This window comes from Stenotrophomonas maltophilia (assembly GCF_013464915.1).
Classification (GTDB): domain Bacteria; phylum Pseudomonadota; class Gammaproteobacteria; order Xanthomonadales; family Xanthomonadaceae; genus Stenotrophomonas; species Stenotrophomonas maltophilia_AT.
The window spans coordinates 1-57,671 of the sequence record NZ_RAVT01000046.1 but is presented as its reverse complement, the minus strand read 5'-3'; the positions used below and the strand labels follow the sequence as shown (position 1 = coordinate 57,671).

Here is a 57,671-nt window from a genome sequence, read left to right as displayed (position 1 = left end):
AACGCGCTGGCCTCGGGCCAGAACAGCGCAGCGTTCGGCAACAACGCGCAGGCCAACGGCCCAGGCAGCGTGGCTGTCGGTGGGGCTGCCGTGGATGCCAACGGCAACCCGCTGATCACCAGTGGTGGCGTGCCGGTGGTCACCGGCGCCACCAGTGCCGGCGTGGGTGGCACGGCCGTCGGCGCAAGTGCCGATGCCAGCGGCTTTGCCGCATCGTCCTACGGCGTGGGCGCCTATGCCTCCGGCGCGCAGGCATCGGCGTTCGGTGCGGTCTCCAATGCCATCGGCGACTACTCGACGGCACTGGGCACGCAGAGCACCGCCACCGGCACCAGCAGCGTCGCCATCGGTGGCCCGGCCGACCTGGTTCCGGGCATGGGCTTCTTCGTGCAGACCCAGGCCAGCGGCGAAGCCGCGATTGCGGTGGGTGCCGGCGCCATCGCCAGCGGCGACCGCGCGGTGGCCAACGGCACCCTCAGCGAAGCCTCCGGCATCGAAGCCACCGCGGTGGGCTACTTCGCCTATGCACCGGGCGAGAACGCCAGCGCGCTGGGTGCGCAGACCTGGGCTGTCGGCAAGGACAGCACTGCCATCGGCTACTACGCTACCGCTGGCGCCGAGAACAGTGTTGCACTGGGTGCCTACTCCGGGTCCAACCGGGCCAACACGGTTGCCGTGGGTACCAATGGCAACGAGCGGCAGATCGTCAGCGTGGCCGCGGGCACCCAGGCCACCGACGCGGTGAACAAGGCGCAGCTGGATGCGGTGGCCAGCACCGCCGACAGCACCGCGCGCTTCTTCCAGGCCCAGCCGGAGGCCGACAGCGATGCCGGCGCACTGGCCGAGGGCGAGGGTGCCATCGCCGCCGGTTCGTCGAGCAATGCGATCGGTGCCGGCGCAGTAGCCCATGGAGCGGCCGCGTCGGCGATCGGCGATGACAGCGTGGCAGTGGGCCGCAACAGTGCGGCCACCGGCAACGGCGGCGTCGCCATCGGTGGCCTTGGCCAGGCCTACGACGAATTCAACCAGCCGATCATCGGCGCAGACGGCAAGGCGCAGCTGGTCGGCACCACTGCGGTTGCCGATGCCACGGCGGTCGGCAGCGGGGCGCAGGCCACCGGTGCTGCCAGCAGCGCGTTCGGCAATGCGGCCAAGGCCAGCGGTGACAACAGCTTCGCCGCGGGTGGCAAGTCGCGCGCAACCGGTGCCTATGCGGTGGCGGTGGGTGACAGTGCGTTCGCCAGCAGCGATGACAGCACCGCAGTGGGCGGCTACAGCTGGGCCACCGCCAGCGGCGCCAGCGCCTTTGGTTCCGGTGCGTGGGCGACCGCCACCAACGCCTCGGCGTTCGGCAACGCGGCGTGGGCCAGCGGCGCTGGCGCCACGTCGATCGGCTACAACAGCTGGGCCAACGGAACCAGCGCCACGGCGGTCGGCCGTGGTGCCTTCGGCTATGGCGACAACAGCGTGGCGCTGGGCTTCCAGGCGCTGGGCAACAGCATCAACAGCATCGCCATCGGCACCAACACGGTGGCCGGCGGCGAAAGTGCGATCGCGCTGGGCGCGGGCAGCAATGCCAGTGCCAGCAATGCCGTGGCACTCGGCGCGGGCTCGGTCGCCAACCGCGCACGCACGGTGTCGGTGGGCAGCAGCGGCAACGAACGCCAGGTCACCAACGTCGCCGCCGGTACCCAGGCCACCGATGCGGTGAACAAGGCACAGCTGGATGCAGTGGCAAGCACCGCCACAAGCACCAGCCGCTTCTTCCAGGCCAGCGGCAACGGCGACGATGTTGCGGGTGCGCTGGTGGAGGGTGACAACGCGCTGGCCGCCGGTGATGCGGCCAACGCCATCGGCAATGGCGCCACCGCGCTCGGCAGCGGTGCCAATGCGCTGGCCGGCAATGCGCAGGCGATCGGCTTCAACGCCCTGGCGACCGCCGCCAATGCCAGTGCCGTAGGCGCCGATGCACAGGCCACCGGCGAATACGCCACCGCGCAGGGTGCGGAAAGCGAAGCCAGCGGTGAGCAGAGTGCGGCGTTCGGCGCGGCCAGCATCGCCAGCGGCGCGGGCAGCACCGCCAGCGGTGCCTTGTCCGAAGCTTCCGGCGAAGAAGCCGTAGCCGTGGGCTACTTCAGCAACGCCAGTGGCAGCGGCGCCACCGCGGTCGGCAGCGAGAGCGTGGCCAGCGGCACGGCCGCGGCAGCGTTCGGTATCGGTGCCGAAGCCACCGGTGGTTACAGCACCGCCATCGGTGGCTATGCACAGGCCTCGGCCTTCAATGCCACCGCCTTCGGCAACTTCGCCAACGCCTCAGGTTCCAACAGCGTGGCGCTGGGTGGTGATTCGCAAGCGTCCGGTGCCTACAGTACCGCCACCGGCCAGGGCAGCCTGGCCACCGGCACCAACAGCGTCGCCGTCGGTGGTTCGCTGTTCGGCACCCTGGCCACCGAAGCCTCGGGCAACTACTCCACGGCGGTGGGCGGTGGCGCCTGGTCGGGAGGCATCAACAGCACCGCGCTGGGCAACGCGGCGGAATCGCGCGCGGCCAACAGCGTGGCGCTCGGTGCGGATTCGATTGCGGACCGCGACAACACCGTGTCGGTGGGCGGCGGCGGCAACACCCGCCAGATCACCAACGTGGCCGATGGCACGCAGGGCAACGATGCGGTCAACAAGAACCAGCTCGATGCCGTAGCCGCCGCCGCGGAGAAGACCAGCAGGCAGTTCCAGGCCAGCGGCAATGCCGATGGTGAAACCGGAGCGCTGGTGGAGGGCGACAATGCGCTGGCCGCCGGTGATGCGGCCAACGCCATCGGCAACGGCGCTACCGCGCTGGGCAGTGGTGCCAATGCGCTGGCCGCGAACGCCACTGCAGTCGGCATCGATGCGCTGGCGACCGGCAACAATGCGGCGGCACTGGGCAGCACGGCACAGGCCACCGGCGAGGACAGCCTGGCCCTGGGCAGCGGCGCCAGCGCCAGCGAAGTGGGGACAAGCGCGGTGGGCGCGCGCGCACAGGCAAGCGGTGTCTACAGCACCGCCAACGGTACTGAATCCAACGCCAGTGGCGCACAGTCCGTTGCCAGCGGCTTCCGCAGCGCGGCCTCCGCCGATGGCACCACCGCGGTGGGTGGCTATGCCGAAGCGACCGGTCGCCTCGGCACCGCACTGGGCTACGGCTCGGCGGCCAGCGGCGCCAACACCACGGCGGTGGGCTTCGGGGCAGCGGCGGCGGGCACCGGCGCGGTTGCGGTGGGTCAGTCGAGTGAAGCCAGCGGCGCGGAAAGCGTGGCGATCGGCGGCAGCACCTTCTTCGGCCTGATCCCGTCGCGCGCCAGTGGCACCGGTGCGGCAGCATTCGGTGCCGGTGCGTGGGCCACCGAGGACTACGCGACGGCCATCGGCTGGAATGCCTGGTCGGCAGGTACCAACGCCACGGCACTGGGTGCCAACGCCACCGCCAATGGCAGCAACAGCGTTGCCCTCGGTGCCGGTTCCAAGGCTGACCGCGACAACACGGTGGCCGTTGGCAAGGCCGGCAGCGAACGCCAGGTCACGAACGTTGCAGCCGGTACCGAAGCCACCGATGCGGTGAACAAGGGCCAGCTCGACGCCGTTGCCAGCGTCGCCGACAAGACCAGCCGCCAGTTCCAGGCCAGCGGCAATGCCGATGGCGAGGCCGGTGCACTGGTCGATGGTGAAAATGCGCTGGCGGCGGGCAATGCGGCCAATGCGATCGGCAACGGTGCGACCGCGCTGGGCAGCGGCGCCAACGCCATGGCCGCCAATGCCACGGCGGTCGGCTTCGATGCACTGGCCACCGGCAGCAACGCTGCCGCACTGGGCAATGCTGCGCAGGCCAGTGGTGTCGACAGCGTGGCGCTGGGCAGCGGTGCCAGCGCCAGCGAAACCGGCGCCAGCGCCACCGGTGCCGGGGCCCAGGCCAAGGGCCCCTACAGCACCGCCAACGGTGCGCAGGCCACGGCCACCGGCACGCAGTCGCAGGCCAGTGGTTTCCGCGCCAGTGCTTCGGCCGACGGCGCTTCGGCCATCGGCAGCTACGCCGATGCCAGCGGTCGCCTCGGCACTGCGGTGGGCTACGGCAGCAAGGCCACCGCCGCCAACGCCACGGCAGTGGGTGTCAGTGCCACCGCCAGCGCTGCGGGCAGCGTGGCATTGGGTTCGGGCTCGGTGGCTGATCGTGCCAACACCGTCTCGGTGGGCAGCACCACCAGCGATCGCCAGATCACCCGTGTCGCCGCCGGTACCGAGCGCACCGACGCGGTCAACCGCGGCCAGCTTGACGCGGTGGCTGCAACCGCCGATGGCACGGCGCGCTACGTCAAGGCCAGCGGTACCGGCACCGCCAGTGCCAGTGGCAGTGACGCGGCAGCGCTGGGTTCGGGAGCCAGCGCCAGTGGTGCACGCAGCAACGCACTGGGTGCCAATGCGGCAGCCATCGGCAATGGTGCGCTGGCGCTGGGCAGCAGTGCAGGTGCGACCGGCGCGAACTCGGTGGCACTGGGTGCGGGCTCGCGCGCACTCGATGCCAACGTGGTGTCGGTCGGCGGTGGCAACGGCACCGATGGCCCGGCCACGCGCCGCATCGTCAACGTGGCTGATGGCCGCATCGCTGCCGGCAGCAGTGACGCGGTGACCGGCTCCCAGCTCAATGTCACCAACCAGCGCGTGGGCGCAGTGGAAACCCGCGTCGGTGATTTCGATTCGCGCATAGCCACGGTGGAGACCACGGCGGCCAGTGCAGTCGGCTACGACGACGCCAGCCGTGACCGCCTGACCCTGTCCGGCTTCCAGGGCACCACCATCGACAACGTCGGTGCCGGCAGCATCGCCGCCGGCAGCCGCCAGGCGATCAATGGCGGCCAGCTGTTCCAGTCGCTCAGCGATGCCGCCAGCTTCCTTGGGGGCGGCGCCAGCGTCGGCATGCAGGGCGTGTTCGTGGCGCCGAACTACGTGATCCAGGGTGCCACCTATAGCAACGTTGGTGATGCGCTGGGCGCGTTGGACCGCAAGGTCAGCGAGATCGACCGCCGCACCGCCGGTGGTACGCGTTCGGGAACGGCCAGCCTGCGTTCGATGGGTGCCTCGCTGGATGAAAACGCACTGGCCAGCGTTGCCGAAGCACCGGCGGCGGCCGATGCGGCACCGGCCAGCACCGCACGCGTGCAGGGCACGCCGACCGCTGCGGCGGCGGGTGCTGGCATCCCGGTGGGCACCCCGGCATCGGGTCTCAACGCGGTCGCCATGGGTGACGGCGCAGTGGCCAGCGGCGCCTCGTCCACCGCCATCGGCCAGGGCGCAAGTGCCACCGCTGCCAACGCTGTGGCGCTGGGCCAGGGCTCGGTTGCCGATCGTGCCAATACGGTGTCGGTGGGCAGCGAAGGCAACGAGCGCCAGGTCACCAACGTGGCAGCCGGTACCACTGCCACCGATGCGGTCAACAAGGGCCAGCTCGATCGTGGCATGGCCACCGCCAACAGCTACACCGACAGCCGCGTCCAGGCCGTCGCCGACAGCTTCGATGTGTTCAAGGGCGAGGTCGACGGGCGCCTGCGGCACATGGATCGCCGCATCGACCGCCAGGGCGCGATGAGCGCGGCGATGCTCAACATGGCCACCAGTGCTGCCGGCATCCGTACCCAGAACCGGGTCGGCGTCGGCATCGGCTTCCAGGGCGGTGAATCGGCACTGTCGCTGGGTTACCAGCGCGCGATCAGCGATCGCGCCACGGTGACGGTCGGCGGTGCGTTCAGCAGCGACGACAGCTCGGTCGGCGTCGGTGCCGGCTTCGGCTGGTAAGCCACTCCATCGCGCCGGCGGCCACCCACGCCGGCGCAGCACCTGCAACGAGGGCCTGGGGGGAGGTCACGGCAATCCCGGCTGGGCCGGCCGGGAGTCGTCAAGGAATGATGGCCGCAGTGTTGGTTCGATCCATGACCCAGAAGAGGAATTCGACGTGATCAAGAAGCAGAACCTTCGCATCAATGTGTTGGCAGCCGCCGTGCTGTCGCTGACCGGTGTTGGCCTGGCACAGGCCACCGACCTGAAAGCAAATGCGCCGTTGTCCGGCCCGAAGACGCAGCAGGTTGATGGCATCATCGTGAAGTACCGCGCTGGCAGCGCCGCAGCTGCCGATGCAAACGCCAAGCTGGCGGTGGTCAACTCGGCCATCGCGCGTGCCGTGCCGGCAGGCACCAACGCGGCTGCGCGCAGTGCCGCGCTGCGCCCGCAGGTGGCCCGCAGGCTCGGCATCGGCGCCGACCTGATCCGCCTGCAGGGCAGCATCGCGCGCGCTGATCTGGACAAGGTGCTGGGTGAGCTGAAGGCCGATCCGACCGTCGAGTATGCGGTGGCCGACGCCGTCATGTATCCGATCGATGCCGCGTCGTCGCCGCGCGCGGACGCCGTCGCCAAGTCCGATGCGTCGCCCAGCTTCGTGCCCAACGATCCGTACTACCAGAGCCACAACTGGCACTTCCACAACCCGGTCGGCGGCGTCAATGCACCGGCCGCATGGGACGTCTCGCAGGGCGAGGGTATCGTGGTGGCCGTGCTCGATACCGGCATCCTGCCCGAGCACCCGGATTTCGCCGCCGGCACCCTGCTGGAGGGCTACGACTTCATCAGCCAGGCCAGCCGCTCGCGTCGTGCCGCCGACGGCCGCGTGCCGGGTGCACTCGACTACGGTGACTGGATGCCCACCGCCAATGCCTGCTACGAAGGTTCGCCGGTACGTGACAGCAGCTGGCACGGTACCCATGTGACCGGCACCATCGCCGAGGCCACCAACAACGGCCTGCATACCGCCGGCCTGGCCTACAAGGCCAAGGTGCTGCCGGTGCGCGTGCTCGGCTACTGCGGTGGCACCCTGTCGGACATCACCGACGCCATCACCTGGGCTTCGGGCGGTACCGTGGCCGGCATTCCTGCCAACCAGAATCCGGCCGAGATCATCAACATGAGCCTGGGCGGCTCCGGCAGCTGTGATCCGGCCTACCAGGCGGCCATCACCGGTGCCACCAACCGCGGTACCCTGGTGGTGGTGGCAGCCGGCAACGACTCGATGAATGTCGCCAATGCCCGCCCGGCCAACTGCGATGGCGTGGTCTCGGTCGGCGCGACCGGCATCACCGGCGCCATGGCCTACTACTCCAACTTCGGTACCCGCATCGATCTGTCCGGCCCAGGCGGTGGCGTCACCGACGGCAATCCGAACGGCTATGTCTGGCAGGCGGTGTCCAGCAGCAAGACGTCGCCGCCGGCAGCCGGTTCCACCGAGGGGTACACCCTTGGCGGCAAGGCCGGTACCTCGATGGCGGCACCGCATGTGGCTGCCGTCGCCGCGCTGGTGCAGAGCGCACTGATCGCCGCCAACCGCGACCCGCTCGCACCGGCAGGCATGCGGACCCTGCTGAAGGAAACGGCACGTCCGTTCCCGGTCAGCATTCCGTCCGCCACCCCGATCGGTACCGGCATCGTCGACGCCAAGGCTGCGCTGGACAAGGCCCTGGAAGAGCCGTGCACCGAGAACTGCGGGCCGGTGGCCAAGCCGCTGACCAACAAGGTGGCCATCGGCGGGTTGAGTGGTGCCGCCGGCAGCAGCGTGCTTTACAGCTTCGAAGCCGCGGCAGGCAAGCAGCTCAGCGTCATCACCTATGGTGGCACCGGCAACGTCTCGGTCTACCTGGCCAAGGGCCGCGAGCCGAGTGCCACCGACAACGATGCGCGCTCGACCCGCCCGGGCACCTCGGAAACGGTGCGCGTGACTGCAGCGACCGCTGGCACCTACTACATCAAGGTGGTGGGCGAGGCGGCATACAGCGGCGTGAGCATTCTCGCCACGCAGTAAGCGCGCAGTGCGGTAGTTGAATGGCCGAAGCCCGTCACCCGCATGTGACGGGCTTCGTCTTTTTACGAAAGCGGGCGGCGGGGCGACGGAAATCACGGCGTAACTGCTAAAGTCGAGCCGATTGACAGGAGAGTCACGTGAACGCGCTTGCTGCAACCGCCGCCGACGACGCCGAAGGTCGCATCCTGGATGCGTTGCTGGCGCGTGGCCGCCTCAAGGAGGGCGATCTTGCACGGGCTCGGCCGCTGCACGCGGAGGCGGGCGGCAGCCTGCTCGGCCTGCTGGTGCGGCTGGGGCTGGTATCCGAACGTGACCAGGCGCAGGCGAGCGCCGAGGTGCTGGGGTTGCCGCTGCTGGATGGCAAGCAGTTGCCGGATTCACCGCCCCAGGGCCTGGCCGAGGGCCTGCCGCTGTCCCTGCGTTTCCTCAAGCAGTTCCATGTATGCCCGCTGGCGCTGGATGAACAGGGTGTACGGCTGTGGCTGGCCGATGCCCACGATCCCTATCCGCAGCAGGCCGTGCAGCTGGCGCTGGGCGTACCGGTGACGCCGGTGCTGGGCATGCGTGCGGAGATCGATGATCTGGTCGAGCGCTGGTTCGGCCAGGGCCGCAGCGCGATGGGCGCGATCGTTGAAACCGCGGACGGCGAGGGCGGCGCGGTCGACGATATCGAGCACCTGCGCGACCTCGCCTCGGAAGCGCCGGTGATCCGCCTGGTCAACCTGGTGATCCAGCGTGCGGTGGAGCTGCGCGCTTCGGACATCCATGTCGAGCCGTTCGAGAGCCGGCTGAAGGTGCGTTACCGCGTCGATGGCGTGCTGGTGGAGGGCGAAAGCCCGCCGGCCAACCTCACCGCAGCGGTGATCAGCCGCATCAAGATCATGGCCCGGCTCAACATCGCCGAGCGTCGCCTGCCGCAGGATGGCCGCATCATGCTGCGCGTGCAGGGCAAGGAGCTGGACCTGCGCGTGAGCACGGTGCCGACCGCGCACGGCGAGAGCGTGGTGATGCGCCTGCTCGACCGCGAAACGGTGGTGTTCGATTTCCATCGGCTCGGTTTTACCGATGCGTTCCTGCCGCAGTTCCGCAAGGTGCTGGAACAACCGCATGGCATCCTGCTGGTCACAGGCCCGACCGGTTCGGGCAAGACCACCACGCTGTACACCGCGCTGAGCCAGCTCAACACCGCCGACGTCAAGATCATCACGGTGGAAGATCCGGTCGAGTACCAGATCGAGGGCATCAACCAGATCCAGGCCAAGCCGCAGATCGGCCTGGACTTCGCCAACGCCCTGCGCAGCATCGTCCGCCAGGACCCGGACATCATCATGATCGGCGAAATGCGCGACCTGGAAACCGCGCGCATCGCGATCCAGTCGGCGCTCACCGGCCACCTGGTGCTGTCCACCCTGCACACCAACAATGCGGCCGGCGGCATCACCCGCCTGCTCGACATGGGTGTGGAGGACTACCTGCTCACCTCCACCATCAACGGCATCCTGGCCCAGCGCCTGGTGCGCCGGCTGGAACCCACCCACGCCGAGCGCTATGAAGCCTCGCCGGAGGAGATCGAGCGTTTCGAGCTGCGCCGCCTGCAACCGGAAGGGCCGATCCATCTATACCGCCCGAAGCCTTCGGCACTGGCGCCGACAGGTTACCTGGGCCGCACCACCATCATGGAATTCCTGGTGATGAACGATGCGCTGCGCCGCGCGGTGATGCGCCGCGATGGCATGGGCGAGATCGAACGCATCGCCCGCGAAGCCGGCATGCGCACCATGTACGAAGATGGCCTGGCCAAAGCGCTCAGCGGCCAGACCACCATCGAGGAAGTGCTGCGCGTGACCGAGGAAAGCTGATGCGCGCAGGATGCCGGGGCTGACATGCCGAACTACCGCTACAAGGCGCTCAATCCGCACGGCGAGATCTTCGACGGGCAGATGGAAGCAGCCAGCGAGGCCGAACTGGTCGCGCGCCTGCAGGATCAGGGCCACCTGCCGATGGAAACGCAGCTGGCCGATGGCGGCGCGGTTGGCGGCAGCAGCTGGCGCACGCTGCTGCGCCAGCGCCCGTTGCAGGGCGCGGCGCTGCTGCAGTTCACCCAGCAGCTGGCGACCCTGCTTGGCGCCGGCCAGCCGCTGGACCGTGCACTGTCGATCCTGCTCGGTCTGCCGGAAGACGAACGCTCGCGGCGCGCGATCACCGACATCCGCGACGTCGTGCGCGGCGGTGCGCCGCTGTCGACCGCGCTGGAGCGCCAGCATGGTCTGTTCTCGCGGCTCTACGTGAACATGGTGCGTGCCGGCGAGGCCGGCGGCAGCCTGCACGAGACCCTGCAGCGGCTGGCCGACTACCTCGAACGCAGCCGCGCGCTGCAGGGCAAGGTGATCAACGCACTGGTCTATCCGGCCATCCTGCTGGTGGTGGTGGGCGGTGCGCTGCTGTTCCTGCTCGGTTACGTGGTGCCGCAGTTCGCGCAGATGTACGAAAGCCTGGACGTGGCGCTGCCGTGGTTCACCAATGCGGTGCTGCAGCTGGGCCTGTTCGTGCGCGACTGGTGGGTGCTGCTGCTGGTGGTGCCCGCAGTGCTGGCACTGTTCTTCGAACGCAAGGTACGGCAGCCGGCGTTCCGGCTTGCGCTGGATGGATGGCTGCTGCAGCGTCGCGGCATCGGCCGCCTGCTGGGCGAACTGGAAACCGCACGGCTGGCGCGCACGCTGGGTACCCTGCTGCGCAATGGCGTACCGCTGCTGGGTGCGTTGGGCATCGCCCGCAATGTGCTGGGCAACCGCGCCTTGGCCGCCGACGTGGAAACGGCCGCCGATGAAGTGAAGAACGGTGCCGGGCTGTCGCTGGCGCTGTCACGTGGCAAGCGATTCCCGCGGCTGGCGCTGCAGATGATCCAGGTCGGCGAGGAGTCCGGCGCGCTCGATACCATGCTGCTGAAAGCTGCCGACACGTTTGAACAGGACAGCGCCCGTCGCATCGACCGTCTGTTGGCAGCGATGGTGCCGGCGATCACCCTGGTGCTGGCCTCGGTGGTCGGTGCGGTGATCGTGGCCGTGCTGGTGCCGTTGTACGACCTGACCAATGCCATCGGCTGATGATGGCTCCCTACGCAACCCCGACACTCCGCAACTGAAAGGACCGACCATGATTGCTTCCCGTCGACCGATCCGCCTTTCCTTCACCGCCGCGCGCAACCAGTCGGGCATGAGCCTGCTGGAGATCATCATCGTCATCGTGCTGATCGGCGCGGTGCTGACCCTGGTCGCCAGCCGCGTGCTGGGTGGTGCCGATCGTGGCAAGGCGAACATCGCCAAGGCCCAGGTGCAGACCGTTGCCTCCAAGGTCGACAACTACCAGATCGATACCGGCAAGCTGCCCGGCTCGCTCAACGATCTGGTGACCGCACCGGCCGGTGTCGGCGGCTGGCTGGGCCCGTACGCCAAACCGGCCGACCTGAATGACCCGTGGGGCCACGCACTGGAGTACCGCGCGCCGGGCGAAGGCCAGCCTTACGAGCTGATCAGCCTGGGCAAGGACGGCAAGGCCGGTGGCAGCAGCGTCGACGCCGACATCCGCTACCAGCCGTAACCGGGCATGCCGCATTTCCTGCCGCGCCGGCTGCCTCGCCCGCGCCTGCACGGCWGGCGCGCGGCGGGCCTGTCGCTGCTGGAAATGCTGCTGGTGATCGCGCTGATCGCGGCGATCGGCCTGATCACCGCCGCGGGTCTGTCGCGCGGCTTTGCCGGCATGCAGCTGCGCAGCGCCGGTAAGGACATCGCCAACCAGCTGCGCATGGTGCGTGCCCAGGCCATCGCGCGCGGTGAACCGCAGCGCTTCGTGATCGAACCGGCGCGTCGCCATTGGCAGGGCGCCAACCAGCGGCAGGGCGATGTACCGATGCAGCTGCAGGTGCAGTTCGAAGGCGCCGCGCAGCTGGCCACCGCGCCGGGGCAGGGCGTGATCGAGTTCCATCCCGATGGCGGCTCCAGTGGCGGCCGCATCCGCCTGCAGCGTGAGGGCGCCGAATGGCGCATCGATGTCGGCTGGCTGACCGGCGAGGTCCGCTCCGGCCCGTGGCAGGCACCATGAAGCGGCGGGCGCGTGGTTTCACCCTGCTGGAAGTGATCATCGCCTTCGCCCTGCTGGGCCTGGCGCTGACACTGCTGCTGGGCAGCCTGTCAGGTGGCGCGAAACAGGTCCGCGAGGCCGAGCTGCGCACGCGAGCGGTGCTGCATGCGCAGTCATTGCTGGCCGAAGCCGGCGTCGCCACGCCATTGCAGGTCGGCAGCCAGCAGGGCGACTGGGAACAGGGCCGATACCATTGGGAGCTGCAGGTGCAGCCATGGGTTGAGCCGCGTGCCGGCAACGCGGCACAGGCACAGGCGCAATCGCCGGGGGCTCCCTGGCTGGCCGAGCTGCAGCTCCAGGTGCGCTGGGGCGACGGCGAACGCGAACACCTGCGCTGGCGCAGCCTGCGGCTGCTGCCGCCGGACCTGGAGAGTGCGCGATGAAGCACCGCGCCGCAGGCTTTACCCTGGTGGAAGTGATGCTGGCCACGGTGCTGTTGGCCGCTGGCCTGGCGTTGGCGTTCGCCAGCGTGCGCTCGGCGATGGCGGTGAGCCAGCGTGGCGAGCAGATCGCCGCCGGGAGCGAACGCATGCGTGCGGTCGAGGCCCTGCTGCGGCGACAACTGGCCGGTGCGCTGCGCACGCCGCTGGAAGTGCCCGATCCCACCCGCGAACCGGTCTTCTTCCAGGGCGAAGAGCAGCGCATGCTGTTCGCCGCCGATCTGCCCGGTTATCTCGGCCGCGGTGGGGCGTACCTGCATGCATTGCAGGTGGACGGCCGCAGCGGCCAGCAACGCCTGCTGCTGGACCTGGTGCTGCTGCAGGAAGGCGAGCGCATTGCCGAGAATCCGCCGCGCCCGCCGGAGGTGCTGGTGGAGAACCTGAAATCGGTGCAGCTGCGCTATCGCGGCATCGATGCCAGCAGCGGCCAGGTGACTGACTGGATGCCGCGCTGGGACGACACCCGGCGCCTGCCGATGCTGGTGGAGATCCAGATCGTGCCCGCCCAGGGGGCCCCCTGGCCTGCACTGGTGGTCGCTCCGCGCGCGGGCGGCAGTGGAGGTGCGCGGTGAGCCGGGTGCGAGGGGCGGCGCTGGTGCTGGTGCTGTGGCTGATCGCCCTGATGACGGCGCTGGTGGGTGCGTTCGCGTTGAGCGCGCGGGTCGAGCATCTGCAGCAGCGGGTGCTGGATGATGATGCGCGTGGCCAGGAGCGTGCACGAGCGGGACTGGAGTACGCGCTGACGCGCCTGTCCGCCGATCCGCAGCGAGCGCCCTGGCGTGCCGATGGCCGTGTCTATCGCTGGCAGTTCGATGACGCCAGCATCGAGATCAAGGTGCTGGACGAGAACGGCAAGATCAACCTGAACCTGGCCGACGTGGCCCTGCTGAGCGCCTTCCTCAAGGCGTTGGGGGAAGACGAAGCGCAGGCCCGCCAGCTGGCCGGCGCGATCGTCGACTGGCGTGACGAGGACAGCCTGCTGCAGCCCGGCGGCGGTGCCGAAGCGCCCGACTATGCCGCAGCAGGCCTGCCCTATGGCCCCCGCAACAAGCGTTTCGAGACACTCGGCGAGCTGCAGCGGGTGCTCGGCATGCGCGGGCCGCTGTACCAGGCCATGCTGCCGCACCTGACCCTGTACAGCCGGCAGGCGCGGCCGGATCCGCAGTTCGCCAGCGCACCGGTGCTGACCGCACTGGGCATGGATGCGGACACCGTGCTGGCGCAGCGCGCCCAGCAGGAGCGTGACGCAGATACCGCTGGCGGTGCGGCAACGCTTGCCAGCAGCAGCGGCACCTATAGTATCGAGTCTCGTGCAACCGACGGCAGTGGACGCCGGTCGGTGTTGCAGGCAGTGGTACGCAATGGCTCGGGCGGGGTTCCCGGGCGGTCCTACACAGTGCTTCGCTGGGAGCAGGGAATGACAGCAAGATGACGGCTTGGCAGGACAGTGTGCGGCAGGTGCAGGGCCGGATCGGCCCGGGTGCCGGCCGTTTCCTGCGCTGGTGGCGGCAATCGCTGCTGGCGTGGGTGCCGGCCCGTTGGCAATCGGCGCTGGGCTGGGCACAGGCACGCCTGCTGCTGCAGCGCGAAGGCGACCAGCTCCAGGTCTGGCATGAGGCGGGTGAGCGGCGCGAACCGGTGGTGCGGCTGCCGTGGCCGCTGTCACCGGCCGAACTGGATCGCGTGCTGGAAGCCCGCCTGCGCAGCTTGCCGCGGGCGTGGCTGCTGCCAGCCGGCGATGTGCTGCGCCGGCAGCTGCGCCTGCCAGCGGCGGCGGCTGACCGCCTGCGTGCGGTGGTCGGCTTCGAGATCGACCGGCAGACGCCGTTCGAATCCAGCCAGGTCAGCTATGACGTGCGTGAACGTGGCGCGGCGGGCGAGGGCCAGCTGCAGGTCGAACTGGTGGCCTGGCCGTTGCGGCAGCTCGAGGCCTGGCGCAGCAATGTGGGCCAATGGGCCGACGTGCTGTCCGGTGTCGATGCCATTGATGCACAAGGCAACATCCTGCAGGTGAACCTGCTGCCGCCCGCGCAGCGTCAGCTGCAGGCCGACCCGATGCGGCGCTGGAACCTGCTGCTGGCGGTGGCCGCGGTGGTGATGCTGGTGCTGGCTGGCCTGCAGCTGCTCGACAACCGCCGCGCGGCAGCGGATGAACTGCGTGCCCAGGTGGAGCGCAGCGCGCGCAGTGCGCGTGGCGTGGCCAGCGAACGTGCCCAGTTGCAGGCGCTGATCGACGGTGCCGCGTTCCTGGAAAAGCAGCGCGGCCAGCGCGCGGGTACGGTGGAGATCTGGAACGAACTGACCCGGCGCCTGCCGGAAGGGACGTACCTGGAAAAACTGGCCATCGAGAACAACAACCTGCAGCTGATCGGGCTCAGCCGGGAGGCATCGCAGCTGGTGCAGCTGCTGCAGGATGCGCCACAGTGGCGCAAAGTGAATCTGACCGGCGTGCTGCAGGCCGATGGTGCCGCCAGCGGCCGCGACCGCTTCACCATGACCGCTGAACTGCAGCCGTTGCCGGCGGCAGCCCCGAACCGGGAGGCGGCCGATGCCGATGCCAAGCGCACGCCGTGACCGCTGGCTGGCGCTGGCACTGCTGCTGGCAGTGCTGGGCCTGGCCTATCTGCTGCTGGTGCACCCATGGTTCACCCAGCCGCTGCGCGAGATCGATGCCGATGTCGCCGCACTGCGCGAACGCGAATCGCGCGTGCAGGCACAGCTGCAGCAGAAGCCGCAGATCGAGCAGCGCCTGCGAGCCACCCGCGAAGCCCTGCAGCAACGGCCGGGCTTCCTGGGTGAGGCCACAGCCGAGGCCGCCGCCGCTGCACTGGGCGCGAAGCTGCAGGATGCAGTGGCGATGGCCAGCCCGGGCAACCGCAGCTGCACCATCAGCAACCGCACGCCGCTCACCGACAACCGCCGGGACGCCGAGTTCGTGCGCGTGGCCATGCAGGTGCGCCTGCGCTGCGGCGTGGCCGAGCTGGCCACGGTGCTGCACAGCCTGGAAACTGGCAGCCCGCGCTTGTTCGTCGACAACCTCAACCTGATCGCGCAGCGCTTCCAGCAATCGCCGAATGAATCCGGGCTTGGTCTGGATGTATCGTTCGAGCTGGCTGGCTACCTGCTGCCGGGCGCTGCTGCCGATGGCAGTGCCCCGACACCTGCCGCCGAACCGGTGTCCGCGCCGCAGTCGCCTTCAGCGGCGCCAGTCCCCGCACCGGCTGCGCCGGTCGAGGGACAGGAGGTGGCCGATGAAACTTGAGCAGATCAGCCTGCGTACCGGTTTCCTGCTGGCCCTGGCCGGTTGGGCCGCGGCGGTCTGGTTGGCCACCGGTTTTGGCCTGGGCAGCGAGCTACCCGGTGCCGACGGCGATGCCGATGCGGCGCCTTCGCTGCCGGTGCTGCCGCCGTTGGCCGCAGAACGCATGCCCAGCGCCGACAGCTACAGCGCGATCGGCGAGCGACCGCTGTTCGCCGAGGACCGCAGGCCGAAGCCCTACCTGCTGGGTGGCAGCGAGCCTGCCGCCAGCGCCGCGCTGCGCTTGACCGGCGTGCTGCTGACCGGCGACTTCGGCATGGCCACCTTCACCACCGAACAGAATCGTTCGCTGCGCCTGCGCCTCAATGGCGAAGCGGTGGACGGCTGGCAACTGGTGGGGCTGGCGCCGCGCCAGGCCACGGTGATCGGCCCAAGTGGCAGCCAGGTGCTGGAACTGGCCGTGTTCAACGGCCAGGGCGGCGAGCCACCCACCGTACTGCGGGGTGCCAATGGCGCGCCGCCGGCGGGTGCGGTGGTTGTGCCGCCGCCGGCGGGCGCACCGCCGATGCCACCCCCACCTCCGGCTGCTGCAACCGCAACCGCGCAGCCGCAGCCCGCCAGCAGCGTGCCATCAGCCGCCGCCGCGGCACCTCCTGCCAACAACAACGGCCCCAGCGAAGCGCAGATGCAGGCCATCCGCGAACGCATCCAGGCCCGTCGCCGCCAGCTGCAGCAACAACAGCAGCAACAACCGTCGCCGCCCCCGGGCGATGGCACCAACCGATAGAGTGAATGCATGAGCCTGCGTTTTCTTCCCTGGTCCTTTGCCCTCGCGCTGCTGGTCGGCTGCAGCACCGTGTCCGCGCCGCATGTGCAACGCAAGGGCAACCTGTCGCCCACTGCCGAGGCCGGCCAGGCGGCCGAGGTCGCCGCCGATGCCGCCCGTGACGCCCAGGGGGCTCCGCAGGCCGTGATCCGCCGCGGTACCGGCACCATGATCAACCGCGAAGCCGCACGCGCACCGGCACCGGCGTTGCATGGCGCCAGCACCGGCGAGGCCACCTTCAACTTCGAAGGCGAGTCCGTGCATGCGGTGGTCAAGGCCATCCTTGGCGACATGCTGGGCCAGAACTACGTGATCGCACCGGGCGTGCAGGGCACGGTCACCCTGGCCACGCCCAAGCCGGTGTCGCCGGCACAGGCGTTGAACCTGCTGGAAATGGTGCTGGGCTGGAACAACGCCCGCATGGTCTACAGCGGCGGCCGCTACAACATCGTCGCCGCCGACCAGGCATTGGCCGGCACCGTCGCGCCGAGCACCGCACCGGCGGCCAGCGCACGTGGTTTCGAAGTGCGGGTGATCCCGCTGCAGTTCATCTCCGCCACGGAGATGAAGAAGGTGCTGGAGCCGTACGCGCGGCCCAACGCCATCGTCAACGTCGACAGCGGCCGCAACGTGATCACCCTCGGTGGCACCCGCGCCGAACTGGAAAACTACATGCGCACCGTCGAGATCTTCGACGTCGACTGGCTGTCGGGCATGTCGGTGGGCGTGTTCCCGATCCAGTCGGGCAAGGCCGAGCAGGTCGCTGCCGATCTGGAGAAGGTGTTCGGCGAGGAGAGCAAGACCCCCAGCGCCGGCATGTTCCGTTTCCTGCCGCTGGAAAACGCCAACGCGGTGCTGGTGATCACCCCGCAGGTGCGTTACCTGGACCAGATCCAGCAGTGGCTGGACCGTATCGATACCGCCGGTGGCAGCGCCCGCCTGTTCTCCTACGAACTGCGTTACATCAAGGCGCGCGATCTGGCCGAGCGGCTCAGTGAAGCCTTCGCCAGCAGCGGCAACCGTGGCGGTTCCAGCCCTGCCTCGCTGGCACCCGGCGCGATTCCATCGCAGCTGGGCAGCGACGGCGAGCGCGGCATGGACAGCAACACCAGCAGCAGCTTCGGTTCGACACCGGGCAGCAGCTCCGGCAGTGGCAACAGCGGCAGCATGAACCTGCCGCAGCGTCAGTCCGGCAACGTCAGCGTCAGCCTGGAAGTGGAAGGCGATCGCGTGGGCGTGTCGGCGGTGGAGGAAACCAACACCCTGCTGGTGCGCTCGACCCCGCAGGCCTGGCGCTCGATCCGGGAAGTGATCGAGAAGCTGGACGTGATGCCGTTGCAGGTGCACATTGAAGCGCAGGTGGCCGAAGTCGCGCTGACCGGCGACCTGAAGTACGGCGTCAACTGGTTCTTCGACAATGCCGTGCTCGGGCAGAAGCTGACCGGCGCCCTGGGCGGCGTGACCCTGCCGGCCGCCGCGGGTGGCTCCTGGAGCAGCTTCGCAGGTGCAGTGACCGGTGGCGAAGGCCTTGGCTGGGCGTTCACCGGCCACAACGGCGCAGCGGTGGTGAGTGCGCTGGACAAGGTCACCGACGTACGCCTGCTGCAGACCCCGTCGGTGTTCGTGCGCAACAACGCCGAAGCCACGCTCAACGTGGGTGACAAGGTGCCGATCAACACCACCACGGTGAACACCGGCATCGGCACCAGCAGCTACAGCTCGGTGCAGTACATCGACACCGGCGTGATCCTGAAGGTGCGCCCGCGCGTGACCCGCGACGGCACGGTGTTCCTGGACATCGTGCAGGAAGTGAGCAGTGCCTCGGACGTTCCGGAGAACTGCAACCCGACCGAGCGCAACTGCAACCCGCGCATCTCCACCAAGAAGCTGTCGACCGAAGCGGCGGTGCAGAGCGGCGACACCATCATGCTGGCCGGCCTGATCACCGATTCGGCGACCGATGGCAGCAGCGGCATTCCCGGCCTGAGCCGGATTCCGGTGGTCGGCGCCCTGTTCGGGCAGAAGACGCGCACCAGCCGTCGTTCGGAAGTGATCGTGCTGCTGACCCCGAGCATCGTGCGCAACGGCCAGGAAGCGCGCACGCTGACCGACGAGTACAGCCAGCGCTTCCGCGCGATGGAACCGCTGAACCAGCCGCGCGCGAAGAAGTAAGGGGTTTACCGCCGGGCTGCGCCCGGCACCCGCAGAGGCCAAAGCTGGAGCAACAGCAACAGCAACAGCAACAGCGGGTTTACTGAGGGATGGCGGGGCACTGTGGGTTTGCGGGGACGCCGTAAACCCCCCTCCGGGGTCCGGCCCAGCCGCTGGCGGCTGTGCGTTCGGGCGCTTGCGAGGCATGCCTCGCAGGCAAAGCGCCCTCACCCATGGGGGCTCGATGGCGCCATCCATGGCGCCGACGGTCCTGCCAACCCACAGTGCCCCGCCTTCGACGGTGTCCTGCTGCTGTTGGTAGGTGTCGACCTTGGTCGACACGCTGGATCCATGCCATGCGTGGATGACTCTCCATCGAAATCGAATATTTCGAGATCCGAAACATCTGAGCCGAGCATGGCTCGGCTCTACAGACGGCAACGCCCGACAGATCGCGGAAAACTGTCGAAGGCGGGGTGGGTCCGGTTGTGGGGGCGTGAGCCGCATGGATGCGGCGACCGAGCTTACATGGACGTACTTGCAGCGTCCCCCGCAACCGGACCCACCCCGCCATCCCCCAGGAACCCAGCTTTTGCTCCGGCTGTTGCTTCGGCTCTGGCTCTGGCTCGGGCCTCTGCGGGTGCCGGGTGCAACCCGGCCGATACCCTCCCAGTGCTAGGCTGTGGTCACCGACAACCACGGAGGCGGGATGGGGGCGATCGTGTTGTTGCCGCTGTGCGTGGACGATGCTGCGCTCGATCGCTGCCTGGCCGCGCTGGATGCGGGCACCGCGCCGGGCACCGCAGTCTGGTTGGCCGACGATGCACAGACCGGTCCGCGTGCGCAGGCGGTGGTCGAACACTGGCTGGCGCATACGCCGCTGCAGGCCGAATACACCCGCCGCGCGCGGCCACTGGGCGAAGTCGCCCACCTTGATGAGATGCTGCGCGCCTGCGACGGCCTGGATGTGGCCGTGCTGGCTCCGGACAGCGTGCCGGCACCCGGTTGGCTGCAGCAGCTGCAGGATGCCTTCGCCCGCGATGCCGCGATCGCCACCGCCACGCCCTGGTGCAACGCGGGTGAAACCGCCGCGTGGCCCCGGCTGGGCGAGATCAATCCGGAACCGGACGATGCGGCGCTGCTGGCACAGACCTGCGCCGCCTTGCCGACGCTGCACCCTGAACTGCCATCGGCGGTCACCCATGCGGTGCTGGTGCGTGGCAACGCGCGCCGTCGTGCCGGTGGCCTGGACGTGGACAGCTATGCCGGATGGAACGCGGCCCTGGTCGACCTCAGCCTGCGCATGGCCGGCCTGGGCTGGCGCAACGTGCTGTGCGAGACCGCCTTTGTCAGCCGGGCGGGCGAGGCGGTCAGCCGCGATGGCGACCTCGAGGCGCTGGCTGCGCGTTGGCCTGGCTGGGTGCCGCGCCTGGCCGATTTCCTGATGCACGATCCATTGCATGGGCTGCGCGCCGACCTGCAGCAGCGCATGCGGCAGGCGATAATGCCGAAGGAACAGGGTGACCTGTTCGTTCCTTCCGCGCCGGAGCCACCCGCTTGAATGTTGCCATCGCCGCCATCGTCGTCACCTACCAGAGTGGCAGCACCATCGATGCCTGCCTCTCGCGCCTGCGCCAGGCGCAGGACGTGGCCGAGATCCGGGTGATCGACAACGGCTCGCTGGATGGCACGCTGGACATCGTGCAACGGCATGCCAGCCACGATCCCCGCGTGCGTTTTGTCGGCAATCCTGACAATCCCGGCTTTGCCGCTGCCAACAACCAGGGGGTGGCCGATTCGCACAGCCCGTGGCTGGCCTTCATCAACCCGGACCTGATGGTCGAGCCCGATACCCTGGCCGAGCTGCGCAGCCGTGCCGAGGGGGTGGGTGATTGCCTGCTGGGTGTCGAGCAGCTGGACGAGCATGGCCATGCCGACGAGGCGGTGCGCCGTCGTGATCCGGATTTCCTGTTGATGCTGCGTTCGCCCGGCAAAGGCTCGAAGCTGGCGGTCCCGCGCGACCCCCAGCAGTCGCTGCAGCGGGTGCCGGCGCTGTCCGGTGCGCTGCTGATGATGCCGCGTGCGCTGTTCGACCGCATCGGTGGCTGGGACGCCGGCTATCGCCTGCACGCCGAAGACCTGGACCTGTGCCGGCGCGCACGTGAGGCAGGCGCGGTGGTGGCGATCGCCAACGACCTGCAGGTCACCCACGTGCGCGGTGTCTCCAGCCGCTCACGGCCGTTCTTCGTTGAATGGCACAAGCACAAGGGCCTGTGGCGCTATTTCCAGAAGTTCGAAGCGAAGCAGCGTTCGCTGCCGGTGCGTGCCGCGGTATGGGGCGCGATCTGGGCCCATGCGCTGATGCTGGTGCCGCGCCTGCTGCGCAGGTCGTTGTAGAGCCGAGCCCACGCTCGGCTCAGGCAGATCCAGCCGAGCGTGGGCTCGGCTCTACGAAAGGTGGGCGCGCCCACGGTTCACTCCGCCGGGCGCATAATCCGCCCCATGCCTATCATCCAGTCCCTGCTCGACACCGACCTGTACAAGTTCACCATGATGCAGGCGGTGCTGCACCAGCACCCCGGCGCCCAGGTGCAGTACCGGTTCAAGTGCCGCACCCCCGGCATCGACCTGGCCCGCTACATCGACCAGATCGACGAAGAGATCGACCACCTGTGCGGCCTGCGTTTCAGCAGCGCGGAACTGGACTACATGCGTGGGCTGCGCTTCGTGAAGCCCGACTTCGCCGATTTCCTCGGCCTGTTCCACCTGGACCGCAAGTACATCCAGCTGCGTGCGTCGAAAACCGTGCCCGGCGAGATCGAACTGGACATCACCGGTCCCTGGCTGCACACCATCCTGTTCGAAGTGCCGTTGCTGGCGATCATCAACGAAGTCTGGTTCCGCAACACCACCACGCCTGACTTCGCCGAAGGCGAGCGGCGCCTGCAGGCCAAGGCCGCGCTGCTGCGCGATACCCCCGGTTTCGAACAGTGCCGCATCGCCGACTACGGCAGCCGCCGCCGCTACTCGCGCGACTGGCATGCGCGCCTGTTGCCGTTGCTGCGCGATGCGCTGGGCCCGCAGCTGGTGGGAACCAGCAACGTGCACTTCGCGCGCCTGTACGGCATGACCCCGCACGGCACGATGGCGCATGAGTACCTGCAGGCGTTCCAGGCGCTGGGCCCACGACTGCGCGATTCGCAGGTGGCGGCACTGGAATCGTGGGCGCGCGAGTATCGGGGCGACCTGGGTATCGCGCTGTCCGACGTGGTCGGCCTGGACGCGTTCCTGCGCGATTTCGACATGTACTTCTGCAAGCTGTTCGACGGCGTCCGGCATGACTCCGGTGATCCGTTCGACTGGGGCGACCGCATGCTGGCGCACTTCCAGCAGCGCCGGGTCGACCCGCGCAGCAAGGTGCTGGTCTTCAGCGACGGCCTGGACATCGCCAAGGTCATGCGCCTGTACGACTACTTCCGTGGCCGCTGCCAGGTCGCGTTCGGCGTCGGCACCCACCTGACCAATGATCTGGGTCCGACGCCGCTCAACATCGTCATCAAGATGGTCCGCTGCAACGGCCAGCCGGTGGCCAAGCTCAGCGATTCGCCGGGCAAGAGCATGTGCGACGACCCTGGCTACCTGGCCTACCTGCGCCAGGTCTTCGAGCTGCCGCAGCCGGCGTAACCGCGCCGGCCCTCAGTGCTGCTTACAGGTAGTCGACCACGACCAGGTAGGCGCCCTGCAACGGCTGCTGCTTCGAGGCCTGCACGCTGTAGCGCTCGGAGAAGGCGATATCGCCGGCGCGCATCGCGCTGGCCGACACCGACAGCTTCTGCCCCTGGCGCTTGCCATCGCGCAGCGTTGCGGCCTGGCCATCGGCCAGCGCCGTCACAGCCACCGTCGAGCCCTTGGCCGACGGCGGGCAGGCCGCCAGGCTCAGCTCGCCCTGGGAAAGGTTGGTCGTGCAGCCCGGTTCGACGATGCGGCCGCTGAAGCGGATGCTGCCGCTGCTGGCCTGGGCCACGGCACTGATGGACATCAGGGCCACGCACAGCAGAAGGGAGGTTCTCATGACACGTTCTCTGGTTCGGTGTGTCCTAGTTAGCGACAGCTTCGATCAGCCTTTAATAGGACGATTCCGAATCTGCTAGGCCCATCACCAAGAAAGAGTGATGTGCATCAAAGAAGCCGATTTCCACCTGAAAAAGGCCTGTTTCCGTGCATGCCGAACGCGACGCCCGACGCGTCATCCAAGGTCGTTTCTGACTTGATCCGACGACCGTCAACTCCCCGCGCCTTCAAGGCCATCATTTCGCCTATCACGTCACATTTGGAGCGTCAATGAATTGACGTTCAGAAAAATAATGAGACTTTCATCACACTTGTGCATATACTTGCGTCACGGATTCAGGGGAACGTATGTCCGAATCCGGCCACAGGTGAGACGCAAGGATGGGTCTTGTTCGCCCGGCAGTGCTCCTTGCTTCCTCCTCTACTTCCATCTCTTCAGTAGGGTTAGGTAAAAGCGAATGCACAAGATCAACCTCATCGCCGCTCTGATGCTGGCCGCCGCTCCGCTGGCCGCCAACGCCGCCGACGGCACCATCACCTTCACCGGCAAGGTGACCGACAAGACCTGCACCATCTCGACCCCGGGCGGCAAGGACTTCGCCGTCAACCTGCCGACCGTGTCGAAGAACACGCTGGCCGCCGCCGGCAACGTTGCGGGTCGTACCCCGTTCGCGATCAACCTGACCAAGTGCAGCGCCGGCAACGTCGCTACCTACTTCGAGCCGGGTTCGACCGTTGACTTCAACACCGGCCGCCTGCTGAACCAGGCCTCGGCCAACGCTGCCACCAACGTGCAGCTGCAGCTGCTGGGCTCGAACAACCAGGTCCTGCCGATCAAGGCTGCAGGTGCTGGCCAGGCCCAGACCAACTCGCAGTGGGTCACCGTCGGCACCGACGGCTCGGCCGACCTGAACTACTACGCCGAGTACTACGCCACTGCCGCCGCCACCCCGGGCGACGTCACCAGCAGCGTCAAGTACACGATCATCTACAACTGATCGCAGCCGTATCCGCACTGGCCGGCGTACGCGCCGGCCAGTGCCTCGCGGCCTCTGGCCCCATACCTCGAGCGTAGTACTTCCGATGAAAGCATTCTTTCCCCGGGCGCTGCTGCTGGCAGCGTTCACGCTGCCCTTCTGCCAGGACGCACTGGCCGGCGTGGTGGTCAATGGCACGCGGGTGATCTATCCGGCGCAGGCGCGCGAAGTCACCGTGCAGGTCGACAACGTCGGCGACTCGCCCGCCCTGGTCCAGGCCTGGATCGACAGTGGCGACGCCAACCAGACCGCCGATACCAGCGACGCCCCGTTCGTACTGACGCCGCCGATCGCGCGCGTCGAACCGGGCCGCAGCCAGGCGCTGCGCCTGATCTTCTCCGGCGCGCAGCTGCCGACCGACCGCGAGTCGGTGTTCTGGCTCAACGTGCTGGACGTGCCGCCGTCGCCGGACAACGCCGACAGTGGCGACCAGAACTACCTGCAGGTCGCGTTCCGCTCGCGGCTGAAGCTTTTCTACCGGCCGCAGGGCCTGAAGGGCGTCGCCAACGACGCACCGTCAGCACTGCGCTGGACCCGCAACGGCGACCGCCTGCGGGTGGAAAACCCGAGCCCGTTCCACGTCACCCTGGCCGAAGTGCACGCCGTGACCGGCAGCACCGAAAAGGCTGTCGAGGACAAGGGCGCAATGGTTGCGCCGAAGCAGAGCCTGGAGTTCGCCGCACCGGCGGGCACCGACCAGGTCCGCTTCATCACCATCAACGACTACGGCGGCCGGGTGGAACACACGATCCGCCTCGGCAGCACCGGGGGCTGAACGCGCCGCGCTGGCCCACGGCCCGCGCATCCCGCCACCGCCGCCGTGCGGCGAACTGAAGGAATGTCAGTGTGATCGGAAACAGATTGACATTGTCGATCCATCAGGCGCTTTGCCTGCTGGTTGCTGGCGTGGCCTGCCCAGGATGGGCGCTGGCCGCCCCGGCCAATCTCGGCGAACAGGCGCTGATGGCGCAGAGTGGTGCGGCCACCGCGCGTGCACCGGAGTCGGCGCAGTTCAACTCCAGCTTCCTGTCCGGCCAGGCCAAGCAGGTCGATCTGGCGGCCTTCAGCAACGGCAACCCGATGGTGGCCGGCAACTACCGCGTCGACGTCTACGTCAACGGTGCCTGGCAGGGCCGTCGCGACCTGCAGTTCAAGGCCGATGCGCAGGGCCGTGTCGACGCCTGCCTGCCGCTGCCGATGCTGGAGGAAATGGGCGTGGACAGCGAGGCCGTGCTGCTGCAGCAGGACCCGTCCGTGCCGACCGACAAGACCAGCTGCGTGCCGGTCCAGCAGCGCATGGCCAATGCCTATGGTGTCTACGACAGCGGCAACCTGCGCTACGACCTCAGCATCCCGCAGGTGTTCCTGCGCCGCGAGGCGCGTGGCTACGTCAACCCGGCCCTGTGGGACCGTGGCATCAATGCCGGCTTCGTCGGCTACAGCTTCAATGCCATCGACAGCGACAGCCGCGTCGAAGGCGGCCAGCGCAACCGCAGTGCCTACCTGGGCCTCAATGCCGGCCTCAACCTGGGCGGCTGGCAGTTCCGCCACGACTCGAACCTGACCTGGTCCGAGGGCGACGGCCGCCACTGGCAGAGCATCGCGACCTACGCCCAGCGTGGCATCCCGCAGGTGCGCGGCATGCTCACCATCGGTGAGGCCTACACCACCGGCGAGCTGTTCGATTCGATCGGGTACCGCGGTGCCAGCCTGGCCAGCGACGACCGCATGCTGCCCGATTCGCTGCGTGGTTACGCGCCGGTCGTGCGCGGCATTGCCGAGACCAACGCACGCATCGAAGTGCGCCAGAACCAGCAGCTGATCTACTCCTCCACCGTATCGCCGGGCAGCTTCGTCATCGACGACCTGTACCCGACCGGCTACGGCGGCGACCTGGAAGTGAGCGTGATCGAGGCCGATGGCCGTCGCCGCGAGTTCAAGGTGCCCTTTGGTTCGGTGCCGCAGATGCTGCGCGAAGGCGTGTCGCGCTACTCGCTGACCGCCGGCCAGGTGCGCAACAAGCTGCTGGCCGACGAGCCGTGGCTGGTGCAGGGTACCTACCAGCGCGGTATCGGCAACCAGCTGACCCTGTACGGCGGCAGTGCACTGAGCGACGGCTACCTGTCGCTGCTGTACGGCGTTGGCCTGTCCACGCCGGTCGGCGCGTTCGCCGCCGACGTCACCCATGCGCGTACCTCGTTCGATCACTACGGCAACCACACCGGTGCCAGCGTGCGCCTGAGCTACAGCAACATGATCGGCGAGACCGGGACCAACCTGACCCTGGCCGCCTACCGCTATTCGACCGAAGGCTTCTACAGCCTGCAGGACGCACTGTACGGCCGTGATTCGGACAAGCGCGGCATCGATCCGACCACCCGCGGCCGCCAGCGCAGCCAGTTCCAGGTGACGCTGAACCAGCCGCTGGGTCGCCGCGGCGGCGCGCTGTACCTGACCGGTTCGGTGCGCGACTTCTACGATCGCCCCGGCACCTCCAAGCAGTACCAGGTCGGCTACAACAACGCCTGGCGCTCGGTGAACTACGGCTTCTCCGCGCTGCGCACCGAAGAGGGCGTGCTTGGCCGTTCCGATACCCAGTACCTGCTGTCGATGAGCGTGCCGCTGGGCCGTGGCACCCACCCGGTGTCGTTCAGCGCCGACCTCGGCGTGCGCGATCGCGGTGGCTACGACAACAGCCGCGTCGGCATCACCGGTTCGGCCGGCGTCGACAACAACTTCAGCTATGGCGCAGCCCTGTCCGACTCGCGCGAGGGTGGCACCACCGCGGTCGGCAACGTCGAGTACCGCAGCCGCTACTCGGCACTGAACGCGACCTACAGCCATTCGCGTGATTTCCGCCAGGCCTCGGTCGGTGCCAACGGCAGCGTGGTCGTGCATCCGGGCGGCTTCACCTTCACCCCGCAGCGTGGCGACACCATGGTGCTGGTGGAAGCGCCGGGCGCACGCGATGCCATCGTCAGCAACGCCCCGGGCCTGCGCGTGGATGGCCGTGGCTACGCCGTGGTGCCGTACGTGTCGCCGTACCGCCTCAACACCGTCACCCTCGATCCGCAGGGCATGGCCCACGACGTTGAACTGGAGAGCACCAGCCAGGCGATCGCGCCGTTCGCCGGTGCCATCAGCTACCTGCGCTTCGATACCCGCAAGGGCAACGCGCTGCTGATCCAGGTGCGCAACCCCGATGGCCGCAGCATGCCGTTCGGCGCGCAGGTCAAGGACGAGCAGGGCCAGCCGGTGGGCATGGTCAGCCAGGGCGGCCGCCTGTACGTGCGCAGTGAGCAGAACCAGGGCCGCCTGCTGGTGGAGTGGGGCGCAGGCGCCGACCAGCGCTGCACCGTCGATTACCAGGTTCCGGCAGGCGCCGACGCGTCCAAGACCGGCTTCATCCCGCTGGAGGCAGCATGCCGATGATTTCTTCCCGTGGCCGCAAGGTGCTGGCTGCAGTGGCACTGCTGGGCGGCGCGCTGCTGGCGCAGCAGGCCAGTGCGGCCTGCCGCATCCAGATCAATGGTTTCGTTGCGCAGGACGTGCAGATGGACATGGGGCAGATCGTGATCCTGCCCAGCACGCCGGTAGGCGGCGTGATCAAGGAAATCAGCGTGCCGATCAACCAGCAGAACAGCGTGGCCCGCTGTGACTACTGGTATGGCGGCAGCTCGACCGGCGAATATGTCAATGCGCCGCAGAAGCGGCCGGTGGCCGGCTTTGCCAACGTCTACGAGACCGGCGTTGCTGGCGTGGGTATCCGACTGTTCCGCGACTCCGGCGCGATCCAGACCTACTACCCGCATTCGATCAACTTCGGCGCCAACTCCACCATCTCGCTGATCGGTGGCCAGTTCCGCATCCAGTTGATCAAGACGGCCGCGCAGACGGGTTCGGGCGTGATCGCACCCAATGGCCGCTTCACGACCTATTACTTCGATGGGGATGGTCCCAGTCGCCCGGTACTGACCTCGACCTTCAGGGGCTCGGGCACCACCGTGGTCAGCCCGACCTGCGAAGTGCAGGCCGGCAGCCGCAACATCGCGGTCGATTTCGGCAGCGTGGCCAATACGACCTTTACCGGTGTTGGTTCCAGGGCCGTCGATCGCGATTTCGAGATCCGCCTGAACTGCCAGGGAAGCAACGTTGCCGCATACCAGAGCAAGATCGGCATCCGCCTGGATGCCGACCAGGACAGCTCGAACATGCCCGGCGTGCTGAAGCTCAGTGCGGCCACCAACAGCGCCACCCGCATCGGCATCCAGATGGTCCAGCGCGACGGCAGCAGCGAACGCGAAGTGCGCTTCGGCCAGACCATCAGTGTCGGCACCACCACCACTGGAACCAGTGTCATGAGCCTGCCGCTGCGGGCCCGCTACGTGCAGACCCAGGCCGGTACCGTCGGTGCCGGCACCGCCAACGGGCAGGCGACGTTCACGATCCAGTACGAGTAGTACGCGCTTTCCATTGCTGAGTTTCGAGCCTCACGTCGCCCGTTCCGCGGGCGGCGTTGACTGCGTCTTGATCCCGCAAACGTGAAGATCGGGGCTATCATTGCCGTACAGAAACATGAATGTGATGTACGTCATGGAAATGACCTCCTTTTCACCGCAATGCCTCTACTGCCGGGCTTCCCGCCCGGGTGAGGGGCAATGAAAGGATCCGGCGTGCCAGCGACCCACCTTGCCATTGCCGGATTGCCCGCCGAGTTCGTTGAGATGCGCAGCGGAGGCCTTTACTGGGTGGTGGCTGCCGGCAGCGCGCCGACGGACCTGCTCGGTGCCGGTGTGCTGGCCACGGCCGACGCACTGGACGAGGCCGTGCTGGTCACGCTGGGGCGGGGGGCCGAAGCGATGCTGGCGCTGCTGCCTGCCGACCAGGGGCCGGCCCGCCTGCGGCTGTTCCAGCGCTCGCACCACGGCATGCAGCAGGCGTTGCGCGGGCTGACCGGCGATCTGCCGCGCACCGCCTCGGCGCGTACCCGGCTCAGCCTGGTGCAGTTCCCGGTGGCGGCGCTGGACGGCTGGGATGACGCCCGCCTGGCGCGCTGGTGCCAGCAGCTGCAGGAATGGGCCGCACAGGCGCAGCAGGTGCTGCTGTTGCTGTGCCATGGCGAAGTGGCGACGCTTGCGCCACGTCTGCTGGCGTTGAACCGCAGCTGCGCCGGCGTGGCCCAGCTGCATCCGCATCGCGGCGCCCTGCAGCTGCTGCTGCATTACTGGTCCAACAGTCATGGTGTGGTGGCCCAGCGATCGTTCGGGGTGCAGCAGGAAAGCCGTGGGCTGCGCCATCTGGCCGAGGCCGATGCCGCCGCGACGGCGATCGGTTCGGCCAGCGGCAGTGACCGCGATGTCTACCTGGCCCAGGCCGAAGTACTGGAAGGTGCGCCACCACTGTCGGCGGCCTGGCGCCTGTATGACGGCTGGGGCGGATTGCTGCCCGCCGCGCTGCAGGCGCGCGAGGCCACCGTGGTGCTGGCCATCGACGAGAATGCCAAGGTGGATGCACTGGCCCGCCTCCTGCACCGCCTGCGCCGCGAACGTGGCAACGCATTGAAACTGGTGGTGCGCGAGCTGCAGCCCTGCCTGCGCTATGCCGATGAGCGCCTGCTGATGCAGTGCGGCTGCAGCCTGGTGGTGCCCGCCGACACCCCGTTGCCGCGTCTGTTGACCCTGCTGGAAACCGTGCAGCGTCAGCGTTGGCAGGGCCAGCTGGCTGAAGATCCAGAGCCGCTGATCCGTGCGCATCGACCGCCTTCGGTGAGTGGCCTGGTCAACGCCGCACGATTCCGTCAGGTCGCAGGTGAACGCATCGACCAGGACGGCAGCGCGGTGGAAAGCGCCGTGCTGGCGCTGCAGCCGGTGGCCGGCCTGCGTGCCGAGCAGACCCTGCAGCAGCTGCGCATCCGCCGCCAGGGCGATCTGGCCTGTGTCTATCGCGGGCAGGTACGGCTGTTCCTGTTTGGCTGCCGGCGTGATGCAGTCGAGCAGGCCCTGGGCAATCTGTTCCGCCTGCCCTGGCGCGAACTGTTCGATGGCTACCAGCGTCTGGCCGAGTACGACATTGCAGCGATGAACGCCCGCAGCAGCGATCCGGAGGCCGAGGTACTGCCTGAAGCCCCTGCGGTCCTGCCGGCTGTGGCCCCGACGCTCGAGGCACCTGTTTTCACCGCTCCGAAGCCGCTGCGACTGGGAGATCGCGCATGACTACCGACCAGCAGCTCTGGACCCTGATCGTCGCCTGTGCACTGGTGATGATTCCCTTCGGTGCCATGCTCGGTGCGCTGTGGCGCGGGCTGCGCCGCGGTGTCGCGCGCTGGCTGCCGCCCCGCCACCTGCGCCGCGCCGGCGTGCGCCAGCGCGCACCGCGGAGGGCTGCATGAGTCCGCAGATGGCACCCGCATCTCCCTTTGCCTGGGCCGACCTGCGCGGCTGGAACCTGTATTTCCTGTCCAAGGTGGTACTGGCCTGGATGGGCGCGCTGGATCTGAAGATCCTGCCCAACCTGCTGTTCCTGGGCGCGCTGCTGATTCCACTGCGCTGGCGCTGGGCACGCATCGCGCGCACCGTCGTCGCGGTGCCGGTGGGCGTGGCCCTGTACTACCAGGACACCTGGTGGCCGCCGTTCCGGCGCCTGTTGGTGCAACCTGGCGTGCTGGACTTCTCGGCGGACTACTGGCTTGAGCTGGCCCAGCGCTTCATCAACTGGCAGATGGTGGCGGTGCTGGCGATGCTGGTGCTGGCCTACGTACTGCTGAAGCCGTGGCTGCGCATCACCACCCTGAGCGTGCTGGGCATGCTTGGCCTGGCCGTGATGGCGATACCGGTGCCGGCGGGCTGGAACTGGGGGCAGGGTACCGCCACCGCGGCCACCGCCAGCGCCGGAGGCGCCTCGGGTGGCAGCCTGCCGCCGGCCAACAACGAGACGCTCAATGCGTGGCTGGCCAGCTTCTACCAGCAGCAGGCCAGCCTCAAGACCGGTTTCCCGGCGCCGGGCAGTGGCGCACCGTTCGACGTCATCATCCTCAACATCTGCTCGCTGGCATGGAGCGATCTGGATGAAGTGGGGCTGCGCCAGAACAACCTGCTCGACCACATGGAAGTGGTGTTCGACGACTTCAACTCGGCAACCGCCTACAGCGGTCCGGCAGCGATCCGCCTGCTGCGCGCCAGCTGTGGCCAGACCTCGCATACCGGGCTGTTCGATCCGGTGCCAGCCGAGTGCCAGCTGTTCTCGAACCTGCAGCATCTGGGCTTCCAGAGCGAACTGGCGATGAACCATGACGGTCACTTCGACGATTTCATCGGTGAACTGCACCAGTACGGCGGGTTGCAGGCGCAGCCGATGGATATCAGCGCATTTCCGACTGCGCTGGTGGCCTTCGACAAGTCGCCATTGCGCCGCGATGGCGATGTGCTGATGGCCTGGTGGAAACAGCGGATGGCCGGGTCCAGCCAGCAGGTGGCGCTGTTCTACAACACGATCTCGCTGCACGATGGCAACCGTATCGTTGGTGCCGATGGCCGCTCCAACGCCGCCGACTACAAGGCACGTGCGGAAATGGTGCTGGGCGACATGGCCGGGTTCGTCGACGCGGTGGAGAAGAGCGGCCGCCGCGCGATGATCGTGGTGGTGCCCGAGCATGGCGCGGCCCTGCATGGCGACCGCATGCAGATTCCGGGCATGCGTGAGATCCCCAGCCCATCGATCACCCATGTACCGGTGGGCGTGAAGCTGATCGGCATGGGCGCACCGGCGGCCGGCGGCCCGCGTCATGTCCCCGAACCGAGCAGCTACCTGGCGGTGTCCGAGCTGGTGTCGCGCGTGTACGCGCTGAACGCCCAGTCGCCGCCGAGCGAGCGCAACTGGGACAGCCTGCTGAAGGGGCTGCCGCAGACGCCATCGGTATCGGAGAACGAAGGCGCCAAGGTCATCGAGTACGCCGGCAAGCCCTGGCTGCAGCTGCAGGGCAGCCAGACCTGGAGCCCCTACCCCGAGGAGGCCCGCTGATGCCTGCCGATATTCTTGCCGTGCCGGTCACGCTGTCCGTGGAAGAGGATGACATCGACCTGCTGCGCCGCAGCCTGGACATGCCGGGGTTGCCCTATGTGGACTTCTCGGCCCAGCGGGAACGTGCCCGTGCGCTGGCGCGCTGGCCGTTGCTGGCCGAGCTGGAGCCGCGCCGATGAGCACCTTGCTGTCGCTGCAGGGCATCCATGGTGGAACCGGCGTCACCACAGTGCTGGCGGCGCTGGGCCAGAGCCTGCACGCCCAGGGGCAGCGCGTGCTGCTGGTCGAATGCAGCCCGGACCAGATGCTCGGCCTGCACCTGGGCCTGCCTGTCGACGTGGACACCGGCTGGGCGCGCGCGCAGCTGGACGGTACCGATTGGCGTGACGCCGCCTATGCCGTCGCAGCAGGTCTCGCGGTGCTGCCTTATGGTCGTGTCGACGCCGAGGCCGCGATGCGCATCGAACAGCAGCTGCAGCAGGCACCGGCCACCTGGGCCGAGCGCATTCCGCTGCTGGAGACCCAGTTCGACTGGATCCTGTTCGACCTGCCGCAGCGCCTGCCGGCGCACGCTGCGGCCATCAACCAGCACGCGCGCTGCACGCTGCCGCTGCGCCTGGCCTGTGTCGATCCGGTCAGCCATGTGTTCCTGCAACGGCAGCCGGATGACACCCGCCTGCTGCTGGCCAACCGCTACGATCCGGTCATTCCGGTGCAGCGCGACCTGATGCAGCTGTGGCTGCACGCGCACGGCGCGCGGCTGGTGCCGCAGCCGCTGCACGAGGACGCGCGGGTGCCCTCCGCACTGGCCAGCAAGCAGCCACTGGGGCGCTATGCGACCGATTCGCTGGCCGCTGCCGATGTCGATGGCCTGGTGCTGTGGTGCCTGGCCGAGGCCGCACGGCGCCAGGCCGCGACGGGGGCACGCTGATGGGCGCCCGCGTCTACTACCTGGGCTGGGGGCGCCTGCGCGAACGGGTGCATGCGTCCTGGCCAACGCGGTCGCTGCTGTGGCTGCTGCAGTGCGTGGGCTGGGCGTTCCTGCGCCTGGAAGGGCCGGCGTGGCAGGCACAGGCCCCGCGCCTGCGCAACGCCTTCCCGCAGATCCAGGGCGACCGTCGCTGGCGCCCGGGCGATCCACTGCGGTTGCTGATCCAAGCCATGTGGCTGTCGGTGGTGCGGTTGGTACCGCAGCCTTCGCTGAGGCGGCAACGGTTGGCCCGGGCCCGGCGCGAACGCATTGCCGAACTGCGTGGCGCGGCCGGTCGCGGCCGCCTGCGCTATCTGCGCGCCATGCGCGATGCGCCCAGTGAATTCTGGAACAGCCGTGTGGCGGCCTGGTTCGGCCGCAAGGTGGGCAGCCTGTCGCCACGTTCGCGGCACGTACTGACCCTGCTGGTCGGGTTGGCCACGCTGGGCCTGGCGGCGCTGTGCGTCACCCAGCCGTTCACCTATCTGGCGCAGTTCGTGTTCGTCGTGCTGCTGTGGGTCATCGCGCTGCTGGTACGGCGCATGCAGGGGCGCTATGCGACGCTGGTGCTGGTGGTGCTGTCGATCACTGTGTCCTGCCGCTACCTGTGGTGGCGCTATACCGCCACGCTGAACTGGAACAGCACCTTCGACCTGGTCTGTGGCGTGGTGCTGCTGGCGGCGGAAACCTATTCGTGGCTGGTGCTGATGCTGGGCTACGTGCAGGTGGCCTGGCCGCTGCGTCGCCGCCCGGCACCGCTGCCGGCCGATATCCGCCAGTGGCCGACGGTGGATGTGCTGATTCCCACCTACAACGAAGACCTAGCGCTGGTGCGGCACACCGTGTACGCGGCGATGGGCCTGGACTGGCCGGCCGACAAGCTGCGCATCCATATTCTCGATGATGGCAAGCGTGAGGAATTCCGCGAGTTCGCCGAGCGTGCCGGGGTCAACTACATCACCCGCTCGAACAACCATCACGCCAAGGCCGGCAACCTCAACCATGCGTTGACCCTGATCGATGGTGAGCTGGTGGCCATCTTCGACAGCGACCACCTGCCAGTGCGTTCGTTCCTGCAGATCACCTGCGGCTGGTTCCTGCGCGACCCGAAACTGGCGCTGGTGCAGACCCCGCACCACTTCTTCTCGGCCGATCCGTTCGAACGCAACCTGCAGGTGTTCCGCAGCGACCCCAACGAGGGCGAGCTGTTCTACGGCCTGGTGCAGGACGGCAACGACCTGTGGAACGCGGCGTTCTTCTGCGGCTCTTGCGCGGTACTGCGGCGTGAGGCCATCGATGCCATCGGCGGGTTTGCCACCGAGACCGTCACCGAAGATGCGCACACCGCGCTGCGCCTGCATCGCAAGGGCTGGAACTCGGCCTACCTGCGCATTCCGCAGGCGGCCGGCCTGGCCACCGACAGCCTCGGCGCGCACGTCAACCAGCGCATCCGCTGGGCGCGCGGCATGGTGCAGATCTTCCGCATCGACAACCCGCTGCTGGGCAAAGGCCTGAGCCTGTTCCAGCGCTTCTGCTACGCCAACGCGATGCTGCATTTCCTGGCCGGCATTCCGCGCCTGGTGTTCCTCACCGCACCACTGGCGTTCCTGCTGCTGCACGTCTACATCATCTATGCGCCGGCGCTGGCCATCCTGCTGTTCGTGGTGCCGCACATGGCCCACGCCAGCCTCACCAACGCACGCATCCAGGGCAAGTACCGGCGGCCGTTCTGGGGCGAGGTGTACGAGACGGTGCTGGCCTGGTACATCGCGCGTCCCACCACCGTGGCACTGTTCAGCCCGGGCCGCGGCAAGTTCAACGTCACCGACAAGGGTGGCACCCAGGCCGGCGATCGATTCGACTGGCGCGTGGCGCAGCCCTACCTGGTGCTGGCGCTGCTGAACGTGCTTGGCCTGTGCTTTGCCGTGTGGCGCTTCATGCACGGGCCGCTCGATGAACGCGGCACGGTGGTCGTCAGCTCGCTGTGGGTGCTGTACAACCTGCTGATCATCGGCGGTGCGCTGGCGGTGGCCGCGGAAGTGCAGCAGGTGCGGCGCACGCATCGCGTCACCACCCACCTGCCGATGGCGCTGCAGGTGCCTGATGGCCGCCGCCTGCGCGGCGTGCTGCAGGACTACTCCAACGATGGCGTGGGCGTTGAGCTCGGCGAAGACGCACAGCTGGCCGAGGGCCAGCGCGTGCAGGTGCTGCTGGGGCGGGGCCGCCGCGAATTCGCGTTCCCGGCGCGGGTGCAGCGCACCGTCGGCCAGCGACTGGGCCTGCTGCTGCTGTTCGAGGACGAACGCCAGCGCGTGGAGTTCGCCCAGTGCACGTTTGCCCGCGCCGATGCCTGGCTCGACTGGCACGCCGGTTACCAGCCCAAGAGCCTGCCGCGCAGCCTGTGGAGCGTGCTGGTGCTGGGCTGGCGCGGCTATCGACGGATGGGTGATTTCGCACCGTTCGACCTCGACCGCCCGGCACACTGGAACCGTCGCCTGCTGCGATGGCTGGCCAGTTTTGCTCCACAACGTCCGCTTCCTTCCCACCCGGCTGACCCAGCCGCTGATCCAGGGCTTCGTCCATGACCCTTCCGTCCTCTCTGCGTTGGCTGCTGTTGCCCCTGCTGGCCCTGCCCGTGGCGTCAGGCAACAGCGCGCCTGCTCCGGCGCCGGTGGTTCCTCCCACCACGGCGCCTGCCGCGCCGCCGGTGCCCAGCGTGCCGGCCGCGCCAGCCACACCTCCCGCCGCCGGTGCCGAGCCCGCACTGGCGCAGACCTGGACGGGCAGCGCCTGGCCCTGGCAGCGGCAGAACACCTTCGCGCAGCTGGGGCGTCGCCAGGACACGCTGCTGTCGGGGGTGCGCAATGCCACCACCTTCGAGTTCCAGGTCCGCCGTGACCGCCTGGTCCGCGATGCCGAGCTGGACCTGAGCTTCACGCCGTCACCGTCGCTGTTGCCGACCCTGTCGCACCTGCGGGTCTACCTCAACGACGCGATGATGGGTGTGGTGCCGATCAGCAACGATCAGCTGGGCCGCCCGGTGCAGGCCAAGCTGCCGCTGGACGCGCGCCTGATCGCTGATTTCAACCAGGTCCGCCTGGAGTTCGTCGGCCACTACACCGACATCTGCGAAGAGCCGACGCACAGCTCGCTGTGGGTCAACCTGTCCAGCAACAGCACGCTGCGCCTGGGCGGCCAGCCGCTGGCGATGCAGGACGACCTGGCCAACTTCCCGCTGCCGTTCTTCGATCCGCGCGATACCGCACGTCTGGAACTGCCGGTGGTGTTCGCTGCGGCACCCAGTCTGGCACAGCAGCGCGCGGCGGCGGTGATGTCCTCGTACTTCGGCAGCCTGTCAGGCTGGTGGCGGCAGGCGCGTTTCCCGGTCAGCTTCGGCACGCTGCCGGACAAGGGCCACGCGGTGGTGCTGGCGGTCAACGGCAGGTTCCCGCCGGTGATCGCCAACCATGCCCCGGTCAAGGGCCCGATGATCGAACTGATGTCGCTGCCGGAGGATCCGCAGCGCAAGCTGCTGCTGGTGCTGGGCCGCAACGATGACGACCTGCAGAAGGCGGTGGCAGCAATGGCGGCCGGCAACGTGCTGTTCCGCGGCCGCCAGGTCAGCGTAGACGAGATCAAGCCGCTGGCCCCGCGCAAGCCGTACGATGCACCGAACTGGGTGCGTACCGACCGCGCCGTCCGCCTGGCCGAATTGCTCGATTACCCGCAGCAGCTGCACGCCAACGGCGTGTCGCCGCAGCCGATCACGGTCAACCTCAACCTGCCGCCGGATCTGTTCATCTGGCGCAACCAGGGCATTCCGCTGAACCTGCGCTACCGCTACACGCCGCCGTTCGGCAGCGATGAGTCGCGGCTGGGCGTGGCGATCAACGATCAGTTCATCTCCAGCTTCCCGCTGGTGCGTCGCAACGGCAAGCAGGGCCTTGAGGAAATCCGCCTGCCGGTGCTGGCCGGCGATGCCGGTGCCGACGACGGGCGTCTGCTGATTCCGGCGCTCAAACTGGGCGACCGCAACCAGCTGCGGTTCGATTTCAACTTCGCCAGCGTGATGGGCAGTGCGCAACGCGACCACTGCCAGACCGTGCTGCCGCCCAACCTGCAGGCAGCGATCGAAGAAGACTCGACCATCGACTTCTCCGGCTTCCATCACTACATGGGCCTGCCGGACCTGTCCGCATTCGCGCTCAGCGGTTTCCCCTTCACCCGCATGGCCGATCTGTCCGAGACCGTGGTGCTGGTGCCGCCCAGCGCCAGCGAAGCACAGGTCAGCCTGCTGTTGAACCTCATCGGTGGGCTGGGCGTGCAGAGTGGCTACCCGGCCTATGGCCTGCGGCTGTCCGATGACTGGAAGCAGGCCAGCGCGCTGGATGCGGACCTGCTGATGCTGGGCGCCCTGCCGGCCGAGCTGCGCGGCAGCCAGCAGCTGTCGCTGCTGATCGACGACCAGCGCACGCGCCTGCTCAATGGCCAGTCGCCTTCGCCGCAGCAGGCGATGGAACAGGCCCGCCGTGGCAGCCGCGATGGCGATCCGGCGGTGACCGAAGTGGCAGTGAGCGCGCAGGCACCGTTTGCCGCGATCATCGGCATGCAGTCGCCGAAGCATGCGCAGCGCAGCATCGTTTCGCTGGCCGCCAGCAATGCCGCCGACTACGGCCTGCTCGACGATGCACTCAGCGATACCGGCAAGCGCGAAGCCATTGCCGGTTCGGTGGCGATCCTGCGTACCTCGGGCATCCACAGCCAGTTCGTTGGCGATCACTACTACGTCGGTGCGCTGCCGTGGTGGCTGCTGCTGTGGTACCACCTGGCCGACCACCCTGCGTTGCTGGCGGTGCTGGCCACGCTGGTGGTGCTGATGGTCGCCTTCCTGCTGTGGCGCACGCTGCGCTGGGTCGCGGCCAAGCGCCTGGACCCGGGGCACTGATGGCACGCACGCGGCATCCGCTGGTCACCGCTTCCGGCCTGGTCCTGTTGGGACTGGCCGGTGCCGGGCCCTGCGCGGCGCAGGCCCTGCCCGATACACCGGGCGGAACCGTCGCCGAGCAGCGCCAGTGGTTGCTGCAGCAGGTGCGCATTGGCGAGGCCACCGGTCGCCAGAGCCTGATCGAAGACGCGCTGGCGCGGCTGCGCATGCTGGCACCGGATGATCGCGGCACGCTGGTGGCGATCCTGGAAGTGCAGCTGTCGCAGCAGAAGCTGCAGGATGCCGAGGCGACCCTGAAGCGCCTGCGCGAGATCGGCACGGGCACGCGTGAACTGGCCGCCGGCGAACGCCTCTGGCAGGCCTATCGCGGTGACCTGCAGCAGGATCTGCAGCAGGCGCGTCTGTTCGCTGCCGGTGGTCGCAGCGCCGAAGCGCTGGCGATCTACCGACGCCTGTTCAACGATGATCCGCCCGGCCTGCAGCTGGGCCTGGAGTACTGGCGCCTGCGCGGCGCCCAGGCGGATGGGCGTGCACAGGCGATCCGCGCGCTGAGCGGACTGGACCGCAGTTATCCCGGCAATGTGCCATTGCTGCAGGCGCTGTCGCAGATGCTGTTCGCTGCCGGCCGCGATGCCGAGGCGCTGGCCGCGCTGCAGCGCATGGGGCGCAATCCGGAAGCCCGCGGCATGGCGGCGGATGCCGAGTGGGCCTACCTGAAGGACCAGCCGGCCGATGACCGCAGCGTGCGCAGGCTGCAGGACTTCATCACCCGCAATCCGACGTTTGCCGACATCGCGTTGGTGCGCGAGCGCTACACCGACCAGCACAAGCGGGTCAGTGATCCGGCGTGGCGCGCCGGCCTGCGCGGCCAGCAGTTGCTCGATGCAGGCCGCAATGAAGAGGCCGAGCGGGCTTTCCTGCAGGCCCTGCGCGGCTATCCGCGCGAGCCCGACCTGCTGGGTGGGCTGGGCATGTCGCTGATGCGCCAGGGCCGCCGCGAGCAGGCCATCAACTATTTCCAGCGTGCAGTCCAGGCCACCCCGGCCGGCGACAGCAACGACAAGTGGCGTGACCTGATCGCCAGCACCCGCTACTGGCTGCAGCTGGACCAGGCCGATGCGGCGCTGGCGGCCGGCCGGCTGGACGAGGCCGAGCGACTGTATACGCAGGCGCGCCGCCAGCAGCCCCGCGACGTCACTGCTGCACTGGGCCTGGTCGACGTGGCCGTGGCCCGCGGCGATGACGCCGCAGCCGAACGCCAGTTGCAGGTTGCCCGGCGGATGGCGCCCAACGATGCCAACGTGATCCGCAAGCTGGTGCAGCTGTACGGCCGCACCGACCCGCAGCGGTTGGAAGCCTTCATCAACGCGTTGCCTGCCGCCCAGCGCAGGTTATATGCCGAAGACCTGCGCCAGCTGCAGATCAGCCGCCTGCGTGAGCGTCGCGAGCAGGCGTTGGCTGCTGGCGATGCAAGCACCGCGATCACGCTGGGACAGCAGCTGCGCGGCGAGCTGCCGGGCGATGCATGGCTGGCCTATGCGCTGGGCAACGAGCTGCGCGCTGCCGGCCGGCAGGACGAGGCCGACGTGGTGGTGGCCGACATGGCCACGCATAACGACAGTGCCGAGGCGCGCTACGCGCAGGCGCTCTATCTGTCGGGATCCGATCGGCTGCCGCAGGCGCTGGCGGTGCTCGATGCGCTGCCGCAGGCACAGTGGGACGACGATATCCGCGCGCTGTCGGCGCGCCTGCAACGGCAGCAGCTGGTCGATCATCTGTGGGATCTGCGTGCGCAGGGCAGGGAGGCCGAAGCCATCGCGCTGCTGCAGCAGCAACCGCCCAGCACCGACAACGATCTGCTGATGGCCGAGTGGGCGCGCCTGCGCGGCGATCATGCGCAGGCGCTGCACTACTACCAGCGCGTGCTCGCTGCACAGCCGGGCAATGTGGATGCGCAGCTGGGCCAGGTACAGGCCTGGATCGGCACCGGCGATCTGGCCAGCGCACGCCGACAGATGCACGACGCACCGCCGGCAGTGGACGATGCCGGGATCGGCCAGCAGCGTCAGCTCGCCACCATCTGGACCGACCTGCGCGAGGACACGAAGGCCTTGGCGATCCTGCGCGCGTTGCTGGCGCGCAAGGCCGGGCCCGACGCACAGTCCTGGCGTGACGCGGCACGGCTGGTGCGCCGCGATGATCCACAGCAGGCGCTGGACATGTACGCACAGGCGATGGCCGACAACGGCCTGTTGGCTTCCAGCCAGGCCACGCCGCGCGACAACCGCGCGCTGACCCTGGCCAGCCGCGAGACTGCAGGCGACGACTGGTTGCGTCGCAGCCTGCGCAGCGATGTGGAAACCCTGTACCAGCAGGAGAACCCCACCCTGACGGTGATGCAGGATACGGGCCGCCGCAGCGACGGCACACCTGGCGTCTCGCGGCTGTCGCGTGATACCCGCATCGCGCACCTCGACGCACCGTTTGCCGGTGGTCTGGGCTGGGCGCGCATCGAACAGGTAAGCTTCGACGCCGGCCGCTTCCAGACCGACGGGGACGGCGCCTACGACGAGGATTTCGGCAGCTGCGACCTGGATCTGCTGCAGGCCGACAACAGCCGCCTGCGCGCACCGGGCTGCACCCGTTTCGTGCACCAGCGGCGCACCTCCGGCGCCGGCTTCGCCGTCGGCTGGCGCACCCTGGATGACCGCTGGAACTTCGATATCGGCCACACCCCGTCCAACTACGTGGTCGGCAACTGGCTTGGCGGTGTCACCCTCAATGGTGACCTCGGGCGCTTCGGCTGGGGCGCCACGGTGTCGCGGCGGCCGATGACCAATTCGCTGCTGTCGCAGGCCGGTGCGGTTGATCCGCGCAGTGGCATCAGCTGGGGCGGCGTCACCGCCAACGGCGTGACCTTCAGCCTCGGCTACGACCAGGGCGGCCGCGATGGCGTGTGGTCGAACTGGAGCTGGCATCGGCTGACCGGCCACAACGTGGTCGACAACACCCGCGCACGCGCGATGGTGGGCTGGTACCACAAGCTGATCCAGCGCCCCGACATGCGGCTGGACGTAGGCACCACCGCGATGTACTGGCGCTACCAGAAGGACCTGGGCGGCTACTCGCTGGGCCAGGGCGGCTACTACAGTCCACAGCGCTATGCGTCGCTGAGTCTGCCGGTCAGCTTCGCCTGGCGTAATGACGTGTGGTCGGTGCGCGTGGATGGCTCGGTCAGCGTGTCCAGCGCGCGCACGTCCTCGATCAGCCGCTTCCCCGACCAGGCCTTGATCGATCGCGTGATCGAGCAGCTGGAGCCGCAGTATGGCCCGCTGCGGCTGGACGAGGCCGGCCTGTATACCGGCGACAGCCGGAGCACTGGCACCGGCTACCGCCTGTACGGCGCGGTCGAGCGCCGCCTGGGCGACCACTTCGTGCTGGGTGCCGCCGGTACCCTGCAGCGCAGCCGCGATTTCTCGCCGAACTCGTTCCAGCTCTACCTGCGCTACACCTTCAAGCCCTGGCAGGGAAACCTGCCGTTGCCCGTATCGCCACTGGTGCCGTATGGCGAATTCCGCTGACCTGCACCGACGGCGCCTGCTGCAGGCGGCCGCCACGCTGCCGCTGCTTGGCTGGTGCAGTGCACAGGCCGCGCCCGCAGCGCGCTGGCCGGCGTGGCAGGTACTGGTCGACAGCAGCCTGAGCCGCGACGGACGCATGATCGATCGCAGCCAGGACGATCAGCGCAGCACCTCCGAAGGCCAGTCCTATGCGTTGTTCTTCGCCCTGGTCGACAACGACCAGGCGCTGTTCGACCGCATCCTGGGCTGGACCCAGGACAACCTCGCCGGTGGCGACATGGGCAAGCGCCTGCCGGCCTGGCTGTGGGGCCGGGATGACAAGGGAAGCTGGCGGGTACTGGACAGCAATCCTGCGTCGGATTCCGACTTGTGGCTGGCCTACAGCCTGCTGGAGGCGGCGCGCCTGTGGCGCCGCCCGGCTCTGCAGGCGGTTGCCGAAGGCATGCTGCAGCAGGTGCGTGAGCGCGAGATCGTGCAGTTGCCGCAGCTGGGACCGATGCTGCTGCCCGGGCCGCAGGGCTTCGTCGAAGACGATGCCACCCGTGTCAATCCCAGCTATATGCCGCTGCCGCTGCTGCGCCGCTTTGCGGCGGAGGATCGCAGCGGACCGTGGCAGGCACTGGCGCGCAACAGCGTGAAGCTGTTGCAGCAGAGCAGCCCGCACGGGTTCGTACCGGACTGGGCGGCGTGGAAAGGCGATCGTTTCGTCGTCGATCCGGTGCGCGGCGCGGTCGGCAGCTACGATGCCATCCGCTGCTACACCTGGGCGGGCATGACTGCATCGCGCGATCCCTTGTTCCGCACGCAGCTGGCGGCCCTGTCCGGGCCTCTGCAGCGCCTGCGCAGCGGTGCGCCGATGTGGGAAAAGATCGACACCCGCAGCGGCCAGGGGCAGGGCGAAGGCAACTATGGATTCCGTGCGGCACTGCTGCCGTACCTGATCGCCCAGGGCGACGCGGAGCGTGCGCAGTCGCTGCGGGCCAGCCTGCCCAGCGCCGAACAGCAGCGCGCCGACGCACCGGCCTACTACGCGCAGATGCTGGCGCTGTTCGGCTTGGGCTGGGCCGAAGGGCGCTGGCGTTTCGCCGCCGATGGCCGCCTGCAGCCCAAGCGCTGAGCGTGCTGTCCGCCCGGCATGGCCCGGCGCTACCGATGGGGTCGGATCCCATTGCACGGCAATGGGCCCCGACGCCGCTCAACGATCACTCCAACGCGTAGCGCAGGGTGAACAGCACCGCCACCAGCCAGACCGCTGGATGCACCTCGCGCCAGCGCCCGGTACCGGCCTTCAGCGCGGCATAGGCGATGAAGCCGAACGCCAGGCCGTTGGCAATCGAGTAGGTGAACGGCATCGCCAGTGCACACAGCGCCGCCGGCACCGATTCGGTCAAGTCGCTCCAGTCCACTTCCACCAGTTCGCGCAGCATCAGGCCGGCCACGAACAGCAGCGCCGGCGCGGTGGCATAGCTGGGCACCATCGCTGCCAGCGGCGAGAACAGCAGCGCTGCCAGGAACAGCGCCGACACCACCAGCGCGGTCAGGCCGGTGCGGCCGCCCACCTGCACGCCCGAGGCGCTTTCGGCGAACGCGGTGGTGCTGCTGGTGCCCAGCATCGAGCCTGCAACAATCGCGGTGCTGTCCGCCAGCAACGCACGGCCAAAGCGCTTCTGCGCGCCCGGCAGCTTCAGCAGGCCGGCGCGGCCGACCACGCCGTACAGGGTGCCGGTGGCATCGAACACTTCCACCAGCACGAACACCAGCACCACCTGCAGCAGCACCGCCAGCGGCGCGCCGCCGTCGTGGTGCAGCAGGCCCGGCAGGTCCAGCTGCAGGAAGGTCGGGGCCAGGCTCGGCGGCAGCGAAACCAGGCCCTGGTATTGCACGTCGCCCAGCGCCCAGCCCGCGCCGGTCACAGCCAGGATGCCGATCAGGATCGCACCACGGATGCGCCGTGCTTCCAGCACCGCGATCAGCAGGAAACCGGCCAGCGCCAGCAGCGGCGGCGCCGTGTTCAACGGGCCCAGCGCCACCAGCGTGTCTTCGTTGCCGACGATCACGCCGGACTTCTGCAGCGCGATGATCGCCAGGAACAGGCCGATGCCGGCCACGATGGCCGAGCGCAGCGATGAGGGAATGCCCGACACCAGCCATGCGCGCACACCGGTCAGCGACAGCACCAGGAACACCAGACCGGAAATGAACACCGCACCGAGCGCCTGCTGCCAGGGCAGGCCGGCGGCGCCGACCACGGTGAAGGCGAAGAACGCGTTCAGGCCCATGCCCGGTGCCATGCCCACCGGGAAGTTGGCGGCCAGCGCCATCACCGCCGAACCCAGCGCCGCGGCCAGGCAGGTGGCCACGAACACCGCGCCGGCGTCCATGCCGGTGGTGCCGAGGATCTCGGGATTGACGAAGACGATGTAGGACATCGTCAGGAAGGTGGTGACACCGGCCAGCAGCTCGGTGCGCACGGTGGTGCCGTGCTGCTGCAGCTGGAACAGGCGTTCGAACAGGGACATGGGGTCGCTCATGGGTAGATGCCGGCCGCTGGCCGGCATGCATGGTCGGTACACATTGCAAAAGGAGAAAGGCCGCGCGAGCGCGGCCTTTCCTGTTGCCTTATTTCAGCGCCTTGAAGCGCAGGCGCTTCGGCGCGGCGTCGTCGCCCATGCGGCGGCGCTTGTCTTCTTCGTACTCGCGGTAGTTGCCCTGGAAGAACTCCACGTGCGAATCGCCTTCGAAGGCCAGGATGTGGGTCGCGATGCGATCCAGGAACCAGCGGTCATGCGAAATGACGAAGGTGTTGCCCGGGAACTCCAGCAGCGCATCTTCCAGCGCACGCAGGGTTTCGATGTCCAGGTCGTTGGACGGTTCGTCGAGCAGCAGCACGTTGCCACCCTGCAGCAGGGTCTTGGCCATGTGCAGGCGGCCACGCTCACCACCGGACAGCGAACCGACCATCTTCTGCTGATCCTGGCCCTTGAAGTTGAAGCGGCCGATGTAGGCGCGCGACTGGATCTCGATGCCGTTGATGTTGAGGATGTCCAGGCCGCCAGCGATTTCCTGGAAGACGTTGTGGTTGCCTTCCAGCGCGTCGCGGCTCTGGTCCACGTAGGACAGCTTCACGGTCGGGCCGACCACGATCTCGCCGGTGTCCGGCTTTTCCTGGCCGGTGATCATCTTGAACAGGGTCGACTTACCGGCACCGTTCGGGCCGATGATGCCGACGATGGCGCCGGCCGGCACCAGGAAGCTCAGGTTGTCGAACAGCAGGCGGTCGCCGAACTTCTTGGAGACGTTCTTGAACTCCATCACCGCATTGCCCAGGCGCTCGCCCGGCGGGATGAAGATTTCATTGGTCTCGTTGCGCTTCTGGTAATCGACCGACTGCAGCTCTTCCAAGCGGGCCAGACGGGCCTTGCCCTTGGTACGGCCGCCCTTGGCGTTCTGGCGCGACCACTCCAGTTCCTTCTGGATCGCCTTCTGGCGTGCCTTTTCCTGGTTGTCTTCCTGCTTCAGGCGCTCATCCTTCTGGGTCAGCCAGTCGGTGTAGTTGCCCTTCCACGGAATGCCGCGGCCGCGGTCCAGTTCCAGGATCCACTCGGCGGCGTTGTCCAGGAAGTAGCGATCATGGGTGACCGCCACGACGGTGCCGGTGTAGCGCGCCAGGAACTGCTCCAGCCATTCCACCGACTCGGCGTCGAGGTGGTTGGTCGGTTCGTCGAGCAGCAGCATGTCCGGCTTCTGCAGCAGCAGGCGGCACAGCGCCACGCGGCGCTTTTCACCACCGGACAGCTTGCCGACCACGGCATCCCACGGCGGCAGGCGCAGCGCATCGGCGGCCACGTCCAGCTGGTTTTCCAGGGTGTGCGCGTCGCCAGCGGCCAGGATCGCCTCCAGGCGCTCCTGTTCCTTGGCCAGCGCGTCGAAGTCGGCGCCTTCCTCGGCGTAGGCCAGGTACACCGCGTCCAGCGCGGCCTGCGCCTGCAGCACTTCGCCCACGCCTTCCTCGACCGCTTCACGCACGGTCTTGGTCGGGTCCAGCTCCGGTTCCTGAGCCAGGTAGCCGACCTTGATGCCCGGCTGCGGGCGGGCTTCGCCCTCGAAATCGGTGTCCACGCCGGCCATGATCTTCAGCACGGTGGACTTGCCGGCGCCGTTCAGGCCCAGCAGGCCGATCTTCGCGCCCGGGAAGAAGGACAGCGAGATGTCCTTGATGATCTGCCGCTTGGGCGGGACCACCTTGGACACGCGGTTCATGGTGTAGATGTATTGCGAGGACATGCGGTCTCCGTAGGCGCGGCCCTGCGCCCGGTCCGTCACGGGAACATCCCGTTGCGGCAGCGGGCACAGACTGGAATGGAATACCGCCAATTATAGCCGGAACCGGTTCCGGGCCGCGCCCGGAGCGCCCCCCGGGGCTGGCCGTGGCCTGAATACTTCGTCACAGTCCTTCAGCGGGAAGCGTTTCCAGCCGGAAACGGTTCAGATCGGGTGCGCAATATGGGCTCACCACCCATCCAAGCAGAGGTCTGACATGCGCATCAATCGAGTAATGGCCGGCGCCGTGGCCTCTGTGCTGGCGCTCGGCGCGGTGGCCCCGGCCTTCGCTGACAACGACCACCGTGACCGCCGTGAGTGGCGGGAGGATCGCCGTGAGTGGCGCCAGGATCGCCGTGACTGGGAGCGCGACCGCCGCGAGGCCCGGCGCGACTACCGCCAGGATCGCCGCGAGTGGCACCGCGACCATGACCGCTACTACCGCCCGGCGCCGCCCCGCGTGGTCTATCGACCGGCACCGCCGCCGCCGCGCTATGGCGGCTACGGCTGGCGGGTGGGTTCCCCCTACCGCGACTACTACCGTGGCCCGGTCTACGTGGTGAACGACTACCCGCGCTACCACCTGCGTCGCCCGCCGTATGGCCACCACTGGATCCGCGATGACCGCGGCAACATGCTGCTGGTGGCCATCGCCACCGGCGTGATCGCCCAGTACGTGCTCAGCAACCGCTGAGGATCGCGGCCGGGGTCGGATCCCTTTCCAACGGAAGGGGCTCTGACCCCATAACATCATTCGAAACCATACGGGGCCGGATTCCTTCGGGGATGCCGGCCCCGTCCGTTTCGGCCCCAGCGGCGCGGCGCGGGGCTACAATCGAGGGCTGAGCCGTACCCCTTTTCCCTGCCTGCTGGAGTACCCGATGTTCCCGCGTGACGTCCGCATCGAATCCTACGATCCCGAACTGGCCAAGGCCATCGCCGCTGAGACCCAGCGCCAGGAAGACCACGTCGAGCTGATCGCCAGCGAGAACTACACCAGCCCGGCGGTGATGGAAGCGCAGGGCAGCCAGCTGACCAACAAGTACGCCGAAGGCTACCCGGGCAAGCGCTACTACGGTGGCTGCGAATACGTGGATATTGCCGAGCAGCTGGCGATCGACCGCCTCAAGCAGCTGTTCGGTGCGGACTACGCCAACGTGCAGCCGCACAGTGGCTCGCAGGCCAACCAGGCCGTGTACTTCGCCCTGCTGCAGCCGGGTGACACCATCCTCGGCATGAGCCTGGCCCACGGCGGCCACCTCACCCACGGCGCCAAGGTCAATGCCTCCGGCAAGCTGTTCAACGCCGTGCAGTACGGCGTGAACGACCAGGGCCTGATCGATTACGACGAAGTCGAGCGCCTGGCCCTGGAGCACAAGCCGAAGATGGTCGTGGCCGGCTTCTCGGCCTACTCGCAGGTGATCGACTGGGCGCGCTTCCGCGCCATCGCCGACAAGGTTGGTGCCTATCTGTTCGTGGACATGGCCCACGTGGCCGGCCTGGTCGCCGCTGGCGTCTACCCGAGCCCGCTGGAACACGCCCACGTGGTCACCTCGACCACCCACAAGACCCTGCGCGGCCCGCGCGGCGGCATCATCGTCGCCAAGGGCGCCGACGAAGACCTGGTCAAGAAGCTGCAGTCGATCGTGTTCCCGGGCATCCAGGGCGGTCCGCTGATGCACGTCATCGCCGCCAAGGCGGTGGCCTTCAAGGAAGCGCTGGAGCCGGGCTTCACCGCCTACCAGCAGCAGGTGGTGAAGAACGCCCAGGCGATGGCCAACACGCTGATCGCGCGCGGCTACAAGATCGTCTCCGGCGGCACCCAGAACCACCTGATGCTGGTGGACATGATCGGCAAGGACGTGTCCGGCAAGGACGCGGAGGCCGCGCTGGGCAAGGCCCACATCACCGTCAACAAGAACTCGGTGCCGAACGATCCGCGTTCGCCGTTCGTGACCTCGGGCCTGCGCCTGGGTACCCCGGCGGTGACCACCCGTGGCTACGTCGAACAGGACTGCGTGGACCTGGCCAACTGGATCGCCGACGTGCTCGACGCGCCGAACGACGACGCTGTCATCGCCCGCGTGCGCGACGCCGTCAGCGCACAGTGCCGCAAGTACCCGGTCTACGGCTGATCGGGGAGTGGGGTCGGATCCCTTCCCGCAGGGAAGGGCTCTGACCCCAGCACCGGAGTAACGCGCATGGATGAGCGCCGCCTCAAATACCTGTACGCCGTGCTGGCCGCGCTGTTCGGCCTGCCCAGCCTTTTCGCGGGCGGCGTCGGTGCCTGCATTGCCCTGGTCATGGGGCTGATCGGCCTGGTCTCGCTGGATGCTGACAAGCTTTGGTTTGCCGGCGTCATGTGCGTCTGGGGAACGGCCGCGCTTGCCGGCCTGGTGGCCTGGGTCGCGCTCAGCGTCATCTGGTTGCGTGATGGACTGCAGGGCCTGCGCACGGCCTCGCCACGCTGGTGGTGGCTGCTGGGCCTGGGCGTGCTGGCGGGGCTGCCGTTGCTGGGATTGGCGATGTACACCTTGTCCGGGCTGGGCCTGGCGGTAGTGAGCACTCTCTTCGCAGGGCCATCGTTGCTGGTGCCTGCCGGCATGCTGATGCTTCTACGTGCGCGTGCCGATGTCGTGGATGCGCCGCCCGAGCGGGCACGGGCATCGGAGTAACCGCGCGTGGATGAGCGCCGCCTCAGATACCTGTATGCCGCGTTGGCGGTACTGCTCGGCCTGCCCAGCCTGGTGATGGGCGGCACCGTCGCCGTGATGTTCCTGGTCCTTGGCCTGCACTCCTTCGGCGCCAGCCGCTCACCCGATCTGGCGCCACTGCTGTGGGGCCTGGCCGGCGTGGCGGGTTGCCTGGCCTGGCTGTGGCTCAGCGCCGGCTACCTGCTGCAGGGCCGGGCCGGCCTGCAGGTGCGCGCGATCTGGTGGTGGCTGCTGCTGGCCGGTGGGCTGGCCGCGCTGCCGGTTCTCTGGATGACCGCATGGTTCGGCTTCCAGGAGGGGGACGCCGCGTTGGAACTATTGCTGCTGGGGCCGTCGATGCTGGTACCGGCCGCCATGCTGGTGTGGCTCAAACGCCGCCCCTGACGCGGCCAATGAAAGGAAATCGAACCCATGGATGAGCGTGTGCAGAAACGGATGGTTGCAGTGGGGGGTCTCTTGCTTGGCCTGCCTGCGCTTGCCGCCGGCGGCACCGTCGCGGTGCTGGGGCTGATGGTTGCGATGGACGGCAAGTATCTGTCCGGTAACGAACTCACGATGCTGCTGCTGTGGTCGCTGGGCGGGATCATCGGCCTGCTGTCATGGCTGTGGCTGAGCGGTGTATTCCTGTTGCGCGGCCGTGCCGGCCTGCGGCAATCGTCGCCTGCGGCGTGGGCGGGATTGCTGGTGGGCGTCCTGGCCGCACTGGCTGTGGTCGCCGTAACGCTGCATCTGGTGTTCAAGAACGGCGAATTCGCGCTGTTGAGCTACCTGGGCCTGGGGCCGCCGTTCCTGCTGCCGGCCGCACATCTGGCGTGGTTGCGCTGGAGCGGGAATACTACGGTGTCCGGCCCGGCCGGCTGAGTGGCGGCCCAAAGAGCGCATCGGGCCCCCATTCCGGCTTTCGCGCAGGCACTTCCGGGCAGGCAGCATTTGCTGCTGGACCCCTTCTCAGGTACCTTTGCGACGCTGCCATGACCGTGGCGGCTGGGTTGTCTCCTGAGCCAGGCGTTCCATGCATTGCCCCTTCTGCCAACATGCCGATACCCGCGTCATCGACTCGCGCGTCTCTGAAGACGGCGCGACGATCCGTCGTCGGCGTGAATGCGAAGCCTGCGGCGAGCGCTTCAGCACCATGGAAACGGTTGAGCTGAAGCTGCCGGCCATCGTCAAGAGCGATGGTACCCGCGAGGCGTTCGACCAGCGCAAGGTGCGTGCCGGCTTCGACCGCGCGCTGCAGAAGCGTGCGGTGGCCGAAGACAAGATCGAAGCGGCGGTGCGTGCGGTGGTCCACCAGCTGCGGATCAGCGGCGAGCGCGAAGTGCCCTCGATCAAGGTCGGCGAGTTTGTCATGAACGAACTGCGCAAGCTCGACCATGTCGGCTATGTGCGCTTCGCTTCGGTCTATCGCAGCTTCGAGGACGTGGCCGATTTCCGCGAGGAGATCGAGAAGCTCGAGCGCGACCTGCCGTCCAGTACCGAGCAGCTGCAGCTGCTGGGCGATGTGATCGCCCTGACCAAGAAAAAGAAGGGCTGACCGCCCCGGTAGACGCCAACCTTGGTTGGCGCCCTACGCTTCATCCACGCATGGCGTGGATCTACTGAGCCGGGCAGGTAGTGGCGTGCATCTACACCAACGGCGCTACCATGATCGCATGACCACTCCGTTCTCCGTCCTCGACCACCTGCACATGGCCAACGCGCTGCGCCTGGCCGAGCGTGCCGCCTACACCACCCGCCCCAATCCGATGGTCGGCTGCGTGATCGCCCATGGCGAACGCGTGGTCGGGCAGGGCTGGCACCAGCGCGCCGGTGGACCGCATGCCGAGGTGTTCGCGCTGCGCGAGGCCGGCGGCGAGGCACGCGGCGCCACCGCCTACGTCACGCTGGAACCCTGCGCACACTACGGTCGTACGCCACCGTGTGCGCTGGCACTGATCGAGGCGGGCGTGTCGCGCGTGGTTGCCGCGATGCGCGATCCGTTCCCGAAGGTCGATGGCGGTGGCTTCGATCTGCTGCGCAATGCCGGCATCGAGGTTGCCGAAGGACTGATGGCGGCGCAGGCGCGCGAGCTCAACAAGGGCTTCCTGTCACGCGTGGAGCGCAACCGTCCGTGGCTGCGGGTGAAGCTGGCCGCCAGCCTCGATGGCCGTACCGCGATGGCCGATGGCAGCTCCAAGTGGATCACCGGCCCGGCCGCGCGTGAAGACGTGCAGCACTGGCGCGCGCGTGCGGGTGCGATCCTGACCGGTGCCGACACCGTGCTGGCCGACGACCCGATGCTGACCGTGCGTCTGGCCGATACCGAGGTGATGCCGCCGCTGCGCGTGGTGCTCGATTCGCGCCTGCGTTCGCTTGAATGCAGCCGTGTACGCGAGGGCGGGGCGCCGACGCTGTATCTGCACGATGCTGCAGTCAGTGCGCCGGATGCGGCCGACGCCGAATTCGCCAGCGTGGCCAGCGTCGATGGCCGGTTGGACCTGGGCGCGGTGCTGGCACTGCTGGCCGAACGTGGCATCAACGAAGTGCACACCGAGGCCGGTGCGACATTGGCAGGTGCGCTGCTGCGTGGCGGCTGGGCGGATGAGCTGCTGTTGTACCAGGCGCCTACGCTGCTGGGCGACAACGGACGCCCGCTGCTGGCTGGCCTTGGCATCCAGACGATGGACCAGCAGCGCCGGCTGCGTGTGGTCGACCAGCGCCAGGTAGGGGACGACCTGCGGTTGCTGCTGCGGGTATAAGGCGCTGGTGGATGCCGACCTTGGTCGGCGCATGGGCTTCACGTGCCCTGGCACTCTGTCAGCGGACCCTGCACAGTGCAGAGGTGTCCTCACCCATACCGCGTGCATCCCACGCATCCAGCGGTAGCAGTCCCGCCAACACGGCCCGGTACAGCTGTTGCGCGCGGGCGGCATCGGTAGCTTCGTGGTCTCCCTTATACCAACCGGTCACCGCTGTGCAGTGGGCACGGTCCGGGGCATCACGCAGGATCGTTGTCCAGCGTTTGAACAGCGCGTCGCTCTGCGCCTGACGGTCACTCTGCTCCGCCTCGCGCAGTGCCAGATAAGCCTCGCGCAGCGGCGTCATATCGGGGTGCCGGCATTCCAGTGCAAACATGCCAATTTCCGGTGAGCCCAGCGGAAGGAAGTTCCTGGCTTCGCAGTAAACCGTTGCCAGCCGTGCGCCCAGCGCATCGCTGAACGCGCCGACGATGGCGGGAGAGGGGGCGGGAAATGTCTGATTGCCCAGCCATGCCGGCACGTCATCAACGATGTCCTGCCACTCAATGCGCCCATGCGGTACCCAGCCCGGCCCCAGTTCTGCAAGCACCGCCCGCGCGCTGGCATCGTCCTGCAGCAGAACCCGGGCCTGCAGGGTGTACTCGTGTTCGGGTGACGGCGTGGCGCCTGAAGCGCTGCACGCCACGACGCCCAGCAGAAGGGGCACAACCTTCATACGCAGCGCCGCATTGCGGTGGGAGCCATGCCCGTACGTGCCTTCTATCGGCACTGATGGCTCCTGAGTTGCGGGTACACGACGGGTGCGACGTGGGTGTTGCAATAGTCGGCACGCTGCCGCTCGTCCATTCCCCTTGTGGCCTCCAGCACCTTGGTCTGTAGAGACTTGGCCTGCTGGATCTGCTGCGGTGATCTTTCGACTACGCACATGCGGTACTGGTGCAGCGGCCAGTCACAGGCGATCGATCCGGTGATCCGGGGCGCGTCTTCCTCAAGCATGCGCTTGTCCCACGCCGCATAGGGAATGAAGGCATCCAGGAGCTTCAGTTCGAGCTGGTCGGCATCGAGGCTCAACCAAGTGCCCTTGCTGCTGCGGAAGAAACGCATGTCACCTGAGATCGACCGCGAGGCGGGTCCATGCAGCAACGTGACCTGACGCGCTTGGAGGTCGGACATATCTGCGGGCTCCATCGTCAATACTCCTCCTCGCGTTGCTTTGCGGTAGGACGCAAACAAAGGATTGAGGTCGGGGACAGAGCATCGATAGGAAGCTGATGCGGAACTGTTGGTCGCCTCGAAGCGCACAGCCTTCACCTCGCAGCTGACGCGCCCAAGGCGATTCAACGCCGCTTCGCCGATGGCCGGTGCGGCCACGCCCGCAGATTCCAAGGTGCTGCGTATGGCGGTGTCATCGCCCAGCCTTGCCTTGAGCGCCTGCAGGCGATCGAGATAACCAGGCGTCTGGAAAGTGCCCTGCCATTGGGCATCGAGCGTGCGGCGCGCGCCAGGGTCAGCGTAGAGCATCAACGCGAGGTAGAGCTGGACATTGGCGATGATGCTCTTTTCCACGGCATGGTCCGGTGCGGATGCAAGTTGGGGGTGAGCCGGTGGCAAGGGCGAAGCCTGTGAGAGCAGGGGGAGCAATGCCAGTGTCATGAGATGACACAGCCGCATGATCGGGTCCTTGCGTGAACGGCTGTAGCGCATGCGGCGATTCAACGCCGGCAGCCATGCAAAAAGTCCGAAAGCCTGCCAGGCGGCGGGTACCCGGGGACTACTCATTCGCAATCCCGGTTCCACAATGCTTCCACTCTCGGGCGAAGGGCCATGCACTGCTGTACCAGCTCGGCCTCGGAGACCTCCTTGTGCCTTCTGCTCAGCACCCGGGCCAGTTCATGGGCGCCGGCCAACTCCTGTGGCGCGATGCGGGCCATGCAGCGACGATGGTGGTGGACCAGGTTGTCGCATTCATCCAAGCCGGTGATGTGCATGATGGCGGTGCGCAGGGTCTCGTTGGACTGGTCGCGCGGATGCTCGACCAGCGCTTCGATCAGCACCTGTCCCACATCGCGTTCGATGCGGCCGTAACGCAGTCGTTCACCCCGATATCCATCCTGTTCGCTTTGCCAGCCGTGATCGGGTGCGGAGGACACAAGACGGGTCGAGCCGCTGATGGTGCGGTAGGGGCCATCGCGCAAAATCGCCATGTACGACTTCCAGAGTCGTTCCTGGCCTTGATCGGTTCCGCCGAAGAGGGCGGCATCAGACAAGGACCGGAGGCGCTCCACGTCGCCAACGCGACACGTGAAGTGGACGTCGGCCACTTGGGTGCCGGCAATCACGTCATGCCAGATCGCGCTGCGGTCGGCCCTGCATCGGGAGCCGGCCACGACGTCTGACGCCCACGCCTGGTGTGCCGAATCGTCGCCAGCGGCGGAGCCGTTGTACCGCTTGAGGCTCTGGAGGTATGTGGCCAACAGGTCCGGCAGCGTGAACATGTCGGTGTCCGCATCGGTTTGCGGCCCACCCAGTGCCTGCACAGCGCTGGGGTCGTTCTCGTACATTGCCTTGATCAGCAGGTCGAATGCCTTTTCCGGTGTTGGCTCCGGCGCTGCGGCAACGCACAGAGGCATGCTCAAGGCAATGAAAAAGCACAAGGCGTAGCGGCGCATGGCGATACCATCAAGGCAGGGGCGGAAAGACTGCTGCACCTGCGCTTGGCTGTCCATGCAACTTGTTTGAAATGGCGTTGCCGTTGCCGTCAGCGATGCGTATCGCTGACGCAACTACTGTGCCGGCTTACGCGCACTCATCGGTCCACATCATCTCCGCGATCGGGCGCAGTGCCTTGCACTCCTGCGTCATCGCTTCGGCGGACTGTACCTGGGCCTTTGCCTTCAGTTCCTCGGCCATCGCGTCCACGCCGCTGATCTGGTCCGGCGCGATCTTCGCCACGCAGGCGCGATGCTGCTGCAGCAGCAGGTCGCAGCCCGGTACGCCGGTCACCTTCGGCGCGTTGGCCGCCTGCGCGTCCTGCATCCAGTCCTCGAACGGTGCCAGCGCGCCGGTCACGGTACCTACCAGATCGTCGAAGTTGCCGCTGTACCAGTAGCCGTTGTCCTTGGCCGGGTACAGGGTGAAGGTGCCGCTGACCGGCACGCGCGCGCCGCTCTGCAGCGCCTGGGTGTAGGCATCGGTGAACAGCTTGCGCGAGGCCGGGCTGGCATCGGCGGCCAGGCTGGCGGCGAACAGCGGGCGTACCTTGCCGAGGTCGGGCACCTGGCAGCTGAAGCTGATGCGCGCCAGCTTCTGGTCTTCAACGTATTCGTTGTCTTCGATCACGCTCTTGGTCGCGCGGCACTTCGAATCGCGCAGGGCCTTGGCATACAGCGCTTCGGTGGCGGCGGCGTCGGTCTTGGTACCGGCGCTGGCCAGCACGGTCTGCCACGGCTCGGCCATGGCCTTGGCCAGCGCACCCGGGGTCGGGGTCACGGCGTCCTGGCCTTCGAAGGCCGGCTTCAGTGCATCGTTGAGCGTGCGCGTGGCGGCGGCGTCGTCTTCCAGCAGCACGCGTGCATACAGGTCGAAGGCCTGTTCGGGCGTCAGCTGGGCCGGTGCAGCGCTGGCAAACAGCGGGGCACACAGCAGGGCGCTGGCCAGCAGGGTACGGTTGAGAGTCTTCATGACGGAGCTTTCCTGTTCCAGAAGCGCGCAAGACTAGCGCATCCAGCGATACTTTCGATGGCGACCAGAGGTCACATGGCGGTGTGCCCCGGCCAAAAAAACGGGCCCCTTGCGGGGCCCGTTCGATCGCACGACGAGGAGCGATCGTTGGATCAGAAGCTGGCGCGCACGCCCACCGAGTACTGGGTGACGTCGCGGTAGCCGGCGATCTCACCCACCAGGCCCCAGGTCCTGGTGAAGTTGACCTGGCCACCAACGGTGCCGACCCAGGTGCCCTTGAAGTTGTTGCCGCCATCCATGTAGCCGGCCTTGGCCCAGGCTTCGGTCATGCGCGACGGCTTGCCGCGGATACCCATGGTGACGCGGCCCAGGTTGGTGTGGTCCTTGCCGTGGTAACGCAGGCCGTCATAGCGCAGGGTCGATTCAGCGTTCTGGCGCACCCAGGCGGCATCGGCGGTGAAGTCAACGCGGTCGCTCCAGGGCATGTGGTAACCAATGCCCAGCTCCGGCTGGTTCAGTTCCAGCTTCAGCGAATCTTCGCCGTAGTGGCGGGTCTTGCTGGTACGCGACCAGCCACCGAACACGTAGACCTGTTCGGCAAGTGCGACCGAACCACGCAGGTAGCCGCCGTCGACCTTCGGGTCGTCCAGTGCGTTGTCGTCAACCTTGACCTGCGTCCAGCCGCCTTCAACGTAGGTGTAGCTCAGGGCGTCGGCCGACGCGGTGAACGGGGCGGCGGCCAGCAGGGCGGCCACGATCAGGATCTTGCGCATGGGAATTCCTGTGAATTTCAGTCCATTGGCGGGCCTGCCCTTGCGGCTGCCCGTGGCGACCTCATGTCGTCCGGGGCAGGATTTTAATGAAAGTTTTACAAATTGCGAGCGACGGCCGTCACAGCTGTGGCATCCGACCCCGTTCAGCCCGGGCTGGTACACTGGTGATGCCGGTTCGCCGGTACACAAACGTCTTCAGGGCGGGGTGCGATTCCCCACCGGCGGTAGGTGCGCAAGCACGAGCCCGCGAGCGCCCCGGCCCACGGCCGGGGGTCAGCAGATCCGGTCCAATGCCGGAGCCGACGGTCATAGTCCGGATGAAAGAAGACGGTGCCACAGGGCCTCAGCGGCCCTGCGCCCGCCTGTTTGCCTTGCGGCGTTTTTCGCTCACTTTCCGCGGAGAACGTTTCTTGTTTACTGGAATCATCGAAGGCGTCGGCCGTCTGGCCGCTCGCGAATCCATCGGCGGCGATGTCCGCTTCACCTTCAACGTCGGGAATCTGCCGTTCGACAACGTGCAGATGGGCGAGAGCATCGCCATCAATGGCGTGTGCCTTACTGTCATCGCGTTCGACGCCAGCAGCTTCCAGGCCGATGCGTCCACCGAGACCCTGGGCCTGACCACGCTGGGCCAGCTGGCCGAGGGCGCGGTCATCAATCTGGAGCGCGCCATGCGCCCGACCGATCGCCTTGGCGGTCACCTGGTCAGCGGCCACGTCGACGGCCTCGGCCAGGTGCTGTCCATCCATGAAGATGCGCGTGCCCAGCGCTGGCGTTTCGCGGCGCCTGCCGCGCTGCGCCGCTACATCGCCAAGAAGGGCTCGATCTGCGTGGACGGCGTCAGCCTCACCGTGAACGAGGTGGACGACGAAGGGTTTGAAGTCGCCCTCATCCCGCACACCGTGGCCAACACCGCCTTCTCCGCCACCGGCGTGGGCAGCGCGGTGAACCTGGAAATCGACCTGGTCGCCCGTTATGTCGAACGCCTGTTGGGCGAAGGAGCACGCGCATGAATTTCGCCCCGATCCCCGAAATCCTGGAAGACATCCGCCAGGGCCGCATGGTCGTCATCGTCGATGACGAAGACCGCGAGAACGAAGGCGACCTGATCATGGCCGCCGAGCTGGTCAAGCCGTCGGACATCAACTTCATGGTCACCCACGGCCGTGGCCTGGTCTGCCTGCCGCTGACCCGCACCCGCGCCGCCGATCTCGGCCTGGCGCCGATGGTGCAGGCCAATACCGCGCAGTTCCAGACCAACTTCACCGTCAGCATCGAAGCGGCCGAAGGCGTGACCACGGGCATTTCCGCCCATGACCGCGCCCATACCATCCGCACCGCGGTGAAGCCCAACGCCAAGCCATCGGACCTGCACCAGCCGGGCCACATCTTCCCGCTGATCGCCCAGCCGGGCGGCGTGCTGACCCGCGCCGGCCACACCGAAGCCGGCGTGGACCTGGCCATGCTGGCCGGGCTGGAGCCGGCCGGCGTGCTGGTGGAGATCCTGAACCCGGATGGCAGCATGGCGCGCCGCCCGGAACTGGAAGTGTTCGCCCGCGAGCACGGCCTGAAGATGGGCTCCATCGCCGACCTGATCGCCTACCGCCTGGCCACCGAGAAGACTGTCGAGCGCGTGGACGAACGCGAGATCGACACCGAATTCGGCCCGTTCAAGCTGGTGACCTACCGCGACCGCATCGCCCACGACCTGCATTTCGCGCTGGTCCGGGGCACGCCGGATGCCGACACCCCGACCCTGGTGCGCGTGCAGGTGGAGAACCCGCTGGCCGACCTGCTGCACTGGCGCCGTGACGACTTCGGCGTGGCCGCCACCGATGCCCTGCGCGCGATCGATGCCGAAGGCGCCGGCGTGATGGTGGTGCTGCAGGCCCCGCGCGACGGGGAGTCTCTGCTGGCCCGCCTGCGCCAGCAGCCAGCGCCGGTGGTGCCGGGCAAGGACAAGGATGTGAGCCAGTGGCGCCGCAACGGTGCCGGCGCGCAGATCCTGTCCGACCTGGGCCTGGGCAAGCTGCGCGTGCTGGGTACCCCGCGCCGACAGATCGGCCTGGCCGGCTACGGCCTGGAAGTGGTGGAGACGGTCACCCCGTAAGCCACCGCTGCACATGGAATCGGTAGTGS

General features: G+C 67.9%; 46 protein-coding genes and 1 riboswitch (1 of these 47 running past the window's edge). Of the genes, 38 read left to right on the top strand and 8 right to left on the bottom strand.

The window, feature by feature from the left end; all coding sequences use genetic code 11:
• The 16 genes from D7T59_RS15945 to pncB all read left to right on the top strand — a co-directional run.
• Positions 1–5,823, top strand: the 3' portion of a protein-coding gene (locus D7T59_RS15945) for an ESPR-type extended signal peptide-containing protein (RefSeq protein ID WP_180852755.1). Its footprint begins 1,359 nt before the window's first position; only the last 5,823 of its 7,182 coding nucleotides appear in the window; its start codon lies off the left edge, out of view; the stop codon is at positions 5,821–5,823.
• A 157-nt stretch (positions 5,824–5,980) separates the two neighbouring features.
• On the top strand, positions 5,981–7,873 hold the full coding sequence (locus D7T59_RS15940) for a S8 family serine peptidase (RefSeq protein WP_180852756.1): 1,893 nt from the start codon (positions 5,981–5,983) through the stop codon (positions 7,871–7,873).
• Between the two features lie 137 nt (positions 7,874–8,010).
• A complete protein-coding gene (gene gspE, locus D7T59_RS15935) occupies positions 8,011–9,732 on the top strand; it encodes a type II secretion system ATPase GspE (RefSeq protein WP_049428792.1) in 1,722 nt (573 codons plus the stop codon).
• Between the two features lie 24 nt (positions 9,733–9,756).
• Positions 9,757–10,977 (top strand): type II secretion system protein XpsF, encoded by a 1,221-nt coding sequence (gene xpsF / locus D7T59_RS15930; RefSeq protein ID WP_164138577.1) that lies wholly within the window; start codon positions 9,757–9,759, stop codon positions 10,975–10,977.
• 49 nt (positions 10,978–11,026) lie between these two features.
• On the top strand, positions 11,027–11,470 hold the full coding sequence (gene gspG, locus D7T59_RS15925) for a type II secretion system major pseudopilin GspG (protein ID WP_004142831.1): 444 nt from the start codon (positions 11,027–11,029) through the stop codon (positions 11,468–11,470).
• Between the two features lie 6 nt (positions 11,471–11,476).
• Positions 11,477–11,971 carry a type II secretion system protein XpsH gene (gene xpsH / locus D7T59_RS15920; protein WP_180880434.1) on the top strand — a complete coding sequence of 165 codons (495 nt, stop codon included), beginning with the start codon at positions 11,477–11,479 and terminating at the stop codon, positions 11,969–11,971.
• The gene (xpsI, locus tag D7T59_RS15915; protein WP_164138573.1) at positions 11,968–12,393 is read left to right on the top strand and encodes a type II secretion system protein XpsI; all 426 of its coding nucleotides are present in this window, start codon (positions 11,968–11,970) and stop codon (positions 12,391–12,393) included. Before xpsH ends, xpsI begins: the two co-directional genes overlap by 4 nt.
• Positions 12,390–13,022: a type II secretion system protein J gene (locus D7T59_RS15910; RefSeq protein WP_180852758.1), complete on the top strand. Its 633-nt coding sequence runs from the start codon at positions 12,390–12,392 to the stop codon at positions 13,020–13,022. Before xpsI ends, D7T59_RS15910 begins: the two co-directional genes overlap by 4 nt.
• The gene (locus D7T59_RS15905; protein WP_164138569.1) at positions 13,019–13,882 is read left to right on the top strand and encodes a type II secretion system minor pseudopilin; all 864 of its coding nucleotides are present in this window, start codon (positions 13,019–13,021) and stop codon (positions 13,880–13,882) included. The genes D7T59_RS15910 and D7T59_RS15905 overlap by 4 nt, the downstream gene beginning before the upstream one ends.
• Positions 13,879–15,024 (top strand): PilN domain-containing protein, encoded by a 1,146-nt coding sequence (locus D7T59_RS15900; RefSeq protein WP_164138567.1) that lies wholly within the window; start codon positions 13,879–13,881, stop codon positions 15,022–15,024. Before D7T59_RS15905 ends, D7T59_RS15900 begins: the two co-directional genes overlap by 4 nt.
• Positions 14,999–15,712, top strand: coding sequence for a type II secretion system protein GspM (gspM, locus tag D7T59_RS15895; RefSeq protein ID WP_180852759.1), 714 nt, complete (start codon positions 14,999–15,001; stop codon positions 15,710–15,712). Before D7T59_RS15900 ends, gspM begins: the two co-directional genes overlap by 26 nt.
• Complete coding sequence (locus D7T59_RS15890) at positions 15,702–16,496, top strand: general secretion pathway protein GspN (protein WP_180852760.1); 795 nt, start codon at positions 15,702–15,704, stop codon at positions 16,494–16,496. Before gspM ends, D7T59_RS15890 begins: the two co-directional genes overlap by 11 nt.
• 9 nt (positions 16,497–16,505) lie before the next feature.
• The gene (gene gspD, locus D7T59_RS15885) at positions 16,506–18,707 is read left to right on the top strand and encodes a type II secretion system secretin GspD (RefSeq protein WP_164138561.1); all 2,202 of its coding nucleotides are present in this window, start codon (positions 16,506–16,508) and stop codon (positions 18,705–18,707) included.
• A 688-nt stretch (positions 18,708–19,395) separates the two neighbouring features.
• Positions 19,396–20,247 carry a glycosyltransferase family 2 protein gene (locus tag D7T59_RS15880; RefSeq protein ID WP_164137210.1) on the top strand — a complete coding sequence of 284 codons (852 nt, stop codon included), beginning with the start codon at positions 19,396–19,398 and terminating at the stop codon, positions 20,245–20,247.
• Entirely contained in the window at positions 20,244–21,083 is an 840-nt protein-coding gene (locus D7T59_RS15875) for a glycosyltransferase family 2 protein (protein WP_164137209.1), read from the top strand. Before D7T59_RS15880 ends, D7T59_RS15875 begins: the two co-directional genes overlap by 4 nt.
• A 105-nt stretch (positions 21,084–21,188) precedes the next feature.
• Complete coding sequence (gene pncB, locus D7T59_RS15870) at positions 21,189–22,370, top strand: nicotinate phosphoribosyltransferase (RefSeq protein ID WP_164137208.1); 1,182 nt, start codon at positions 21,189–21,191, stop codon at positions 22,368–22,370.
• A 22-nt stretch (positions 22,371–22,392) separates the two neighbouring features.
• Here the strand turns inward: pncB and D7T59_RS15865 are convergent, their stop codons facing one another.
• A complete protein-coding gene (locus tag D7T59_RS15865; RefSeq protein WP_033834854.1) occupies positions 22,393–22,758 on the bottom strand; it encodes a hypothetical protein in 366 nt (121 codons plus the stop codon).
• A gap of 457 nt (positions 22,759–23,215) precedes the next feature.
• On the opposite strand from D7T59_RS15865, the gene D7T59_RS15860 reads away from it, so the two are divergent.
• The 13 genes from D7T59_RS15860 (at position 23,216) to bcsZ (ending at position 42,423) form a co-directional block, all read left to right on the top strand.
• Positions 23,216–23,755, top strand: coding sequence for a fimbrial protein (locus D7T59_RS15860; RefSeq protein ID WP_033834853.1), 540 nt, complete (start codon positions 23,216–23,218; stop codon positions 23,753–23,755).
• Positions 23,756–23,840: 85 nt separating this feature from the next.
• Positions 23,841–24,569: a fimbrial biogenesis chaperone gene (locus tag D7T59_RS15855; RefSeq protein ID WP_164137207.1), complete on the top strand. Its 729-nt coding sequence runs from the start codon at positions 23,841–23,843 to the stop codon at positions 24,567–24,569.
• 92 nt (positions 24,570–24,661) lie between these two features.
• Positions 24,662–27,226 carry a fimbria/pilus outer membrane usher protein gene (locus D7T59_RS15850; RefSeq protein WP_180852774.1) on the top strand — a complete coding sequence of 855 codons (2,565 nt, stop codon included), beginning with the start codon at positions 24,662–24,664 and terminating at the stop codon, positions 27,224–27,226.
• Positions 27,217–28,254: a fimbrial protein gene (locus D7T59_RS15845; protein ID WP_164137206.1), complete on the top strand. Its 1,038-nt coding sequence runs from the start codon at positions 27,217–27,219 to the stop codon at positions 28,252–28,254. Before D7T59_RS15850 ends, D7T59_RS15845 begins: the two co-directional genes overlap by 10 nt.
• Before the next feature lie 213 nt (positions 28,255–28,467).
• Complete coding sequence (bcsE, locus tag D7T59_RS15840) at positions 28,468–30,006, top strand: cellulose biosynthesis protein BcsE (protein ID WP_180852761.1); 1,539 nt, start codon at positions 28,468–28,470, stop codon at positions 30,004–30,006.
• Positions 30,003–30,182, top strand: coding sequence for a cellulose biosynthesis protein BcsF (gene bcsF, locus D7T59_RS15835; RefSeq protein ID WP_164137204.1), 180 nt, complete (start codon positions 30,003–30,005; stop codon positions 30,180–30,182). The genes bcsE and bcsF overlap by 4 nt, the downstream gene beginning before the upstream one ends.
• Positions 30,179–31,810, top strand: a complete 1,632-nt coding sequence (bcsG, locus tag D7T59_RS15830; protein WP_258013137.1) for a cellulose biosynthesis protein BcsG — start codon at positions 30,179–30,181, stop codon at positions 31,808–31,810. The genes bcsF and bcsG overlap by 4 nt, the downstream gene beginning before the upstream one ends.
• On the top strand, positions 31,810–31,989 hold the full coding sequence (bcsR, locus tag D7T59_RS15825; RefSeq protein WP_049451376.1) for a cellulose biosynthesis protein BcsR: 180 nt from the start codon (positions 31,810–31,812) through the stop codon (positions 31,987–31,989). Before bcsG ends, bcsR begins: the two co-directional genes overlap by 1 nt.
• Positions 31,986–32,741, top strand: coding sequence for a cellulose biosynthesis protein BcsQ (gene bcsQ / locus D7T59_RS15820; RefSeq protein WP_164137202.1), 756 nt, complete (start codon positions 31,986–31,988; stop codon positions 32,739–32,741). Before bcsR ends, bcsQ begins: the two co-directional genes overlap by 4 nt.
• Complete coding sequence (gene bcsA, locus D7T59_RS15815) at positions 32,741–35,365, top strand: UDP-forming cellulose synthase catalytic subunit (RefSeq protein WP_180852762.1); 2,625 nt, start codon at positions 32,741–32,743, stop codon at positions 35,363–35,365. The genes bcsQ and bcsA overlap by 1 nt, the downstream gene beginning before the upstream one ends.
• On the top strand, positions 35,362–37,725 hold the full coding sequence (gene bcsB / locus D7T59_RS15810) for a cellulose biosynthesis cyclic di-GMP-binding regulatory protein BcsB (protein ID WP_180852763.1): 2,364 nt from the start codon (positions 35,362–35,364) through the stop codon (positions 37,723–37,725). Before bcsA ends, bcsB begins: the two co-directional genes overlap by 4 nt.
• The gene (bcsC, locus tag D7T59_RS15805; RefSeq protein ID WP_180852764.1) at positions 37,725–41,306 is read left to right on the top strand and encodes a cellulose synthase complex outer membrane protein BcsC; all 3,582 of its coding nucleotides are present in this window, start codon (positions 37,725–37,727) and stop codon (positions 41,304–41,306) included. The genes bcsB and bcsC overlap by 1 nt, the downstream gene beginning before the upstream one ends.
• Positions 41,290–42,423 carry a cellulose synthase complex periplasmic endoglucanase BcsZ gene (gene bcsZ / locus D7T59_RS15800; protein WP_164137199.1) on the top strand — a complete coding sequence of 378 codons (1,134 nt, stop codon included), beginning with the start codon at positions 41,290–41,292 and terminating at the stop codon, positions 42,421–42,423. Before bcsC ends, bcsZ begins: the two co-directional genes overlap by 17 nt.
• An 85-nt stretch (positions 42,424–42,508) precedes the next feature.
• On the opposite strand, the gene D7T59_RS15795 is transcribed toward bcsZ, so the two are convergent.
• Together D7T59_RS15795 and ettA are read right to left on the bottom strand one after the other, a co-directional pair.
• Positions 42,509–43,825 carry an NCS2 family permease gene (locus D7T59_RS15795; protein WP_164137198.1) on the bottom strand — a complete coding sequence of 439 codons (1,317 nt, stop codon included), beginning with the start codon at positions 43,823–43,825 and terminating at the stop codon, positions 42,509–42,511.
• A gap of 100 nt (positions 43,826–43,925) precedes the next feature.
• Positions 43,926–45,590, bottom strand: coding sequence for an energy-dependent translational throttle protein EttA (ettA, locus tag D7T59_RS15790; RefSeq protein WP_005412220.1), 1,665 nt, complete (start codon positions 45,588–45,590; stop codon positions 43,926–43,928).
• A 253-nt stretch (positions 45,591–45,843) separates the two neighbouring features.
• Here ettA and D7T59_RS15785 point away from each other — a divergent pair, with 253 nt between their 5' ends.
• The 7 genes from D7T59_RS15785 to ribD all read left to right on the top strand — a co-directional run bounded on the left by D7T59_RS15785 (position 45,844) and on the right by ribD (position 51,078).
• A complete protein-coding gene (locus D7T59_RS15785; RefSeq protein ID WP_164137197.1) occupies positions 45,844–46,320 on the top strand; it encodes an RcnB family protein in 477 nt (158 codons plus the stop codon).
• Positions 46,321–46,507: 187 nt separating this feature from the next.
• The gene (glyA, locus tag D7T59_RS15780; RefSeq protein ID WP_180852765.1) at positions 46,508–47,761 is read left to right on the top strand and encodes a serine hydroxymethyltransferase; all 1,254 of its coding nucleotides are present in this window, start codon (positions 46,508–46,510) and stop codon (positions 47,759–47,761) included.
• A 66-nt stretch (positions 47,762–47,827) separates the two neighbouring features.
• On the top strand, positions 47,828–48,301 hold the full coding sequence (locus D7T59_RS15775; RefSeq protein WP_180852766.1) for a hypothetical protein: 474 nt from the start codon (positions 47,828–47,830) through the stop codon (positions 48,299–48,301).
• A gap of 6 nt (positions 48,302–48,307) precedes the next feature.
• Positions 48,308–48,724, top strand: a complete 417-nt coding sequence (locus D7T59_RS15770; RefSeq protein WP_180852767.1) for a hypothetical protein — start codon at positions 48,308–48,310, stop codon at positions 48,722–48,724.
• A 27-nt stretch (positions 48,725–48,751) separates the two neighbouring features.
• The gene (locus D7T59_RS15765) at positions 48,752–49,201 is read left to right on the top strand and encodes a hypothetical protein (RefSeq protein ID WP_180852768.1); all 450 of its coding nucleotides are present in this window, start codon (positions 48,752–48,754) and stop codon (positions 49,199–49,201) included.
• 151 nt (positions 49,202–49,352) lie between these two features.
• Positions 49,353–49,874 carry a transcriptional regulator NrdR gene (gene nrdR, locus D7T59_RS15760; RefSeq protein WP_004143350.1) on the top strand — a complete coding sequence of 174 codons (522 nt, stop codon included), beginning with the start codon at positions 49,353–49,355 and terminating at the stop codon, positions 49,872–49,874.
• 118 nt (positions 49,875–49,992) lie between these two features.
• Positions 49,993–51,078, top strand: a complete 1,086-nt coding sequence (ribD, locus tag D7T59_RS15755) for a bifunctional diaminohydroxyphosphoribosylaminopyrimidine deaminase/5-amino-6-(5-phosphoribosylamino)uracil reductase RibD (protein WP_180852769.1) — start codon at positions 49,993–49,995, stop codon at positions 51,076–51,078.
• Positions 51,079–51,136: 58 nt separating this feature from the next.
• On the opposite strand, the gene D7T59_RS15750 is transcribed toward ribD, so the two are convergent.
• The 5 genes from D7T59_RS15750 to D7T59_RS15730 all read right to left on the bottom strand — a co-directional run bounded on the left by D7T59_RS15750 (position 51,137) and on the right by D7T59_RS15730 (position 55,532).
• The gene (locus D7T59_RS15750; protein WP_180852770.1) at positions 51,137–51,847 is read right to left on the bottom strand and encodes a hypothetical protein; all 711 of its coding nucleotides are present in this window, start codon (positions 51,845–51,847) and stop codon (positions 51,137–51,139) included.
• The gene (locus D7T59_RS15745) at positions 51,838–52,782 is read right to left on the bottom strand and encodes a hypothetical protein (protein ID WP_180852771.1); all 945 of its coding nucleotides are present in this window, start codon (positions 52,780–52,782) and stop codon (positions 51,838–51,840) included. Before D7T59_RS15745 ends, D7T59_RS15750 begins: the two co-directional genes overlap by 10 nt.
• Before the next feature lie 71 nt (positions 52,783–52,853).
• The gene (locus tag D7T59_RS15740) at positions 52,854–53,804 is read right to left on the bottom strand and encodes a hypothetical protein (protein ID WP_180852772.1); all 951 of its coding nucleotides are present in this window, start codon (positions 53,802–53,804) and stop codon (positions 52,854–52,856) included.
• A 70-nt stretch (positions 53,805–53,874) separates the two neighbouring features.
• Positions 53,875–54,759 carry a hypothetical protein gene (locus D7T59_RS15735; protein WP_180852773.1) on the bottom strand — a complete coding sequence of 295 codons (885 nt, stop codon included), beginning with the start codon at positions 54,757–54,759 and terminating at the stop codon, positions 53,875–53,877.
• Between the two features lie 152 nt (positions 54,760–54,911).
• Positions 54,912–55,532 carry a hypothetical protein gene (locus D7T59_RS15730; RefSeq protein WP_164137189.1) on the bottom strand — a complete coding sequence of 207 codons (621 nt, stop codon included), beginning with the start codon at positions 55,530–55,532 and terminating at the stop codon, positions 54,912–54,914.
• Positions 55,533–55,719: 187 nt separating this feature from the next.
• Positions 55,720–55,865: riboswitch (FMN riboswitch) on the top strand.
• Between the two features lie 77 nt (positions 55,866–55,942).
• On the opposite strand from D7T59_RS15730, the gene D7T59_RS15725 reads away from it, so the two are divergent.
• Together D7T59_RS15725 and ribB are read left to right on the top strand one after the other, a co-directional pair.
• Positions 55,943–56,545 carry a riboflavin synthase gene (locus D7T59_RS15725; RefSeq protein ID WP_164137188.1) on the top strand — a complete coding sequence of 201 codons (603 nt, stop codon included), beginning with the start codon at positions 55,943–55,945 and terminating at the stop codon, positions 56,543–56,545.
• Complete coding sequence (gene ribB, locus D7T59_RS15720; RefSeq protein ID WP_164137187.1) at positions 56,542–57,642, top strand: 3,4-dihydroxy-2-butanone-4-phosphate synthase; 1,101 nt, start codon at positions 56,542–56,544, stop codon at positions 57,640–57,642. Before D7T59_RS15725 ends, ribB begins: the two co-directional genes overlap by 4 nt.
• Positions 57,643–57,671 lie beyond the last annotated feature (29 nt).

What these genes read in the sequence shown, in the direction of transcription:
- nrdR (WP_004143350.1), top strand. Translation starts at nt 49,353, where the DNA reads ATGCATTGCCCCTTCTGCCAACATGCCGATACCCGCGTCATCGACTCG.
- D7T59_RS15785 (WP_164137197.1), top strand. Translation starts at nt 45,844, where the DNA reads ATGCGCATCAATCGAGTAATGGCCGGCGCCGTGGCCTCTGTGCTGGCG.
- bcsF (WP_164137204.1), top strand. Translation starts at nt 30,003, where the DNA reads ATGACTACCGACCAGCAGCTCTGGACCCTGATCGTCGCCTGTGCACTG.
- D7T59_RS15880 (WP_164137210.1), top strand. Translation starts at nt 19,396, where the DNA reads ATGGGGGCGATCGTGTTGTTGCCGCTGTGCGTGGACGATGCTGCGCTC.
- bcsB (WP_180852763.1), top strand. Translation starts at nt 35,362, where the DNA reads ATGACCCTTCCGTCCTCTCTGCGTTGGCTGCTGTTGCCCCTGCTGGCC.
- pncB (WP_164137208.1), top strand. Translation starts at nt 21,189, where the DNA reads ATGCCTATCATCCAGTCCCTGCTCGACACCGACCTGTACAAGTTCACC.
- D7T59_RS15860 (WP_033834853.1), top strand. Translation starts at nt 23,216, where the DNA reads ATGCACAAGATCAACCTCATCGCCGCTCTGATGCTGGCCGCCGCTCCG.
- bcsC (WP_180852764.1), top strand. Translation starts at nt 37,725, where the DNA reads ATGGCACGCACGCGGCATCCGCTGGTCACCGCTTCCGGCCTGGTCCTG.
- D7T59_RS15865 (WP_033834854.1), bottom strand. Translation starts at nt 22,758, where the DNA reads ATGAGAACCTCCCTTCTGCTGTGCGTGGCCCTGATGTCCATCAGTGCC.
- D7T59_RS15845 (WP_164137206.1), top strand. Translation starts at nt 27,217, where the DNA reads ATGCCGATGATTTCTTCCCGTGGCCGCAAGGTGCTGGCTGCAGTGGCA.
- D7T59_RS15890 (WP_180852760.1), top strand. Translation starts at nt 15,702, where the DNA reads ATGAAACTTGAGCAGATCAGCCTGCGTACCGGTTTCCTGCTGGCCCTG.
- glyA (WP_180852765.1), top strand. Translation starts at nt 46,508, where the DNA reads ATGTTCCCGCGTGACGTCCGCATCGAATCCTACGATCCCGAACTGGCC.
- D7T59_RS15745 (WP_180852771.1), bottom strand. Translation starts at nt 52,782, where the DNA reads ATGCGCTACAGCCGTTCACGCAAGGACCCGATCATGCGGCTGTGTCAT.
- D7T59_RS15900 (WP_164138567.1), top strand. Translation starts at nt 13,879, where the DNA reads ATGACGGCTTGGCAGGACAGTGTGCGGCAGGTGCAGGGCCGGATCGGC.
- D7T59_RS15730 (WP_164137189.1), bottom strand. Translation starts at nt 55,532, where the DNA reads ATGCGCAAGATCCTGATCGTGGCCGCCCTGCTGGCCGCCGCCCCGTTC.
- D7T59_RS15795 (WP_164137198.1), bottom strand. Translation starts at nt 43,825, where the DNA reads ATGTCCCTGTTCGAACGCCTGTTCCAGCTGCAGCAGCACGGCACCACC.
- gspM (WP_180852759.1), top strand. Translation starts at nt 14,999, where the DNA reads ATGCCGATGCCAAGCGCACGCCGTGACCGCTGGCTGGCGCTGGCACTG.
- D7T59_RS15775 (WP_180852766.1), top strand. Translation starts at nt 47,828, where the DNA reads ATGGATGAGCGCCGCCTCAAATACCTGTACGCCGTGCTGGCCGCGCTG.
- ettA (WP_005412220.1), bottom strand. Translation starts at nt 45,590, where the DNA reads ATGTCCTCGCAATACATCTACACCATGAACCGCGTGTCCAAGGTGGTC.
- bcsG (WP_258013137.1), top strand. Translation starts at nt 30,179, where the DNA reads ATGAGTCCGCAGATGGCACCCGCATCTCCCTTTGCCTGGGCCGACCTG.
- D7T59_RS15855 (WP_164137207.1), top strand. Translation starts at nt 23,841, where the DNA reads ATGAAAGCATTCTTTCCCCGGGCGCTGCTGCTGGCAGCGTTCACGCTG.
- D7T59_RS15740 (WP_180852772.1), bottom strand. Translation starts at nt 53,804, where the DNA reads ATGGACAGCCAAGCGCAGGTGCAGCAGTCTTTCCGCCCCTGCCTTGAT.
- gspG (WP_004142831.1), top strand. Translation starts at nt 11,027, where the DNA reads ATGATTGCTTCCCGTCGACCGATCCGCCTTTCCTTCACCGCCGCGCGC.
- xpsF (WP_164138577.1), top strand. Translation starts at nt 9,757, where the DNA reads ATGCCGAACTACCGCTACAAGGCGCTCAATCCGCACGGCGAGATCTTC.
- bcsR (WP_049451376.1), top strand. Translation starts at nt 31,810, where the DNA reads ATGCCTGCCGATATTCTTGCCGTGCCGGTCACGCTGTCCGTGGAAGAG.
- D7T59_RS15735 (WP_180852773.1), bottom strand. Translation starts at nt 54,759, where the DNA reads ATGAAGACTCTCAACCGTACCCTGCTGGCCAGCGCCCTGCTGTGTGCC.
- bcsA (WP_180852762.1), top strand. Translation starts at nt 32,741, where the DNA reads ATGGGCGCCCGCGTCTACTACCTGGGCTGGGGGCGCCTGCGCGAACGG.
- D7T59_RS15910 (WP_180852758.1), top strand. Translation starts at nt 12,390, where the DNA reads ATGAAGCACCGCGCCGCAGGCTTTACCCTGGTGGAAGTGATGCTGGCC.
- gspD (WP_164138561.1), top strand. Translation starts at nt 16,506, where the DNA reads ATGAGCCTGCGTTTTCTTCCCTGGTCCTTTGCCCTCGCGCTGCTGGTC.
- ribB (WP_164137187.1), top strand. Translation starts at nt 56,542, where the DNA reads ATGAATTTCGCCCCGATCCCCGAAATCCTGGAAGACATCCGCCAGGGC.
- xpsI (WP_164138573.1), top strand. Translation starts at nt 11,968, where the DNA reads ATGAAGCGGCGGGCGCGTGGTTTCACCCTGCTGGAAGTGATCATCGCC.
- ribD (WP_180852769.1), top strand. Translation starts at nt 49,993, where the DNA reads ATGACCACTCCGTTCTCCGTCCTCGACCACCTGCACATGGCCAACGCG.
- bcsZ (WP_164137199.1), top strand. Translation starts at nt 41,290, where the DNA reads ATGGCGAATTCCGCTGACCTGCACCGACGGCGCCTGCTGCAGGCGGCC.
- D7T59_RS15765 (WP_180852768.1), top strand. Translation starts at nt 48,752, where the DNA reads ATGGATGAGCGTGTGCAGAAACGGATGGTTGCAGTGGGGGGTCTCTTG.
- bcsQ (WP_164137202.1), top strand. Translation starts at nt 31,986, where the DNA reads ATGAGCACCTTGCTGTCGCTGCAGGGCATCCATGGTGGAACCGGCGTC.